This window comes from Umezawaea sp. (assembly GCF_036375055.1).
In the GTDB taxonomy this organism is placed as follows: domain Bacteria; phylum Actinomycetota; class Actinomycetes; order Mycobacteriales; family Pseudonocardiaceae; genus Umezawaea.
Genome location: NZ_DASUSQ010000004.1, coordinates 1 through 56131 on the forward strand (window position 1 = coordinate 1; position 56131 = coordinate 56131).

The following is a 56131-nucleotide window of genomic DNA, read 5'->3' on the forward strand; positions in this document are numbered from 1 at the left end:
CGACCGCCGCGGAACCCCAGAAGCCCCGGAACGCCGGACGCTGAGGCATTCCGGTCGCTGAGGCATTCCGGCTGCCGAGGAAGCCCGGCTGCCGAGGAAGCCCGGCTGTCGCGGCATCCCGGCTGTCACGGAAGCCAGGCCGGTGCGGGCCCTGGTTGCGCGGCATCCCTGTCACCCGAACACCGGACGACCGCGGAACCCGGCTATCCCGACACCCCGCCACCACGACCACGACAGAACCCCGGCCACCGCGAGACCCTGCCACCGCAAGACCCCGGCCACCGCGGAACCCCGGCCACCGCAGAACCCCGGCCACCGCAGGACCGGGGTCAGCGTGAGACCGGAGCCATCTCGGCACCCGGCCTCGTCGTGGTCGCTGGCGGTCAGCGGCGCGGGCGGATCGGGGTCGCCGGTTCGATGACCGGGCTGCGGATGTGTTCGTAGACGACGCTGGTGCGAACGTCGGCGACCTCGGGTCGCTGGGTGAGGCGGTCGATGACGAAGGCGTAGAGGAACTTGTTGTCGGGTACGGCGACGTGGATGAGGAAGTCCTCGCCGCCCGCCACGACGAACACGCCGACGGTCTCCGGGAGGCGGGCCGCCCATTCGCGGAACGCCTCGATGTTGACCCGCGACGGCGGGCGGACGCGGACCGAGATCAGCGCCTGCACGGGGCGGCCGACCTCCTCCAGGTCGAGGTCGACCAGGAAGCCGCGGATGACACCGCGTTCGCGGAGCGAGCGGACGCGTTCCAGGGAGGTGGACGGGGAGACGCCGGTGGCGGCGGCCAGTTCGCGGTTGGTGCGCCGTGCGTCGTGCTGCAGTTCCCGCAGGAGTGCCTGATCAAGTTCGTCCAAGTCGGCCATGCCGCCCCTTCCGCCGAATTAAGTTCGACGACGATATCGGACTCCGGATTTCGTGCTTAGTATCGCCGCATCAACACGCATACGTGTGGCGAAAGCCCGTGTGAAGGAGTCACATGACCACCGCCGTCGTTCCCGCCCTGGAGCCCCACGAGATCCGCACCGACCTGCCCACCCGCAACGCCAGGCTGAAGTGGGTGATGGTCGTGGACACCGCGCTCGGCGCGGGGCTCATCGCGAACGCCGCCGTGTGCATGGCGGCGGCCGTCGGGCACGCCATCCCGACGCTGCTCGGGCCCGGCACGACGGACGCGTCGGGCACGCACCACCCCGGCCTGCCGTGGACGGGGTGCTCGATCCTGGCCGGGGACTCCGCGACGGTCGGGGAGGTCCGGTCCAGGGCGATGACGAAGGAGGGGCTGCTGGTGGTCGACATGCCCGAGCAGGCGCAGACCAGCCGGGTGTACGACGAGTACCTGGCCGCGGTGGCGGGCACCGAGGCCGCCGACCTGACCTACTACGCGGTGAGCATCGTGGGGCCGCGCAACAAGGTGGACAAGCTCGTCGGCAAGCTGTCGCTGCTGCGCTGACCGACGCCCGGTGCGGCCGGGTGGCCGCTAGTCTGCTGGCCCCCGACTAGTGCGAGGTGCGCGATGACCGATCGTCCCGCCTGGGTGCCGGACTCCATCAACACCGAACTCCCCAGCGCCGCCAGGGTCTACGACTACCTGCTGGGCGGCGGGCACAACTTCGCGGTCGACCGCGTCGTGGGTGAGAAGGTGTTGCGGGTACTGCCGAACGGCGGCCAGATCGCCGGGTCGAACCGGGCGTTCCTGCGGCGGGCGGTCCTGTTCATGATCGAGCAGGGCATCACGCAGTTCCTGGACCTCGGGTCCGGGATCCCGACGGTCGGCAACGTGCACGAGATCGCCCAGCAGGCCGACCCGAGCGCCCGCGTGGTGTACGTGGACTACGACGAGGTCGCCGTGACCCACAGCGAACTGCTGTTGCAGGGCAACGACAACGCGACCGTCGTGGCGGCAGACGCGACCAGGCCGGAGCGCGTGCTGGCCGCGCCCGCGGTGCGGACGATGCTGGACTTCGACCGGCCCATCGGGCTGCTCGTGGTGGCGGTGCTGCACTTCGTGCCGGACGAGAAGGAGCCGCACGAGGTGCTGGCCCAGTACTTCGACGCGCTGCCGCCCGGCAGCCTCGTCGCGCTGTCGCACCTGACCGCCGACGGCAAGCCGGAGGAGATGGCGGAGGTCGTGGCGGCGATGAAGAACAGCCGCGACCCGATGTACTTCCGGTCGCACGCCGAGTTCGCGGGCATGTTCGACGGGCTGGAGGTGCTCGACCCCGGCGTCGTCAGCGCCCCGCGCTGGCGGCCCGAGGTCGACTACGACACCAGCCCCGAGGACGTCTACGCGGGCGTCGGCCGCAAGGTCTGAGGACGAGCGGACCGGCCGTCAGGGCACGAGGACGAGGCGGATCGGGTCGCCGACCCGGTTCGCCAGCATCCGCACCGCCTCCGCCGCGTCCGCGAGCGGGACGTGGCCGCTGATCGACTCGGCGAAATCCAGGCGGTGGTAGGCGGTCAGGTTGACCAGCGCCTCCACGTCCTCCGGCGCGGACCCGTAGTGGCCGAGGAGCCGCTGGCCGCGCACGCTGAACCCGATGCCGTCGGTCAGGGTGAGCGGACCGCCCACCAACCCGACCAGCACCAGCGCGCCGCCGAGCCCGAGCACCTCGGCGGCCTGGTCGCGCACCGCCGGGGCACCCGCGAAGTCGAACGCGTGGTCGAGGCCGCGGCCGTCGGTGGCCGTGCGGACCCGCTGGACGAAGTCCGGCGCGGCGGGGTCGAGGGCCAGGTCCGCGCCGAACACCAGCGCGCGGTCGCGGGCGCTCGGCAGCGGGTCGACCGCGACGATCGGCGCGGCCCCGATGGTGCGCAGCACCTGCACGGCGTGCGCGCCCAGACCTCCCACTCCCCACACGCCCGCGGACTGCGCGGGCCGGACGCCCGCGGTGGAGTTGATCGCCGCGTAGGGGGTGGACACGGCGTCCGGGATGATGGCGGCCTCGTCGAACGGCAGGTGGTCGGGGATCGGCACGAGCGTGTCGTGCCTGGCCAGCGTGTACCGCGCCCACCCGCCGTCGTAGTTCACGCCCCTGGTCAGACCGGTCAGGCACGGGCGGCCTCGGACGCACAGCTCGCAGCGACCGCAGCTCTGCCCTGCCTGGAGGATCACCCGGCGGCCGACCGTGACCGACGGCGGCACGTCCGAGCCGAGGACCGCGACCGTCCCGGACACCTCGTGGCCGAGGGTCAGCTTCGGCCGGTCGTTGTTCCACACCCGGAGCGTGCCGTCGATCAGGTGCAGGTCCGACAGGCACACGCCCGCGGCCGCCACCTCCACCAGCACCTCGTCGGGGCCGGGTTCCGGGATCGGCACCCGCTCGACGGCGAACTCCAGCGTGGCGAGGTTGAGGCGGGCCGCGAGCATCACGGTTCGAGTATGGGGGCGCTCCCGGTGATCCACCCGCCGGTTGGGGCAGCGCTGGGGCCCCTACATCTCCCGCAGCAGCCCCACCAGCTCCCGCGGGATGCCGTGCGTCTCGTGCAGGTACCGGAGGTCCCGCTCGGTCAGCGGGTCGCGGTAGCGCGACAGCAGGGACCGCCCCCGCGTCACCAGCGAGCGGAAGCGGCGCTCCTCCTCGCGCAGCACCTCGAACACCGGGACCGGCTCCTGCCCGAAGTGCGTGAGCGTCGAGCGCACCAGCGGTTCCGGCAGGTCGGACAGGGTGCGGTCGGGATCGTCGCGCCACAGGGCGGTGAGCACGCGCCGCAGCAGCCTGCGCAGCACGTAGCCCCGGCCGGTGTTCGACGGGGTCACGCCGTCGCCGATCACCACGACGCTCGACCGCAGGTGGTCGACGACCAGCCGGGGATCCGCCAGGTCCCACGGCAGGCCGCTCACCCACGGCGTGAGCAGGTCGGTCTCGAACACCGAGCGGGTGCCCTGAAGGACCATCAGCAGCCGCTCCAGCCCCATGCCGGTGTCCACCGTGGAGTCCGACAGGGGCGTGAGCGAGCCGTCGGGGTGCCGCCGGTAGCGCATCATGACGTGGTTCCACACCTCCACCCACCGGTCGTCGGTGGTGGGCGTGCCGGTCGGCGGGCCGTCGCCCGTCCACACGAACACCTCGCTGTCCGGCCCGCACGGCCCGGTCGGCCCGTTGGACCACCAGTTGTCCGACACCGTCAGCTCGACCGGGACGCCGAGCGAGGTCCACGTGCTCAGCGACCCCGTGTCCGGGCCGACCTGGTCGTCACCGCCGAACACGGTGACGTGCACCAGGCCGGGGTCGACGCCGAACCCGTCGCGGAGCAGTTCGAAGCCCCACCTCAGGCTCTGCGGCCCCTCGTAGGAGCGCAGCGACCACGACCCGAGCATCTCGAACACGGTCAGGTGCGTCGGGTCGCCGACCTCGTCCAGGTCGGTGGTCCGCAGGCAGCGCTGGACGTTGACCAGCCGGTCTCCCAGCGGGTGCTCCCGGCCTTCGAGGAACGGGGTCAGCGGGTGCATGCCGGACGTGGTGAACAGGACGGGGTCGCCGGGTGGCGGCAGCAGCGACGTGCCGGTCAGCCCGCGGTGGCCGCGCGAGGTGAAGAAGTCGAGGAACGTGTCGATGACGTGCTGGGTGTCCATGGCGGAGGTCCGATCCCTGGAGTGGTGGGACGACCGGAAAGGGCCACGGCGGAACCGGACGGACCGTTTCCGGTCGCCGGGGGGGTGTCGAGGTCAGGCAGCGGCGGCGACCGACGAGCGGGGAGCTCGCGCGGCCGCGGCGACGTGCTGCGGGTGGACCGACATGCCTCCCACCCTAGGCCGCGGCGCAAGTCGTTTAACCGTCCACTGTGGAGCCGCTGGGCCTTCCGGGTGAAGGCGGCGACGCGGGTCCGCCACCGTTCACGCAGGTCGCGCCGAACAACCGGCGATCGGGACGGGCGGCGGCCCGGCAACGATTCGGCACGGCACCGTTACGCGCACGGCACCGGCCCCGATGTCAGCACCGTGGCGACGAGCACGGCGGGGGACCCCGGACGGGAACAGCACGAGCCGTTCGCGGTCTCCGGGGTGATCGCCGTGCTGTTCCTCGCGAGCGCCTGCGTCTGGGCGTCGGTGCTCGCGCCCGAGGGCGCGGTCGCGGCGGTGACCAGCATCGGCGTCCGGGACCACTGCGCGTCCGGGTGGGTCGTGCCGGACACCGGCGACGCGCCGATCCCGATGGCGGGCAGGCCGTCGGGGTCGGTGCTGGGCAGCGGTGGCGCGGTGACGGTGACCGTGCGCGGCCTGACCGGTGACGAGATCGTGCTGGGGCCGCCGGTCGTCGAGGTGGTCAGCCGCCGCCCGGCGCTGCCGGGGGTGTTCCTGCCCGCGCCGTGCGACGCCGCGCTGCCGCCCGGCTTCCTGACCGCCGACCTGGACCGCCCGACGGTCCTGCTGGCCCCGGACGGGGAGCCCGCCGAGTTCCCGTACCAGGTCACCGGCACGGAACCGGACCAGATCGTGATCCGGCCGGTGTCGACCACCGACGACGTCGAGTGGCGGCTGCGCATCCCGTGGACGTCGGGCGTGGGCACCGGGGAACTCGTGGTGGACGACGACGGGACCCCGTTGCGCACCACCGCGACGAGCGCCGCCCGGCCGTTCTGCGTGGAGCTGCCGGACAGCTCGCGCTGGGTGTCGTGCCGATCCGGGTGACCGGGGGCCGGGCGGTGTGGGACGGTGGATCCGTGTCCGATGTCGAGAAACGCCTCCGGGTCCGCCGGAGCTGCACCAGGTCGCTGTCCGGTCACGGCGAGCCGACGATGCGCGAACGGCTGGCGGGGCTGATCGCCCTGCCGGAGTCCGAGGGCTACCCGGACGTCTACGGCACGGGCGATCCCGTGGCCCTGCTGGAACGCCGGGTCGCCGAGCTGCTGGGCAAGCCCGCCGCGCGGTTCGTGGTCAAGGGCGTCATCGCCCAGCAGGCCGCGCTGCGGACGTGGACGGACACCAGCAGGGTCGCGACCGTGGCTCTGCACCCGTTGAGCCACATCGACTCCGACGAACTGGGCGCCTTCGAGCGGCTGCACCCGCTGCGCGGCGTGCGGCTGGGCGGGAAGCGCGGGTTCGGCGTCGAGGACCTGGACGCCGCGGGTGAGCCGCTCGGCGTGGTCACCGTGGAGCTGCCGCTGCGCAACGCCGGGTTCGCGCTGCCGGAGTGGGACGACCTGGTCGCCCTGTCGCGGTGGTGCCGCGAGCGCGGGGTGCCGCTGCACGTCGACGGCGCACGCCTGTGGGAGTCGGCGGCGCACTACGGCCGCGAGCTGAGCGAGCTGGCCGACCTGGCGGACTCGGTGTACGTGTCGTTCTACAAAGGACTCGGCGGGCTCGCGGGGTGCGCGCTGGTCGGGTCGGAGGACTTCCTGGCGCGGGCCACGCCGTGGCTCACCCGGCACGGGGCCGACGTGTACGCGAACTACCCGAACGCGCTCGCGGCGATCGACGGCCTGAACCGGTACCTGCCGCGGATGTCGGCCTACCGCGACCGGGCGATCACCCTGGCCGCCGCCCTCGCGGGCGTCGCCGGTGTCACCGTCGACGAGCCGCAGACCAACGGGTTCCGCGTGTTCCTGCCCGGTTCGCCCGAGGCGCTGCGCGACGCGCACCTGCGGCTCGCCGAGCGCACCGGCACGTGGCTGTTCCCCGGTGCCGCCGAGACCGACGTGCCGGGGCTGTCCGCGGTGGAGGTCGTGGTCGGCGAGGCGACCTCGGCGGTGACGGACGCCGAGGCGGCGTCGCTGTTCGCCGACCTGCTCGCCTCAGTCGAGGGTGACCGGTAGCGCGGCGAAGCCGTACATGAACGGCGAGACCCGGTGGGCGAGCCGCGAGCGCTCGACACCGAACCCGAGGTTCGGGAAGCGGGCGAACAGCGTGGTCAGACCGATGCGGGCCTCCAGCCTGGCCAGCGCGGCGCCGACGCAGTGGTGCGGGCCGTGGCCGAAGGCGACGTGCGGCGGGTCGGTCCTGGCGGCCGACAGCCGGTCCGGCTCGGCGTACACGTGCGGGTCGCGGTTGGCCGCCCCGACGAGGAACCCGAGCGTGGCGCCCTCCGGGATCGTGACGCCGTGCAGCTCGACCGGCTCGACCGCGAAGCGGAACACCGGCGACAGCAGCACCGGCCCGGAGTGGCGCAGCAACTCCTCGACGACCCGGTCCGTCACGGCCGCGCGCGGCTGGTCGGGGTGGTCGAGGAGCGCGACGACCGCGTTGGCGAGGAAGTTCGCCGTCGTGTCGTAGGCCGCGCCCAGCAGGTTCGCCGCGACGGCGGCCACCTCGTCGTCGTCGAGTCGGTCCTCACCGTCGGACGCCCGCAGCAGCAACGACAGCAGGTCGTCGCCCTGCCTGCCGCGCTTGACCTCCATCTGGCCGCGCACGTAGTCGAGCGTCGCGAGCAGCGCCGCGTTGGCGGCCTCGCGGTCCGGGCTGGTCGCCGCGTCGGACCAGCCGCGCAGCATCGCGTGGTCCGACTGGGGCGCGCCGAGCACCGTGCCGATCGTGGTGATCGCGAGCGGGTAGGCGAACGAGTGCAGCAGGTCCGGCTCGTCCTCCTCCGTCATCGCGTCCACCAGCTCGGCGGCGGTGCGGGAGACGACCGACTCCCACCCGGCGACCACCCTCGGCGTGAGCGTCCCGCCGACGACCCGGCGCTGGCGCGTGTGGTCCGGCGGGTCGAGCACGAACGCCCGCTCCCAGCCCGTGCCGACGCCCATCGCGAGCCCCGACGCCAGGAACCGCTCGCTCGCCGACCGGGTGTCGGCGCTGAGCCGCGGGTCCGTGGACAGGGCGCGGACGTCGTCGTGGCGGGTCAGCAGCCACAGGTCCAGGTCGGCGAACGGCAGGGCCACCTCGGTGACGGGGTCGTTCTCCCGCAGCCACGCGAGCGTGGGGAACGGGTCGGCGTAGTACTCCACCGAGAAGATGTCGGGCAGGAGGCTCGGCTTCGCGACGCTCGTCATGGCACTTCCTCCACCGTTGTCGATCACGCGGTCTGGCGACGGTCGCGAGGATAGGACGCGGCGAGCACGAGCAGTACCGCCATCACGAGCGCGCCGCGGACGTTCGTCCGCGGCGGCTCCGGCACGACGTCAGTCCACCAGCACCTCCACCGTGCCCCGGCCGCCGTCCACCCGGACCCGGTCGCCGGTGCGGAGCCGGGTCGTCGCGTTGCCCGTGCCCACCACGGCCGGGATGCCCAGTTCGCGCGCCACGATCGCCGCGTGCGACAGCGGTGCGCCGATGTCGGTGACCACGGCGGCGGCCCGCGGGAACAGCGGTGTCCAGCCGACGTTGGTCACGGTCGTCACCAGCACCTCGCCGGTCCGCAGCGCCGCCCCGTCCGCGACGGCCGCCACCACGCGGACCATGCCCTCCACGACGCCCGCCGCGCCGGGGAAGCCGGTGACCGCGTCGCCGAGCGGGGCGATGTCGCGCGTCTCGTCGAACACGTCCGCGCGGCGGTCCGCGCCCGCGGCCCAGCGGAACGGGTCGAAGCGACCGCGCACGAGCGTCGGGTACGGCGGCAGGGCGGCGTAGCGGCGGTGGGTCTCGCGGCGGGCCGCGACCCGCTCGACCGGCGCGCGGTCACCGTCCAGGACGGTCAGCAGCTCGTCCGCCGCCAGGAAGAACACGTCGTCGCCGAGACCGGTCACCTCCCCCGCGCGCAGGAAGAACACCCGCAGCACCCAGAAGGCCCTGATCACCTCCGACCGGCCGTCCTCCCGCCCCCGCGCCGCGCGCCCGGCACGGGCCATGCGCTTCTCCAGCGTGGCGACCTTGCCGGGGTGCCGCGCGCGGAACCGGTCGAGCGCGGCGGACCGGGCCTCCCGCTGCCGCGCCAGGAGGGTCCGCACGTCGGTCACCGCGGCCCGCACGCCCTCGACCTCGCGGTCGAGCCACTCCGGGTCCTCGACCGGGCGCGGCACGGAGATCTCGAACTCGTCCGGGCATCGGTGGCCCCAGTCGCGGGTGAACTCCTCGCGGCTCATCTCCCCGCGCGCGACCTGGTCGAGCCCGACGACCGGCCCGAGGCTGGCCAGCGGACCGGTGCCGGTGTGCAGGCCGCTGAGCAGCGCGTTGGCGTCGCCCTCGTCGACCAGCTTGAGCAGCCACGGCCGGATCCGCACCAGCCCGGCCCCGTCGAGCCGCGCCCCCGCGCCGAGCATCCGGCTGGTGTCGCGCAGCAGCGGGTCGACCTCCGCGCGCCACAGCGAGGCCAGGTCGGCGGCCGTCGTCGTCCGGCCGATCCGCGCCCGCAGGTCGTCGCACCGGCGGCGGGCCCGCTCGACGAGCGCGGGCAGCTCCTTCCGGTACGGGCGGATCCGCCGCAGGAACGCCAGCGCGCCCGGCACCGCCGCGCGCAGGATGCTCCACCGCGTCATCGGCAGCGGCGGAACCTCCACATCGGACGGAAGGCGACCGAAGGCCTGCTCGGTGGCCCGGCGCGCCAGGTCCTCGATGCCCAGCGCCGCGCTCACGCCGAGGGCGACGCTGAGGTTGAGGTAGAACCGACCGCCGATGTTGCCCGCCATGCGGTGCGGTCCGAGGCGCGGCACGGACATCGTCTCGGACATGAACACGTCGACCAGCGACCAGGTCGCGGGGGTCATCACGCTCGGGATCGCCTCGCCGAGGTTGGCGCACGTCCACAGGTAGTCGCCGTCGAGGCTGTCGTTCCACTCCTCGTGCGCGGCCACGGTGATCGGCCGGGCCTGCACCACGAACACCTCACCGTCGTGCACGGCCCACTCGACGTCCACCGGCCGCCCGTACAGCTCCTCGATCCGGCGGCCGAGCCCGGCGAGCTCCAGCGCGGTCTCGTCGGAGAGCACCCGGTCGCCGTGCCGCTCGGTGATGCCGCAGGCGCCCAGCACGACCACCTCCGGGTCGGCGTCGCCGGAGACCAGGGCCTCGCCGAGCCCGCGCACGGCGTTCACGACCAGCCGGTCGCGCGCACCGGTCACCGGGTCGGCGGTGAACAGGACCCCCGCGGACGTGGCGGGCACCATCCGCTGCACCACGACCGCGATGGCCACGTCGGCGGGCTCGACGCCGTGGCGGGCGCGGTAGTCGACCGCGCGCTCCGTCCACAGCGACGCCCAGCAGCGCTTCACCGCGGCCAGCACCGCATCGGTACCGGTGACGTCGAGGAACGTGTCCTGCTGCCCCGCGAACGACGCGTCGGGCAGGTCCTCGGCCGTCGCGGACGAGCGGACCGCCACGGGCCCCTCCCCCAGGTCCGCGTAGGCGCGGGTGATGGCGGCCGCCACCTCGGCGGGCGGTTCGTGCCCGGCGAACAGGTCGACGACCTCCCGGTGCGACGCGCCCGCGATCCCGGCGGCCAGGCCGTGGTGCGCGACGAACGCGCGGTAGGCGGCCGTCGTGACGTGGAAGCCCGGCGGCACCGGGAGGCCCGCGGTGGTGAGCTTCGCCAGCGATTCGCCCTTGCCCCCCGCGGTGAGCAGGTCGGCGGCCGGGTCGGCCAGCGGCAGGACCGTCGCGGTCACGAGTCCGCGCCTTCCGGTACGAGGCCCATGACCTCGGCCAGTTCCCGTCGCGCGGAGACGAACGTGGCCTCGACGTGGTCGGCGATCGCCCGGTCGAGCGCGGCCGGGTCGTCGCCGCCGGTCAGGCGGAGGGTGTCCGCGACCATGTCGGCGATCAGGTCGGCCTGCTCGTCGGGGGACAGCCGCATCGGCTCGGGCAGCAGCGCCGCGGTCGTGAGCACCCCGAGGTAGGCGGCGTTGACCAGGGTGACCTGCCCGAGTTCGCCGCGCGTCGCGTCGACCGCGCCGTGAGCCCGCAGGATGGCCAGGAAGTCGCTGAACGAGGGGCGCCACGGGGCGCGCTCCCGCACCCGTTCCGACAGCCTCCCCACCACGGCGAGGTCGTTGAGCAGCACCGCGCGCAGCAGCGGCCTGCCCATCAGCGCCTCCGCGAAGTGCCGGAACAGCGCCCGCGGCCCCGGCCGGTCCACCAGGCGGTCGCGCACCGCGCCGACCATCAGCAGCCGCTCCCGGCGCAGCACGGCGGTGAACAGCTCGTCCCTGGTCTTCCAGTGCAGGTAGACCGTCCCCTTCGCGATGCCCGCGGTACGCGCGACGTCCTCGACGGTGGTCTTGTCGTAGCCCCACCGCTCGATCAGCCCGCTCGCCGCCGCCAGCACCGCCTCGGCCCGCGCCCGACGCCCCTCGACGTCGTCCGTCCGCACTCTCCTGCTCGTCACAGCGACCATCGTGCACCCAATTGACCAGATGTACAAGTTCAGTCAACAGGTCAACCGCAGTGTCGAACCTGGACCAATCACCCGCCCGGTCATGGCCTACGTACGCGTCGCGGAAATGGTTCAACGCTGAGGATCACCATTTCCCCGCGGCGAGGGCGACGGTTTTCCAAGACTGCCGAGCAACGATTCCCACAACCCCGGAAAAACAGCGCCCTGCCAGGGAAATCGCCTTCACCGACGCTACGGCCGACCAGGGCGAATCGGACATTCACGGACCGCGCAACCCCTGTCACCAGCGCGAATCGATCGGTCTACCCGGACGGCGCTCGCCTGGAATCCTGTCTCAACAGGAGCAATTCCGTCCGAACACCCCTAGATTGTCGGCGATCGGTTTCCACACCCTTGGAGAACTGCTGATGATTTCCGCACGCCGTTCCAGCACCAGGTTGACGGCCGCCGCCGTGGCGGTCGCGGGCGGTCTGGTGGCACTGGCCCCGGCCGTCGCGCAGGCCGCTCCCGCCGTGGCCGCACCGGCCGTGCCCTCGGAGCTCTCGGTCCCCGCCGGGAACCACGTGAGCTCCCGCTACGACGCCGTCGGCTACCAGGTGTACGAGTGCAGCGCCGCGGGCACGTGGACGCTGCACGCCCCGAAGGCCAGGCTCTCCACCAGGGGCGACATCGGGGTCCACTTCGGAGGGGTCGACGCGACCCTCCCGGCGGGCCCGTACTGGCAGTCGCTCCGCGACGGCAGCCGCGTCCACGGCGGCGGCGCGGTCAGCTCGCCCGCGCGCGACGGGGCGATCCCCCTGCTGCGCCTGACCGGGCTCGACAGCACCGGCACCGGCGCGTTCGCCGACGTCACCTACATCCACCGGCTCAACACCGTCGGCGGCCTCGCGCCCAGCGGCACGTGCGACCCGGCCGACAAGTCGTTCAAGAACGTCTACTACAGCGCGACGTACTACTTCTACAAGAAGGGCTGACGGCGGACCGGAGCCGCGCCGGGTCGAGGATCAGACCTGGCGCGGCTTCGGGGCGTCTCCGGGCGGGCGGGGCGAGCCGGGGCGCACGGCCATGCGCCTGCGCACCTCGGCGATGGCCGCGGCGAGCTGGTCGAGCTCGTACCAGTCGAACACGCCGGTCCCCGGAGGCGGCATCGCGATCATGGCCTTGCCGGAGTCGGGGTCGATGCCCACCCGAGCCTCCGCTGTTCTCCCCGACACGGTCCGGCAGTGGATGGGCACGCGTCTCCTCGGGTCGGCGGGGTGGCGAACGGCACCGCGGCGGCACCGCCCACCAACTTGCGCGATCCGGAGCGGCTACGTCAATTCCCCGATCAGGTCTGCGGCGGCAGTTCCGGGCCGGTGGTCCCGAGCTGCTCGGTCGCGACCACCCCCGGCACCGGCCAGGTGACGCCCGCCGGTGGCCACCGCGGCACGTTCCCCCGTTCGGGAGAAGAGATCAATTCGTCCTCGACGGGTACCAACCACGTCACCGGGAGGTCCGAGGGTGCCGTCTCAACAGGCCGGAGCACCATTACCGGGACTTGACGCGACATGTGATTGCTCACATCATCGCCCCACGGGTTGACACGGGGGCAGGGCACGTGGGTCTTTCGGGCAGAGTTCGTCCGCCGCCGTGGGGTTCTGTGCTCAACTCGATCCGCACCAGACCGAGGAGGCAGCCGATGTCACCACGTCCACCGCGCCGCGACGCACCTCCCGACACCGACGCGGGCCGTGCGCTGACCTGGTACCGGAACCAGATGGGCTGGGACGTCCGGCTGGTCGACGGCGTCCCCGCCCTGTCCCTGACGCACGGGATGACCGGATTCCTGTTCCCCCGCACGTGGTTCCCGCTCGCCGCGTCACTGATGTCCACAATGGACGTGCAGGGTCCGGTGATCGGCTACCTCGACGAGGTGGAGCCCAGGGCCGCCGCGCTGGCCGACACCAACGACTGCGTGTTCAGCCAGGCGCAGATGCCGGAGGGCGTCACGCTGCTGCGCACGCCCGGAACGGTGCCGCTGCCGCCGAAGGCCGGGTCGAACTGGCTGCTCGAACCCCACAACGAGCGCCGCTGGCTGCCGTCGGCCACCGCGGTGCTGGCGGTGCTCCAGGCCGTCTCCGAGTCGTCGGCGGGCCCGCCACCGCGCGCCCGCCGCACACTGCCCTACCGGCAGCTCCAGGGGGTCCGGCGCTAGGCGAACGCCTGGGTGCCGAGCACCCGGAGCAGGTCGAGCCGCTCCGCGCTGCCCGTGCCGGGCTGCGGGCGCAGGGACACCAGCCGCAACCCCGTGTCCGGGCTGACGATCACGTCGCACTGCATCTGGAGCACGCCCGCCCTCGGGTGCACGTAGGTCTTCCGGCTCGACCGCATCGGCCTGACCTCGTGCAGCCCCCAGACGGCCGCGAACCCGGGGCTGACCTCCAGCAGGTCGGCGACCAGCGCGGCGGCCACCGGGTCCTTCCCCCGCCGCACCACCGACGCGCGCAGGTCCGCCACGTACCCCCGGCCGAGCTGCTCGTGCTCCGCGGGCAGGTAGACGGCCCGGCTCGCCGGGTCGGTGAACCAGCGCCACACCGTGTTGTCCTCGCGGCCCGCCGTGCCCGCAGACGGCCCGAACAGCGCCGCCCCCAACGGGTTGCGCGCGAGCACCGTCGTGAGGTCGTCGCACACCAGCGCGGGCACGGTCGTCAGCGCGTCGAGCACGTGCATGAGCCCAGGGTCGACGTACCCGCTCGGCGCGTGCGCCACCGGCGGCGGGTAGCCCGCCAGCACGTACAGGTGGTCGCGCTCGTCGGTCGACAGCCGCAGCGCGCGGGCCAGGCAGGCGACCAGCGGCTGCGACGGGTGCGGGCCGCGCGCCTGCTCCAGCCGCTCGTAGTAGTCGGTCGACATGTTCGCGAGCAGCGCCACCTCCTCGCGCCGCAGCCCCGGTGTCCGCCGCCGCGCGCCCGGCACCAGGCCCACGTCGGCGGGTCGGAGCGCCTCGCGGCGCACGCGCAGGAACGAAGCCAGCTCGGAGCGGTCCACACCCCGATTGTCACAGGGTTCCGCAAGCCGATCCCCGGACTGCTGATCCCCCGATGAGGGGATCAGCCCGCGATGGCGACCTCGGCCTCGATCTCCACGGGGATGCCGAACGGCAGTTCCGCGACGCCGACGGCCGACCGCGCGTGGCTGCCCGCGTAGGGCCCCCAGAGCTGGAGGACGAGGTCGGAGAAGCCGTTCACGACGGCGGGCGCGGTGTCGAAGCCGGGGGACGCGGCGACCATCCCGAACACCCGCAGCCACGCCGTGACGCGGTCCAGGTCGCCGAGTTCCCGTTGCAGGCTCGACAGCACCGCCAGCGCGGTCAGCTTGGCCGAGACGTAGCCCTGCTCGGGGGTGACGTCGACGTCGATCTTGCCGAACGGGCCCGCGAGCGTCCCGTCGGGGTTCAGGGGGCCGTGGCCGGAGACGTACGCCCTGTTCCCGTGCACCCTGACCCACGGGAACGGCAGGAAGACGCCGGGTGGCAGCCGGAGTTGCTCGGGCAGCAGGAGACCGAGTTCCGCGAGCTTGTACTCGATGCGCACCGACCGAGGCTAACCCCCGCGCCCGCGGTCCTCCAGGTAGCGCGTGCGGTCCGCCTGCCCGCGCCCGAGGACGGGTGGGTCCTCGAACGGCCCGTCGGAGCTGCTCCGCGTGCGGCCCTGCTCCAGGGACGGCTTCCCGACGGCGGGCAGCACCCCCGCCCCGGCCCCCGGCGACGAGAACGGCGCGCACGTCCTGGCCGCCGCGCCGGATCACCGCAGCCACCCAGTGCGGGTCGTCCACCGCCCGGATCATCCGTCAGCGGGACGCGCTCCGGCGGCTCCCGGTCGCGACCCGTGACCTGAACGGTCGACGCACGGGAGGTGCCCACCGCGGACCGGACCACTCGGCCCGGAGGTCCAGCGACCGCACGCCAGCCGGATCGTTGACCGGGTGAACGAACCCCTAGTTCGCCAGCAGCTCCCGCATCGCCCGGCGCGCGGAGGTGGACCGCGACTTCACCGTCCCGATGGGCAGGTCCAGCGTGTCGGCCGCCTCGGCCATGCTGCTGCCGCGCAGGTAGACCTCCTCCAGCACCTCCCGGTGCTCGGGCCGCAGCCGGACGAGCGCCTCGCGGACCGTCACACCGTCCACGACGGACTTGGCGTGGTCGCCCGGCGCCCGCGCCTCGGACGCCCCGTCCCGTGTGATCGACACCTCGTGGGGACGCACCTTCCTGCGCCGCGACAGGTCGATCACGATGTTCGTGGCGGTCGTCAGGAGCCAGCCCCTGACCGACCCGCGCCCGTTGGAGAGCGCTTCGCTGTGCTGCCACGCGCGCACGAGCGTCTCCTGGGTCACGTCCTCGGCCGCGCCCCTGTCCCTGGTCAAACTGGTGGTGTGGGCCAAGATCGCGCCCACGTGCTCGGAGTAGAGCTGGCGTACCAGCGCATCGGCCCCGGTGCGTCGCGACGTCACGGTCCTCCCCTGTCCAGACCGCCGGCGGTCGGACGGCACGCCGTCCCGCAACGGTCTTCCTCACCCCTGGAAACACGTGGTGCTCGCTGTTGAGACGCGGCGCGCGACGTGATTTCCGGCGAATGCGTATCCGGGGCGCGCCGGGCCGCTCCTGTGTCGGAGAAGGCCAACCACTGCCCGCACACCGTAGTTCGCCCGACTTGACGACCAATGACTAAAGTGTGACCACGTGCCCCCCTCGGGGGAGGCACCTACCGCGGCGGAGCGAAGTTGTTCCCAGAAAGCACTCGAAGCAACCTGCGACTGGCCGTGCTCGGTCCCCTTCGCGCGTGGCTCGACGGTGTCGAGGTGGAACTGGGGCCACCTCAGCAGCGCTCGGTCCTCGCACTGCTCCTCGCCCACGGCGGGCAGCCCGTGAGCGTGGCGTCGCTCGTCGACGCCCTATGGGGCGAGGAGCACCCCGGCAGCGCCGTCAACCTGCTGCACCGCTACGTCGGTTCCCTGCGCCGCGCGCTGGAACCGGAACTGGGCCACCGCGAGACGGGGCGGTGGCTGATCAGGGGCGCGGGCGGCTACCGCTTCACCACCGACGCCGCCACGCTGGACCTGCTGCGCTTCCGCGACCTCATGGCGCGGGCGCGCGCCGAGCGCGACGCGGGCGACGAGCGCCAGGCCGTCCACACGTTCGCCGAGGCCCTCGCGCTGTGGGACGGACCGGTGGCGGCGAACACGCCCGCGCCGGTCCGCTCGCACGCCGTCTTCACCGCGCTGGAACGCGAGCACGTCGCCGCGGTCAACGAGGCCACCGACCTCGCGCTGCGGTGCGGCCTGCCGAAACCGGTGCTCGTACCGTTGCAGCGGGTGACGTCGCAGCACCCGTTCGACGAACCGTCGCACTCCCGGCTGATCCTCGCCCTCGCCGCGGCCGGCTACCGGGCCGACGCGCTGGAGGTCCACACCACCATCCGCGCCCGGCTGGCCGAGGAGCTCGGCATCGACCCCGGCCCCGAGCTGCGCGCCGCCCACGAGGCCGTGCTGCGCGAGGACGTGGAGCCGCCGCGGCCGGAGGTCCAGCACGAGGTCGCCCCGCTCGCCGACGCCCCCGTTCCCGCGCCGTCGGTGATGCCCGCCCAGCTCCCGCGCGACCTCACGGTCTTCGCGGGCCGCAAGGACGAGCTGGAACACCTGCTGGCCGAGCACGACGACCCGCACGGCGCCACCGCCGTGACGCTCATCCGCGGCATGGCGGGCGTCGGCAAGACCACCCTCGCGGTCCGCTACGTGCACCGCATCGCCCACCTCTACCCGGACGGCCAGCTCTACCTCAACCTGCGCGGCTTCGACCAGACCGGCGACGCCGTGCAGCCGGAGGACGCGGTGCGCCGCTTCCTGGACGAGCTGGGCGTCCCGTCGGCCCGCGTCCCGGTCGGCTTCGACGCCCAGGTGAGCCTCTACCGCAGCGTCCTGGCCGAACGCCGGGTCCTGGTGGTGCTGGACAACGCCCGCGACGCGGAGCAGGTCCGCCCGCTGCTGCCCGGCGCCCCCGGCTGCCACGTCGTCGTCACGAGCCGCAACCAGCTGCTGTCGCTGGTGGCGGTGGAGGGCGCCCGCCCGCTGCTGCTGACCCCGCTGTCGAAGGCGGAGTCGCGGGAGTTCCTCGCCCGCAGGCTGGGCAGCCGCTCGGTGGGCTCGGACCCGGCGGCCGTCTCGGAGATCATCGAACTCTGCGCGGGCCTCCCGCTGGCGCTCGCGATGGTCGCCGCCCGCGCCGCCCTCCAACCGCTGCACCCGCTCAGCGCCGTGGCGGCGGCCCTGCGCGAGACCAGCGACAGCCTCGACAGCTTCTCCGACGCCGACTCGATCATCGACGCCCGTGCGGCGTTCACCTGGTCCTACCAGGCGCTGAGCCCGGCCGCGGCGGACGTGTTCCGCCTGCTGTCCCTGCACCCCTGCCCCGAGATCCCCACCAGGGCGGCGGCCAGCCTCATGGGCCTGCCGGTGGCGAAGGCCGTGCCGCTGCTGGACGAACTGGAACGCGGCCACCTCGTCACCCAGCACGCCCCGCGCCGCTACACCATGCACGACCTCGTGCGCGTCTACGCGACGGAGCTGTCCACCGCGACGGACCCGGCGGAGGACCGCAGGGCGGCCCGCGTCCGCGTCCTGGACCACTACCTGCACAGCGCGTTCACCGCGGCGGCGCTGATCGACCCGCACCGCCCCCGCATCGCCCTGCGACCGATGAGCGAGGGCTCGGTGGTGGAGGTCATCGACGACCGCACGGCCGCCCAGGCGTGGACCACGGCGGCCTCCTCGACGTTGTTCGCGGCCATCGAGATGGCGGCCGAACACCACCTCGACGACCACACCTGGCGCCTCGGCTGGACGTTCGACCCGTACCTGGACCGCAACGGCCACTGGCACCAGAAGGTCGTCGCGCAGGAGGCGGCGCTCGCGGCGACCGAGCGGACCGGCGAGGCGCAGGGCAGCGCGTACGTCCACCGCAGCCTCGGCTTCGCCCACAAGCACCTCGGCAACCTGGTGCGCGCGGCGAGCCACTTCCGCTCGGCGCTGGAGCTGTACGTGGAACTCGGCGACCTCAGGGGCGAGGGCCGCACCCACCAGAACATCGCGGACCTGTGCACCCGGCAGAACATGTACCAGCAGGCGCTGGAGCACGAGGTCCGGTCGCACGAGATCGCCAGGATCCTCGGCGACCAGCTGATGGAGGCCGACTGCCTCAACAACGTCGGCTGCGCGCACAGCGACCTCGGCGACCACGAGCAGGCGATCGTCCTGTGCGAACTGGCGCTGCTGCGGTCGCGGGAACTCGGCAACCGCCCGCTGGAGGCGGCGTCGCAGGACAGCCTCGGCAGGATCCACCACCGGGCGGGGCGGTACCCGACGGCGGTCGAGTGCTACAAGCACGCGCTGGAGACGCACCGGGACCTCCAGGACGTGTACAACGAGGCGGTGACGCTGCGGAACCTCTCGGCGTCGCACCTGGCCATGGGCGACGCGAGGTCCGCGGAGGACTGCGCGAGGCTGGCGGCGACGGTGCTGGGGCAGCCGCTCCCGTTCCCGCTGCCCGCGGCGAGCGCGAGCTAGCTCCTCCGACCACGGGGATCGCGCCTCCGACCACCGGCGCGATCCCCCGGCCGACGCCTCAGCCCGCGAGCAGGCGGTCCAGCTTGGTGAAGGAGCTCTCCCAGCCCAGGCGGGCCATGCTCTCCATCTCCTCCGTGTACGGTCCCTGCCGCAGCACGACCCGCGTGTTCCCGCCCTCGTCGTGGAACTCCACCCGCAGCGAGAACCGGTCGACGGGCGGCTGGTTCCCCGCGCCGTTCCAGGCCTCCGCGCCCACGAGCAGCGAGTTGGGCACCACCTCCAGGAACGTCGCGTCCACCGGGGAGGTGAAGGACGGGTCCTCGTCGCTCACCATCGTGAACCGCTGGTGCCCGCCGACCCGCACGTCGAGGTCGACGGACTCGCGCGGCACGCTGAACCCGACCGGCCCGAACCACTGCGCCAGCTGGTCGGGGTCGGTGAAGGCCCGGTAGACCAGCTCGCGGGGAGCGTCGAACACTCGGGTCATCACCAGTTCGGTGTTGGGCGCCTCGGTCATGTCTGGGTCCTCTCGGTGTCCGTTCGGGCTTGGATGCGACGCAGGTGGGCGTCGAGTCGGTCGAAGTTGGCGTCCCAGAACCGGCGGTACCGCTCCATCCAGTCCGTCGCCTCCCGCAGCGGTCCCGCCTCCAGCCTGCTCGACCGCCACTGGGCCGTGCGGCTGCGGGAGATGAGCCCCGCGCCCTCCAGCACCTTCAGGTGCCGGGAGATCGCCGGGAGGCTGATGTCGAACGGTTCGGCCAGCTCCGAGACGGTCGCGTCCCCGTCCGCGAGCCGGGCGAGGATCGCCCGGCGCGTGGGGTCCGCCAACGCCGCGAAGATGGTGCTGAGCCGATCACTGCTCGCCATGTTTAACCTACTCGTTAATTAACCGACTTGTTAAACATAGCCGGGACCGCGCCGATGTCAAGCCCACCGGGAACTGTCGTACCCCGCTCCTAGACTCGGGCTCCCCGCCACCACAAGGAGTTCCGTGCCCACCGCAGACGAACTGCTCGACGCCGCCGCCGTCACCGGCCTCGCCCGGACCCTCTCCGTGCCCGCTCCGGCCGTCACGGCCGCCGCGGGGAGGTTGGGCGGGCTCGGTCTGCGCGAGCGCACCGACCTCGTGCACGACGCGCTGCTGGCCGACCTGCCCCCGGCGTTCCCGCGGTTCGAGGCCGTGGTGCGCGAGGCCCTGCGCGATCCGGGGTTCACCGGCTGGATGATCTGGCCGGTGACGGAGGCGGTCACCAGCCGCGCGCTGGCGGACGGCGGCACCGAGGCCTTCGACCGGGCCCTCGCGCTGCTGGCGGAGCTCACGCCGAGGCTGACGGCCGAGTTCGGCATCCGGCGCCTGCTGGACGCCGACCTCGGGCGCGCCCTGCCGATCGTGCTGACCTGGACCGACCACGCCGACGAGCACGTGCGCAGGCTCGCCAGCGAGGGCACGCGGCCCCTGCTGCCGTGGGCGAAGCGGGTGCGGGCGATCGTCGAGGACCCGGCGGCGGCCGTGCCGGTGCTGGACGCGCTGCACCGCGACCCGTCGGAGTACGTCCGGCGCTCGGTGGCCAACCACCTCAACGACATCAGCCGCCGCGACCCCGCGCTCGCCGCGGCCACGGCGGCGCGCTGGTTGGAGGGCGAGCCCGCTCCGGAGACGCTGCGGCTCGTCCGGCACGGCCTGCGCACGCTGGTCAAGCAGGGCCACCCGCGGGCGCTGGCGCTGCTCGGGTTCCCGCCCGTCCCCGGTCTGCTGGTGGAGGGTCCGCTGCTCGACACGACGGCCGTGGAGGTCGGCGGCGCGCTGGGCTTCTCCTTCGCCGTGGAGAACACCGGGCCCGCGCCCGCGCGGCTGGCGATCGACTACGTGGTCCACCACCGGAAGGCCAACGGGTCGACCACGCCCAAGGTGTTCAAGCTGACGACCAGGACGCTTGCCGCCGGTGAGCGGCTGACGGTCGCCCGCACGCACTCGTTCAAGGTCATCACCACCCGCGTCTACCACCCCGGCGAGCACGCCATCGCCCTCCAGGTGAACGGCGAGGCGTTCGGGAGGTCGACCTTCACGCTCCTGCCGTAGCGGACGCCCGGTCACGACCACCGCACCGCCCCGGATTTGTCCCCAGGCAGTGGATCTTGTATCTATCGTCCATGAGAACGCGCTCCACCGTGACCGAAGTCGTGTTCTTGCTCCCGCAAGCGTTGTCCCTGCTCGACCTGGCGGGCCCGGTCGCGGTCTACCGGGCCGCCGTCGCCCGCGGCCTGCCCTACCGCTTGTCCTTTGTGGCCGATGGGCCGGACCTGGTCACCGCGGAGGGCCTGGGCCTGCGGGCCGGGGCGACGTGGCCCGACCTCTCCCCCGCCGACCTGGTGTTCGTGCCGGGCGGCGGCTCCGTCTCGGCGGCGAGCCTCGCCGTGCTGCGCCGCCACCACGCGACCGGCGGCACGGTCGTCGCCGTGGGCACGGGCGCCGACTCGCTCGGCCGCGCGGGCCTGCTCGACGGCAGGCGCGCCACCACCCACCACGGCCACGGGCGCGTGCTCGCCGACGCCACCCCGGCCGCGACCGTGGTGGACGACGTCCTGCACGTCGTGGACGGCAGGATCGCGACCTCGGCGGGCGGCGCGAGCGGCCTCGACGTGGCGCTGCACCTGCTCGCAGCGAGCAGGGGTCCCGGTGTCGCCGCGCGCGTCGCCAGGGACCTGCTGGTGTACCCGAGGGGCGCGGGCGACGAGCCGCCCCCCGGCGTGCCGCTGCGGCACCGCGCGCACGTGGACGACCTGACGCACCGCTTGCAGGACCTGATCGAGGACCGGTTCACCGAACGGCTGCGGCTCGTCGACATGTCCCGCGAACTGGGCTTCAGCGAACGCACGCTGACCCGGCACTTCCGCAGGGCGACCGGCCTGACCCCGTTGCGCTACCAGCAGTTGCTGCGGGTGGAGCGGGCCGAGCAGCTCATCGGCCGGGGCGCGACCGTGGACGCGGCGGCACGGGCGGTGGGCCTCACCGACGCCCGCGCGCTCCGCGCCCTGCGCGCCTAGCGGCACGGCGGTTCAGGTGGCCGGTCGAGCGACCACCACCCCCCTGCTGGCAGCCGATGCCGGGGAGCGCCCCTGACCGGTGGCGAGCGGTCGCCACCGGCCGGGGCGGACGCCTCACCGCCGGCGGTCGTCCCGCGCGCGCTCGGTGTCGTCCACGACGTCGACGCGCTCCTTGCGCACCTCGCCGGCCACGGTGCGCTGCTCGGTCACGGTCTCCTTGCCGAGGCCGACGCGCTCGACCGCGACCGTCTCCTTGTCCACCACCGGGCGCTCCTCGTGCAGCACGACCTCGCTCTCCTCGGCGCGGAAGGCCTTGTCGCGCGTGCCCGCGTCGGCGGACGTGACGGGCTCGCGCACGACCCGGACCTCCTCGTGGGAGACGGGCACGGTGACGTTCTGCTGCTCGGTGACGGTGTGCTTGACGAGCCGGACGCGACCGGTCTCGACCTGCTCCGTGCCGACCTTCAGGTGCTCCTCGGAGCGGACCATGCTCTGCTCGTCCCGGCGCCCCGCGGACCGGTCCCGCCCGGCCGCCGACGCGCGGTCGCCGTCGAGCCGGTCGTGGTCGCCGCTGGCGGGCGTGGGCATCCCGTAGTACTCGTACAGGTTGGCCTGCTCGGCGTCGGAGAGCCTGCCGCCCGAGGCGTCGACCTCCGGGGCGTCCTTGACCTTCTGCTTCTCCACCGGCACGGTGATGTGCTTGTCCGACACCTTGGCGCCCTGGATCGGGACGAAGCTCTCCCGCATCCCGAAGATTCCGGTGTGGACGGAGGCCCAGACCGGCTCGCCGCTCTGCTCGTCCAACCAGACCTGCTTGACGGAACCGATCCGGTCACCGCGCGCGTCGATGACGTCGCACTCGTACAGGCGCTCCACCGATTTCTGGTCGATCATCGGACAACCTCTCTCCCGAATGGACTCTTCGTCTCGCCAGCTCTGGCTACCCAGGCCGGCGGAGTCGACTCGGGATCGACCCCAAGGCCACCCGGACGTGAACAAGATCGCCGGTCGGCCGACTGTCCGTAGTCGGCCACCCCCCTGTTCGAGGGCCACGCCCAGGGGATCGGACCGGGCTTCGGTCACAGCACTGGGCCGCGAGCGCGCCGGAGGGGATGATTCGGGGCATGTACGGCATCGGCTCGGAGCCGCGTCCCCAGTCGCGGAGGAGCACCAGGGTCCTGCGGGTCCTCGCGCTGTGCGCGGTGCTCGGGTGGATCCTGTTCATCGCGCTGCGGATCCACTCCGAGCCGCCCCCCGGCTCGGCGTCGCCCGCGGAGCTGGCGCGCGCGTACGGGTCCGCGCTGAACTCCGGCGACGCGGACGGGGTGGTGCCGCTGCTGGGCGGGCCGGTCACGGGTGACGAGGAGGTCGCGGACTACCTGGTCGGGCAGCCGCACGAGGGCAGGTGGCACGTGGCGGCGGTGGAGCTGGACGGTGCGACGTTCCTCGCCGTCAACGACGACCGGGGGCCGGTCGTGCACCTGCCCACCACGAACGACGACGGCCACTGGCAGGTCAACCCGCTGGTGTCGCCGCGTTGACCAGGGGTTACTCCGCCTTCTTGGTCCTGCCGAGGCGCGTGGCGGCGAACGCGCCCGCTCCCGCCAGCACAACGGCACCGATGATCCACACCGACACCGGGACGCCGCCGCCGTCGCCCTCCTCGGAGGCGGTCGACGCCGCGGGCGCGCTGGACGTGGCCGGGGGCGGGGTGGTGGGCGCGGTGGTGGTGGTGGGCGCGGCGGAGGTGGTGCTGGGCGTGGCCGCGGCGGCCAGCGTGAAGCGGAGGTCGGCGCCGACCTCGTCGCCGTCGTCGGACACCACGCGGTAGCCCAGGACGTACTCGCCCGCGGGACCGGTGGGCTCGACCACCGCGGTGACCACGGCCCCCGCCGCGTTCACCTGGGCCACGTTCCACGTGACCCCGTCCGGCCCGGTCACGGTGATCGGGGTGGCGGCCAGGCCGACCGGTTCGCTGAAGGTCAGCACGACCTGCGTCGGCGCGGTGGGCAGCGACGCGCCCGCGGCCGGATCGCTGCTGATCAGCTCGGCGTGCGCGAACGCGGGCGCGGCGGTGCCCACCAGCGCCAGGCCGGTCAGCAGGAGCGCGGCGCCTAGGCGTCGGAGGTTCATCGGCGGGCCTTTCGTGGTCCGGAGGCAGGGCATCCCCCCGGTAGTCGTACCAGGTGGCCGCTCGGTTCCCGAAGACCCGTTCGCGACGACGGCGAGGCGGGAGGACTACGTGAGGGTGTTCGGCACGTTCCGGTGCGGGCCGAAGTAGCCGACGTACACCTTGGCCGTCCCGCGGTCCGCGACGAAGTACACGCGGGGCAGCAGCGTGCCGCGTCCGACGCCGATCTTCAGGTGGGCCTCCATGAAGACCGCTCCCGAGGGGTCGTAGGCGCGGTCCACCGGGAACATGCGCTTCGCGCTCATCCGGCCGGACCTGCCGACGGTCTTGCTCTCGCTCATGGCGAGCTTCTTCGCGTTCGGCGGCCACACGTGCGGGTGGTGGGAGTTCTCGCACCACGCGCGGAAGTTGCCGGGGTTCTCCTGCGCCGCCAGCGCCTCGCCGTAGGCGTGCAGGGCGAGGAAACCGCGCCACGCGTTCTCCCCCCAGGTGCGCGACCCCGGCACGTTGTCGATCTTGTCCAGTTGCACGCACGCCTCGACCGGCAGGCTGAGGTGGTCGGCGAGGTGCAGGCGCGCCAGTTCCGCCGCGTGCGACGGCGACTCCGCGGTCACGGGCAGGTCGCGCGCCGGGGTGACCTCCTCGGGCACCAGGCCGCGGTAGACGGTGGTCAGCCTGCCCCGCAGCCTGCTGTTCTCCTCCTCCAGCCTGCGCTGGTCCCGCACGGCCTCCCGGTACCTGCGGTCCAGTTCGTCGAGCTGCTCCTGCTTCTCGGCCAGTTCGACGTCGGCCATCACCAGCAGTTCCTCGATCTCCGGGGGCTCGCGGGGCTCGACCGGGTCGAGCACGACCGGGTCGGCGGGCGGGGTCTGGGAGAACTCGACCTGTCTTCGCTCCGGTTCGGGGCTCCGTCTTCGGTCGTCCCGGTTCCGGCCCCGGAGGATCCCCCACACCGCTCGCGACAGCATCGCCATGGTCGCCACCCTCTTCGTCGTCGTCGAATGACCGCGATCAACCTTGCCACGCCGGGAACGGCGCTTCCGGGTCGTTTCCTTGACAGATCGGGGTCAGTCGCGCACCCCACGCGTCCTTCGAACGGCCGAGCCCGCTCGGGTGGTGTCGATCGCGGCGCGGACGTTCGGGCTACGGGATCCCTACCTTGGGAGTACCACTCGAGCGGCTCCGAGTATGTGAGCGAGGTTCGACCATGGTCGAGTTCGACACCGGCGCACCGGGGGACGACGCTTCACGTCCGGTGCACCAGCACAGCGGGATGGCCGAGGTGCGGCACGTGGAGTCGGCGACGAAGCAGTTCCGCGCCCTCGACTACCGGTTCGGCGGGGAGTCCTGCCGCGAGGCGGTCCTCACCCTCTCGTCGTGGAGCGAGCGGGTGCTCTCCCACTCCAGCACCACGGAGACCGTGCGGGGCAAACTGGGCTCCGCCATGGCGGACCTGCACAACCTCGCGGCGTGGACGTGCTTCGACTCGGCCGAGGAGGTCCTGGCGTGGATCCACGTGCGCCGCGCCTCGGAGTTGGCCGCGCTGGTGGGCAACCACGACCTGACCGCCAACATCCTCTACCGGACGGGGCGCTTCCACCTGCACCACGACGTCCTCGACGAGGCGCTGACGGCGTTCCGGCTCGGCGAGGTGACGGCGCGGAGGGCGGAGTGCGGGCTGAGCGTGGCGATCCTGTGCGTCAACCAGGCGTGGACGCACGCCAGGATGGGCGACAGGGACCTGGCGCTGACGCGGATGGGCACCGCGCGGGACGCCTTCGAGGCGGCCGACCGCGGTGCGCCGCCGACGTGGTCGGCGTTCTTCGACGAGGTCGACCTGGAGGCGATGACCGGGATCGTCTACACCGAACTGGCGCGCTCGGTCGACCCGGCCTACACGTCGTTCGCGATCCCGCCGCTCACCTCGGCCATCGCCAACTACCCGGAGGGGATGACCAGGAGCCGGGCGCTGAGCCAGATCGCGCTGACCCTGAACCACGCGCTGGAGCGGGACTTCGAGCACGCGGCCAAGGTCGGTCTCCAGGCCGTGGACTCCTCGGCGAAGGTCTCGTCGACGCGCACCAAGGACCGGCTGCGCGCGCTGCGCGGCCTCGTGTCCCTCTTCGCCGACGACGACATGCGCGCACTGGTCGAGCGGATCGACCGCTTCACCCGTGCCGCCTGACCGGCCGGCACCTCACGGCAGGATGCCGAGGGACTTGGCGTGCAGGACGGTGGCGAGCCGGTCCGCGGTGCCGAGCTTGCGGTACAGGTGCTGGAGGTGCCGGTGGACGGTGCGCGGCGAGATGTCGAGCCTGCGGGCGATGGCGTCGGCGGTCAGGCCCTCGGCGAGCACCGCCAGCACCGTGTGCTCCCGCTGGGTCAGGCGGTGGCGGCCCGCGTCGACCAACCGCACCACCGGCGCGATCGCGTCGTCGGGGCGGTACCGCCCGGCTTCGTCGAGGACGGCCGCCAGCGACGCGGGGGCCCGGTGGGGGTCGTGCGCCACGACCAGCAGGATCGGGGTGCGGGGCCCGCGCCGGACGAGGTGGTCGAGCAGCGCGATCGACGCGGGGTCGGCGTGGTGGACGCCGTCGAGCAGCACCACCGTCCCCGCGGGCCCGGACATCGCGTCCAGCGTCGCCGCCACGGCCCGGTGCAGCCGGTGGTGCTCCGCGTCGGCCACGCCCAGCGCCTCCCGCGCCCAACCCGGTGTGCGCAGCGACCGGAACAGCCCGCGCAGCAGCAGGTTCGCGTCCTGCTCCAGCTCCGTGAACTCCTCGGGGTTCCCGGTGGCGTGCTCGAACGCGTCCGCGAACACCCCGTAGGGCGACGACCGCTCGTCGGCGCGACCGCGCAGCACCGGCAGTTCGTTGCCGCCCGCCAGCAGCGCGTACGCGTCCAGCAGCCGCGTCCGTGCCAGGTCCGACCGCTCGGCGACCGGGACCACCCTCACCCCCGGCCGGTCGTCGCTCGCCAGCAGGCTCGCGAACAGGTCCGACGCCGCGTCGTGCTCCGCGGCGGTCGGATCGGGCAGGGGTTCGACCGAACCGTGGACAGCGATGCTCATCCCAGGCCCCCATCAGTTGTTCGACGGTCGGGCATAGCCATACCACCAGACACAGAGGGACCAGACGGGTGACAAATACGTGTTCGGGCCGACGAATCCGCCGGAGTGGGGAAAATGCCACGTCGCGCGACGGCCGGGCCGCTACCGCGTCGTGCGCTCGATGAGGGCCGCGACGCCGTCCAGGTACAGGTTCAGCCCGAACAGCCCGTCGACCTCCTCGTCGTAGGGGACGTCCGCGTCGAACACGCCGGAGGCGACCAGCTTGCTCAACGCCGGGAACCGCTCCGGGTCGACCACGGCCGCCAGCGCCCGCCCGTACTGCCGCCCGAACGCCTCCGGGTTCTCCTGGTAGCCCGCGGCCAGGTCGGTGCTCAGCCGCGCCTCGCCCTGGACGTAGGTCAGCAGCCCCATCACCACGCCGACCTTGGAGTCCTCCGACAGCCCGCTGTCCCCCAGCGCTCCGAGCGCCCGGTCGAACCAGGAGAGGTTGTTCGGACCGACCGGCGGTCCGCTGATGGGGAGGTGCACCACCCAGGGGTGCTCGCGCAGCGCGTCGAGCACGCCCCGCACCCAGACCGTCAGCGCCGCGCGCCACTCCAGCCCCTCCGGCAGCGCGGGCGCGGGCCCGATCGCCGCGTCGGCCATGAGCAGCAGCAGGTCGTTCTTGCTCTTCACGTGCCGGTAGAGCGCCATCGTGGCGTTGCCGAGCCGCTCGGCGACCTTGGCCATCGACACCGCGCCGATCCCGTCGGCGTCCGCGACCTCGACGGCGGCGCGGGTGATGTCGGCGACCGTGAGCGACGGTTTCCGGCCGCGCCGCGCGGTGTCGCGCAGCCCCCAGAGCAGGGCCACCTCGGCGGGCAGGTCGTTCTCCTCGGTCATCCGCTCCCTCTCGTCCGAGCCAGTCTAGGAAAGCCCCTTCCGATCGCTTATGCGTATGAGATACGCTTTTAAGCGTACGCACTACGCACAAGGGGGACCGGTGATCGTCGAAGCAGAGGGCCTGACGAAGCGCTACGGCGCGACAACGGTGTTGGACGGTGTCGACCTGCGGGTCGAGCGGGGCACGGTCGTCGCCCTGCTGGGCCCGAACGGCGCGGGCAAGACCACCACCGTCCGCATCCTGACGACGTTGACCAGGCCGAGCGCGGGCACCGCACGGGTGGCGGGCCACGACGTCGTGCGCGAACCGGCGAAGGTCCGCGCCACCATCAGCCTCACCGGCCAGTTCGCGGCCGTGGACGAGCAGCAGACCGGCCGGGAGAACCTGGTCGTGATCGGCAGGCTCATGCACCTGGGCCCGGCGGCCGGGCGCCGCGCGGCCGACCTGCTGGACCGCTTCGACCTCGTGGACGCCGCGGACCGGCGGGTCAAGACCTACAGCGGCGGCATGAGGCGCCGCCTCGACCTCGCGATGAGCCTGGTGTCGAACCCCGAGGTGATCTTCCTGGACGAGCCGACCACCGGCCTCGACCCGGTCAGCAGGTCGACCGTGTGGGACGCCGTCAAGGACCTGGTGACCTCGGGCACGACCGTCGTCCTGACCACCCAGTACCTGGAGGAGGCCGACCGGCTGGCCGACCACGTCGCCCTGCTGCACCGCGGGAGGGTCGCGGTGCAGGGCACCACGGACGAGGTGAAGTCACGGGTGGGGGGCCACCGCCTGACCCTCGGCTTCACCGCCGAGCCGGACGCCGCCCGCGCGGCGGAACTGCTGTCCGCCCAGCAGGTGGACGGCCCGCTGACCCTGGGCCTCCCGTCGGACGGCACCGCCGCCCACCAGCACCACGTCCTGGACACCCTGCGCGCGGCGGGGGTGCCGGTCGCCACGGTCGGCTCCCACCGCCCGACCCTGGACGACGTGTTCCTCGCGTTCACCGGTGGAGCGACCCGATGACCGCCGCGCACACGGGCTTCGCCAACGCCCTCTCCGACCACCTGACCCTGATCGGCCGCTGCGTCCGCCTCACCCGGCGCAACACCGAGACGCTGGTGATGTCGATCGCCCTCCCGCTGCTGATGATGCTGCTGTTCGTCTACGTCTTCGGCGGCGCGATCACCACCGGGACCGCGTACCTGGACTACGTGGTGCCGGGGATCGTCCTGCTCTGCACCGGCTACGGGGCCGCCTCCACCGCCATGGCCGTCACGAACGACATGACGACCGGCATGATCGACCGGCTCAGGACCCTTCCCGTCCGCGGCTCGGCCGTGCTCACCGGGCACGTGGCGGCCAGCGTCGTCCGCAACGCCGCGTCCACCACGATCGTCGTCTCCGCCGCCGTCGCCCTGGGGTTCCGGCCGAGCGCGACCGTCGTGGAGTGGCTGCTGGTGGCGGGCCTGCTGCTGCTCTACGTCCTTGCTCTCTCCTGGCTCGCCGCGGGCCTGGGCGTGATCGCGAAGTCGGTCGAGTCGGCCAGCGCGCTCACCTTCGTGATGCTGTTCCTGCCGTACCTCAGCAGCGCCTTCGTCCCGACGCACACCATGCCCGCCTTCCTCGGGAGCATCAGCGAGCACCAGCCGATCACCCCGGTGATCGAGACCGTGCGGGCGCTGCTGACCGGCACCCCCGTCGGCGACAACGGCCTGCTCGCCGTCCTGTGGTGCACGGGCCTGCTCGCGGCGTCGGTCGCGTTCGCCACGTGGCTGTTCCGCCGCCGCGCCGCGGCGTGACGACGAAACCCCTACGCGTCCCCCGGCCGCGGAGGGGGTCGCGGGGGAACGGGCGGTCGGCCATCACCCGGAGGTAGCAATCCGCGCGGGGCGGGCGCTACGGCATCAGGACGATCGCGCCCGCCCTCCGCGGGGCTCCGGGGGGCCTCCTCGGCCGCCACCCCGAGCTGTACCGGCTCGGGGTGGCGGAACCGCGTGATCGCATCCGATCCGAGACGCGACTCCGCTCCCCAACACCCTCCCACCTGCGAGGACAGCGACTGGAGACACCCGTAGAACACCCCTGAACGCGAATGATATTCACCAAAAAACGGCGTCATATAACGATGTTTTAGGGGTTAGCAGGGGTAGGAGTACTGCGCCGAAGGGAGGAATCTCAGTGGGGTGCCCTTACCGGAGAGCAGCCAGACAGGGGTTGCTCCGATCTTCGAGCGGAGTCGCGTTGACGACACAACGAAGTGACTGGGATGCCATCGTCGTCGGTGGAGGTCTCGGCGGCCTGACGAGCGCCGCGTACCTGGCCGCCAGCGGACGCAAGGTGCTCGTGCTGGAGCAACACGACTGGGCGGGTGGCAACAGCCACGTGTTCCGGAGGCGGAGGAAGTACGAGTTCGACGTCGGCGTCCACTACCTCGGCGACTGCGGGGAGGACGGGATCATCCCGACCGTGCTGCGCGGTCTCGGGGCCGAGGGCAGGGTGGAGTTCCACCAGCTCAACCCCGACGGGTTCGACAAGATCGTGATGCCCGGCCTCACGTTCGACGTGCCGTCGGACTGGGAGGAGTACCGGCAGCGCCTGGAAGCGGCGTTCCCCGACGAGGTCGAGGGGATCCGCGAGTACTGCGAGGTCGTCCGGGCGACCGGCGGCGAGCAGCACTTCGCGCTCGGCTGGGCGCCGGACATGCCGTTCGAGGAGATCATGGAGGGCACGCAGTACCTCCAGGGCTGGGGCTGGCACAAGCTGGTCACGCTGTTCGACCACTGCAAGCTCTCGACGCGGCTGCGGACCGTGCTGGCCGCCCAGTCCCCGAACTACGGCCTCGGCCCGACCGAGGTGTCCGTCGCGACGCACTCGATGATCACCGACCACTACATCCGAGGCGCCTACCACCCGGTGGGCGGCGGCCAGATGATCGCGGCCACGCTGACCGAGGTCATCGAGGCGCACGGCGGCGAGATGCGCACCAACTCCCAGGTGGACCGGATCCAGGTCGTCGACAACACCGTCAGGGGCGTGGTGCTGGAGGACGGCACCGAGCTGACGTCCCCGCTGGTGATCTCCAACGCCGACTACCGGCGCACGATCCTCGACCTGGTGGGGCCCGAGCACTTCTCGCCGGAACTGGTGCGCGACACCGAGGAAGCGTCGATGGGCCTGCCGTTCGCGACGGTCTACGTGGCGCTGGACCGCGAGCTGGACACGCGGCCCGAGGACGCCAACATGTGGTGGTACGCCGGGGACGACATCGAGCACCTGTACGAGAGCCTGCACAACGACGGGCAGCCGGAGGAGATCAAGCACCTGTTCATCTCCTTCGCCTCGCGCAAGGACGGCGACTCGCGGCACATGCACCCGAAGGGCCACTCGACGTTCCAGCTGATCACGCTGTGCCCGCCCGGCTACGAGGGCTGGGGTGTGGAGAGCGGCCCCGCCGACGGCGGGAAGTACCGCCGCGACCCGAACTACCTGGCCGAGAAGGAGCGCTTCACCGAGGCCGTCGTGAAGGCCGGTGAACGGGCGCTCGGCCCGTTCCGCGACAGCATCGTGCACCTGGAGATGGCGTCGCCGCTCACGCAGGAGCGCTACACCCGCTCGTCCGGCGGCACCCCGTTCGGCATGGCCAAGTGGGGCGACGCGGGCCAGCGGCCGGTGTTCGAGACCGGTGTGGGAGGCCTGTACGTCGTCGGCCAGAGCACGCAGTTCGGCAGCGGCATCACCGGCGTGATGGCGGGCGGCGTGGTGTGCGCGGGCCAGATCATCGGCAGGCCCCTGCTGTTCGGCGAGATCGCGAAGGGCTCGGTCGTCGGCAACAGGGAACTCCTGCCGGAGCGCCCGGCGGGCTGGGACCCGGTGGCCGTCTCGCGCGGCGCCGCCCGCGCCAACGCGCGCGGCCTGGCCACGCTGGCCTGACCGCACCGCCCCTCCCGTCCAACGGGGGACCGCCTCGGCGGTCCCCCGTTTCGGCGTGCCCGGCGTTCGGGCCGCGATTCCCCTCCCGCGGTGGAATCGCACCACCGGGTCCGCACGTCACCTGCGACTTCCCCGGCGGCTCCGGCGCGCGCTCCTGAATCCGTTTAACCAAGCCGAATCCTCATCCGATCCGGCGTCGTGGCCTGCTACTTTCCGTCATCACCAGTGACGCACACGTACCACGGAGGCCCCGATGACCGCCGCCATCCCCAAGCGGGTCGTCAACATCATCATCGGGCGCAAGCTCGAAGCACTGCGCAACGCGTGCTCGATGAGCCAGGCGGAGGCGGGCAAGCTGCTCGACTGCACGCAGAACAAGATCGGCAACATCGAGCGCGGCGAGAGCGGCGTCAAGATCCCCGACCTGACGACGCTGCTCGACGGCTACCACACCGACGCCCCCCTCCGCCACGACCTGCTCGACATGGCCCGCGGCCGGGAGGGCAGGTACTCCCCGAAGTCCCTGCGCGCCCGCTTCCACGGCACCATGCGCGAGGTCGTCGACCTGGAGAACAGCGCGCACTACCTGTGGCAGCACACCTCGATGACCATTCCGGGGCTGCTCCAGACCGAGGCCTACACGCGGCACCTGATGCGCTCGGTCCGACCGTCGCGAACAGCCGAGGCGATAGAGGAGGCGACGGTGAACAGGCTGGAGCGCCAACAGGTGCTGGAGAACCCCGACCGCCGGTTCTGGTTCATCATCGACCAGGCCGCGTTCGAGCGCATGGCCAACATGTCCGGCAGCAACGCGATTCGGCGTGGTCAGAAGGACCACATCGCTGGGATGATCGACCGTCCCAACGTGGAGGTCCAGATCGTGCCGTGGGAAGTCGGGTACTACTGGGGCCAGGAGTCGAACTACACGGTCTTCGGGTTCGACAGCGAGCCACCGGTCGAGGTGGTCCACGTAGAAGGGGTCAGGGACGGCAAGGTCACGGCCGAGGAGGAAGAGGTCGCCGACTTCCTCGAAGTGTGGGAGCAGCAGAAGGCCGCCGCACTGGGGCCCGAGCAGTCCCGCACCTTCCTGCTCGCGAGGTGACATCCAGGAAGGAACGTGACCCGCACATGACCGACACCCGCCCGACGCCGCGAGCCCCCACGATCTCCGGGTGGCGCAAGGCGACCTACAGCAACCCCGACCAGTCGTGCGTCGAGATCGGCCACCTCGGTGCCGCCGTGGGGGTGCGCGACACCAAGAACCGGACCGCGGGCACCCTGGCGTTCCCGAAGGGGGCCTGGGTCCGGTTCCTGTCGCAGGTCACCCGGACTTGACCAGCTCGGCGCGGCGCCGCTCGACCGCCGCGCCGAGTTCAGCCGGGTCGCAGGTCGCGATGTGGTCGCGCAGCAGGGAGTGCGCGAACCGGTACTGCCCCTCCACGTGCAGCAGCAGCATCCGGTCACCCGCGAAGCTCAGCAACGCCTTGCGGCGCAACGGCAACTCCCCCAGGACCAGCGGCCGGGACAGCGCCTCGGCCATGCCGGTGGAGATCATCTCGAACGGCAGCAGGTGCTCCCGCGCCGACGTCGGCGCGCTGAACAGCCCGATCAGCACGCCGGTCATCGGCCCCAGCACGGCCGTGGTGAGCGACGCGCCGGACCAGAACGCCAGCCCCGTCCCCACCAGCGTGCCGATCCCGCCGAACGGCAGCGCGACCAGCAGCCACCAGCGGCCCCGGCCCGCGAGCGCCGTCGACTGGTCGACGTGCAGCGCCCGCCACACCCCGAAGAACCCGCTGACGAACAGGCTCGTCGCGAGCCCCGCGAGCAGTCCGATCCCCAGCCCCACCAGCAGTTCCCGCGACGGACCCGTCCACACCATGACGGCGGCGGGCAGCAGCGACACCGCGACGGCCCAGTAGGGCGCGTCCTTCACCGCCTCCAGGTGGACGCTGGCGCTCAGCGCCACCAGGAACGTGATCACGATGACCGCGGCGAACGCGAGCGGCACCGGCAGCTGGTGCAGCAGCAGCCCGATCCACGAGCCGACCACGCCGAGCACCAGCCCGACCAGCGCGCCCAGCACCAGCCCGGCCGCCGCGGCGAGCAGCCCCCACGTCCTGGTGCCGTCCGGGCGCTTGAAGACGAACAGGTGCGTCACCAGGAAGTGGTTGACCACGATGACCAGCGCGGTCAGGCTCGCCCCGGTCAGCAGCCCGGACAGCAGGCCGAGCCGGAGTCCCACCACGGTGGTCAGCGCGCCGACGGCCCCCGCGAGCACGGCGGGCTGGACCCGTTGGAACAGCAGCCAGATCGGGGTCGCGGGCAGGAGTTCGAGCCACGCCACCCTGCTGGGCAGCCTGCCGCGCGCGACCAGGTCGTTCCACAGTGGACTCGCGGCGAGCCTGGCCAGGAACCGCAGCGAGCGGAAGGCGCGTTCCGGGGACGGCGCGGAGATCGACGCCGAGTCGCGCGCGACCATCTCCACCAGGTAGGTGTCGAGCAGGTCGCGCTCGTCACCGACGTGGACGTCGCGGCCGACCCGGCCCGTGCGGTAGGTGAGCGCCAGCAGGTCCAGCATCAGCGGCGTCTTCACGGTGTTCCACAGCTCGGGCTCGCGCTCCAGCGCCTTGCGCAGGCCGTCGAGCCGGGGGCTGACCGACTCCAGGTACTCCTCGACCTGGTCGCGGTCGAGCGGTTCGACCCGCACGGCGTGCTGCGAGCGCAGGGCCGTCTTCAGCCGCTCGTACTCCGAGATCCGGCTGGCGACCGCGATGCGCGGCACGGCGGACCGCTTGCCCAGCGCGTTGATCTGCTCCACGCAGCGGTCGCGGTCGTCGGGCGCCACCTCGTCCAGCCCGTCGAGCAGCAGCGCCAGCCTCCCCTCGGCGAGCCACACGCGGCCGACGGCGACGGGGATGCGGTAGTGGCGCTGGACCTCGCGCAGCAGCCACTCGACGAAGTCGTCGGGGGTGGCGGACCGACCGCGGTCCTTGGGCTTGAGCGCGGTCGCGGACCACGACGACAGGTCGACCAGCACCGGCACGGGCTGGTCGTCGTCCGCCCGCGCCCGGCTGAGCAGGTCGGCGCACAGGTCGACCAGCAGCGTGGACTTGCCGGAACCGGGGGCGCCCAGCACGAGCAGCACCTCCCGCGTCTCGGCGAACACCTCGGCGATCCCGGACGGCGGCTCGTCCGGGTCGGGCCTCTCACCGCTGTCGATCCGCGCCAGCACGGGGTGCGGCGGCGTCGTCAGGCCCAGCTTCACCACGATCTGCTCGGCGAACGAACCGTGCCTGCGGCGCAGCACCTCGCCCTCGACCCGACCCACCGCGTCCACCCGGTGCGACGGGTGACCGGGGCGCCTCGGGATGAACCGCACGCCCTGGTCGCTGCCGCGGTCCCAGAGCACGAGCCCGACCATGACCCCGGTGAGCAGGACGATCACGGGCCAGAGCCAGTCCACCACCGGCCCCAGCACCTCGGGGGCCGTTCCTCCGGTGGCCACGTTGATGGCGACCGGCAGCAGCCCGAGGATCGTCACGACCCCCACGACGACGAACGCGACTACCCGCACAGTCCTGGCCGCGGATCTCCACACCATGATCACCTCCCACGTCGGAAACCGACCGTAGTGGCGAACCGGCCATCGGTGGTAGGTGCGCGCGACTCGATAGCCCGATCGGCCGCTGCGCGCGGCCGAATCGGGCGGTCGACTACTACCCGGTCATTGTCGCCGGCCGCGTTCCGGCGACGTCAACCCCTATCCGGACGCGGCTCGCCTGCCCGGCGGGAGGAGCGGCGCCCGAGGCGCCTGCCGAGGTTGGTCCTGACCGCCCGCAGGACGGTGCCCGGCGTGGCGAGCGTGTTCGGGTGGGCCGTCATGAACGTGACGGCGTTGAACCGCTTCGCGACCTCCACGTCCGTCACGGTCGCGTCGAGGATCTGCCCGGTGACCCACCGCGCGACCCGGTAGCCGCGCGGGTACGGACCCCCGATGTGCGGCAGCGCCAGGTCCGGGGTGGCCGAGGTCTGCCACGCCGAGTCCACGACGACCTTCTGGAGGGCGAAGAACCCCGTCGCGGGCGCGTCGAGGGCGGGCTCGGAGCGCAGCCACTCGGACAGGCACGACGCGTGCAGCGCGGCCGACGTCATGCCCTGGCCGTAGATCGGGTTGAACGACGCCACGGCGTCGCCGACGCTGACCAGCCGCGCCGGGAACCGCTCCAGCGCGTGGTAGGCGCGCCTCCTGCTGTCCGCCTGCTTGTACTGGCGGACGTCGCCGAGCATCTCCTCCGAGGCGGCGGTGCGGAACGGCTCCGGCAGCCGGTCGCAGATCCGGCGGAACTCCTCCGGCGTGGCACCGGGCCTGTCGTCGCCGTACCCGCCGAACATGATCATCCACCGACCGCCCTCGACCGCCTGGAACGCGGCGGGCGCGACGCCGTCCGGCCTCTCGTCCTCGTCCCAGAACGAGATGCCCGCGACGACCTCGGGCTCGGCCGAGCGCCGGAAGTACGCGGTGGTGTAGTTGATGTCGATGGGCATCCGCTCCATCGACGGCTTCTCCCACCCGGTCGCCTCCAGCCAGTCGCCGAGCCTGCTCGACCGGCCCATCGCGTCGACGACGAAGTCCGCCTCCTCGGTGACCTCCACCCCGTCGTCACCGGTGTGCCGCACGCCGACGGCACGCCCGTCGACGACGTCGACCGCGGTCGCCCTGCCCCGCGCCGCGGTGACGTTCGGCAGTGCGAGCACCCGGCGGCGGACGAGCGACTCCAGGAACGGCCTGCTCCCGGTGATCAGCTCCGCGGTCGGGTCGTCGACCTTCTCCTCGCCGTTGAAGTAGGCGCGGAAGCGGCCCGGCTTCGCGAGCACCGCGCCCTCGGCGACGGCCTCCTTCGAGAACCCCTCGAACCAGCGGTCGAGCTGCCTGCGCCCACCGGGCAGCAGCGTGTGCACCTGGGCCGACTGCGGCACGCCCCGGCGCTCCTCCGCCCGCTCGGTCCGCTCGTCGCGCTCGACCACCACGACCCGCTCGGCGTGGTCGGCGAGCACGCGCGCGGCCAGCAGGCCCGCCACGCTGCCGCCGAGCACCACGGCCCGGTCGAACAGCGTCCTGGTGTGCGTCGGCGGCTCGGTGGTGGCGAGCCGGTCGAAGACGCGGGCGGCGGACTCGGGCATGCGGGCCCCTCCGAGGTGTTGATCACGTGGACCCCCGACCGTAGCCGTCCGCCCCGGAGCGCTCGGCCGGACCCCGTCCGTCAGGGGGCCAGCAGCGCGCCCGCGGCCTGGTCGGCGAGCCAGCCCGCCGCCTCGTCCCAGTCCCAGCCCAGGTCGCGGGCGGTCCGCCAGGCCTCGAACCCGAAGTAGAACCACAGGACCTGCCCCACCCGGTCGGCGTCCAGGCCCGGCCGCAGGCCGCCGACCTCCACCAGCCGCAGGGCGACCCGGTCGAGCCGGTCGCGCACGACACGGGTGGCGGCGGTCGCCGCGGCGGCCACGTCGGGGTCGGACGTGCGGTTGTCGAGCAGGATCCCGACCGCCCGCCAGCGCGCGCGGCGCACCCGTGCGGTGCCCTCGGCGGTGAGGCGCAGGATCTCCCCCGCGTCGTCGGACTCCACGATCCGCCGCACCGTCTCGACCGCGACCGGGTCCTCGGCCCCGTCGTCGCTCAACGCCATGACCAGCGCCGACTTGCCGCCGACACTGGTGTACACGGTGTTCAGCGCGACCCCGGCCGCCGCGGCGACCGCCGCCACGCTGGTCCGCGCGTAGCCCTGCTCGGCGAACAGGGCGGCCGCCGCGTCCACGATCGTGCGCCGCGTGTCCTCCGCGTGCCGGGCTCGCACGGACGACCGGTACTCCCGCGTTGCCATGGGCCGATGATAGGGCCCACCTGATTTCAGAGTATGGTCATTACTATGAATCTAGGTTCTAACCAATCAATTGAGACGTACGAGGTCATCGTGGTCGGCGCGGGCCCGGTCGGGCTCTGGACCGCGGCGGAGCTGGCGCTCGCGGGCGTGTCGACGCTCGTGGTCGAGCGCGCCGTCGAGCGGAGCCCGCACTCCAAGGCGATGGGGATGCACCCGCGCACGATCGAGGTCCTCGCCCTCCGCGGCGTGGAGGAGGAGTTCCTGGCCGACGGGGTCCCCCGCCCGAACTGGCACTTCGGGATGCTGGAGAACCGGCTCGACTTCAGCGGCCTCGACACGCCCTACCCGTACATGCTGGCGTTCCCCCAGGTCCGCACCGAGGAGGTGTTCGAGCGGCGCGCGCTCGACCTCGGCGTCCGGGTCCTGCGCGGCCACGCCGTCACGGGCCTGGCGCAGGACTCCTCGTCGGTCACCCTCACCCTGGACGACGGCCGCACCCTCACCGCCGCCCACGTCGTCGGGGCCGACGGCGCGGGCAGCACCGTCCGCAAGGCCGCCGGGATCGAGTTCCCCGGCTCGGACGCGACCACGTTCGGGTACGTCGGCGAGGTGGCGCTGACCGAGCCTCCGGTGGTGAGCGCCCAGACCGACGACGGTGCGCTCATCAGCGTCCCGCTGGGCGGCGGCCGGTACCGCATCGCGGGCATGGACGCGCACCGCCAGCACCGCGACGACCCGTTCACCCTGGACGACCTGCGCGCCACCACCCGGCGCGTGGCGGGCGACGACTTCGGCATGCACGACCCGAGCTGGCTCTCCCGGTTCGGCAACGCCACCAGGATCGCCGCCGCGTACCGGAAGGGCCGCGTGCTGCTCGCGGGCGACGCGGCGCACATGCACTTCCCGGCGGGCGGCGTCGGCCTGAACGTCGGCGTGCAGGACGCGACGAACCTCGGCTGGAAGCTGGCCGCCGAGGTCCGGGGCCGCGCGGCCCCCGGCCTGCTCGACAGCTACCACGCCGAGCGCCACCCCGTCGGGCTCGCGCTCGCCGAGCACACCCTGGCCCAGACCGCCCTCATCAGCGCGACGACACCCGAGCAGCGCGCCCTGCGGACGCTCGTGAACGACCTCGTCGGCACCGTCCCGGCGTTCGCCGCGGCGCTGGCCGAGAAGCTCGCCGCGCTCGACGTCGCCTACCCCGTGGCGGGCGCGCACCCTCTGACGGGCACGCGGGTGCCCTCGGTCGCACTGCCCGAGGGCCGTCCGCTGCTGCTGACCCGCACCGCGCTGCCGGAGGCCTCCGCCGTGGCCGCCGGGCTGGGCTTCGAGACCGCCGTGCGCCCCGACCTGCCCGACGCCCGCGCGGTCGTGGTGCGGCCGGACGGGCACGTGTGGTGGGCGACCGACGACGACACCGAGGTGGCGGCGGGTCTCACCGGGCTGGGGACGACCTTCGCGGACTGACGCGGGTCACGAGCAGCGCGCCTGGCCGGGGCAGCTCCGCAGGAACTCGACGCGCGGCGGCGTCGTCAGCGGCCCCGGCTCGTCCGGCCACAGCACGGACACCGACACCGACGAGGAGTTGTTGGCGTAGTCCTTCTCCAGCAGCGACCGGTCCGGGTTCACCGTGTGCACGAGGTCGTACACGCCGGACGGGACGTGGGTGATGTCGAGCCACTGGAGGTCGACGTCGTGGCGGTGGTCGTCGCCCGAGCCGACGGAGATGCCCTCCACGACGTCGAGCCGGTCCCGGTCGCCGTGCCCGCAGGCGTTGCCGCCCAGCAGGTCCGCGACCCGGCCCGCGGGCGTCCCGTGCGCGGGCGTGTAGGTCAGCCTGCCCACGTCGTGCGCCGGGTAGCGGTCGCCGAGGCAGTAGCCGTTCTTGCGGTCGACCGACAGCGACGCCCCCTCGGCCGTGCGGAGCTGGAAGAGCTCGAACCCCATCAGGCGCCAGTGCTCGTGCGGCACCTCCGCGTCGTAGTGGGCGAACGCGGTCGTGGGGCCCTGCGCGGTCGCGAACCCGTCCGGGATCGGACCGTCCACACCGGATTGGAACGCCTGCCGCACCCGCATGGTCGGCTCGTCCGTGCTGTCGCGGCGGCCGAACAGCAGCAGCGGCCCGTCGCCGACGTTGTCCGCCGAACTGGTGAAGCGGAGGCGGGCGGACTTGGCGGGCCCGGACCGCAGGCACTCGTCGCGCGGCGCCGCGGGCCCCGACACCAGGCACACGTCCCAGTCGGAGCACGTCAGCGGGTCACCGCCGAACCCGCCGGGGCAGCCGACCGGGGCCTGCCGCAGGTCCGGCAGCATCGGCGAGGCGGCCGCGGCCGCCCGCGGCACGAGCACCGCCACCGCCGCGGCCACGACGACGCCCAGGAGCGCCCCGTACTTCCTCCACACGCTGAGACTTCCCGTTCCGTAGTCGACGTTCCTCCCCAACCCTAGAGAGCCCGCGCCCCCGCACCCGCACGCGAAGGCCGCCGTTCACCCGATGGGCTGAGATGGGGGAAATCACCGTGCACCACTCAGTAGCGTGTCAGCATCACGTTGGGGCGAAAGGAAAACACCTAGTGATCACCATGGTGTGCGGGACACGCCCCGAGCTGATCAAGCTCGCTCCGCTGCTCCGGCACTTCGGCCAGGGCGCGGCACTGGTCTACACCGGGCAGCACTACGACAGGTCCATGTACTCCCAGATCCTGGACGACCTGCCGGAACCGGGCCGGTTCCACGAGTTCGCGGTCGGCGGCGTCGGCCGCGGCGCCCAGCTCGGCCGGGCCGTGCAGGCCGTCGACGAGGTGCTCGCGGCCCACGCGGCGACCGCCGTCATCGTCCAGGGCGACACGACGTCCGCCCTGGCCGGGGCGTTGGCGGCCAACGCGAACGGCGTGCCGCTCGTGCACGTCGAGGCCGGGCTGCGCAGCCACGACCGCGCGATGCCCGAGGAGCACAACCGGGTGATGATCGACCACGTCGCCGACCTGTGCTGCGTGCCGACGGAGGTGAACCGGCGCAACCTGCTCGCGGAAGGCGTTGCGGCGGAACGGATCGCGCTCACCGGCAACACGGTCGTGGAGGCGCTGGACGCGGCGCTGCCGGACACCGACGAACAGTGCGCCGAGCTGGCGCGGCACGGTCTCGTGGCCGACGGCTACGTGGTCGCCACGATCCACCGCCCGGAGAACGTGGACGACCGCGCGAACCTGGAGACCGTCCTGCGGGAGCTGGCGGCGCTGCCGCTGCCCGTCGTGCTGCCCCTGCACCCCCGCACCGGCAAGCGGGTGCGGGAGTTCGGGCTGGAGGGGCTGCTGGAGGGCGTGCGCGTGGTGGAACCCCAGGCGTACCCGGCCTTCCTCGCGCTGGCGCGGGGCGCCGCCGTCGTGGTGTCCGACTCCGGTGGCATCCAGGAGGAGGTGAGCGTGCTGAAGCGGCCCGTCGTCGTGGTGCGCAGGAGCACCGAGCGGCCGGAGATCGAGGGCACGTTCGGCACGCTCGTCCCGCCCGCGCGGCTGCGCGAGGAGGTGCTGCGGTGGCTGGACGACGTGCCGGGCCACCGGACGCGGCTGGCGGGGATCCCCTCGCCCTACGGGGACAACTCCACGTCGAAGCTCATCGCGATGGCCGTGGAGAAGCTGCTCTGACGCGGCGGGGGTCGCTCACCGACCCCCGCCGCGCGCACCGCCGTCACACCCGCTCGGTCACCGGGTCCACGGCCGCGAGGATCTTCGCGGACACCTGGTCGGCCAGGGCGACGCTGGAGTTCCAGCTCGTCACGTCCGGGTAGATGTGCGCGGTGGTCGCCAGCAGGACCGACGTCCCCGGCACGTCCACCGACGGCCGCTGCTCCAGGAAGCCCAAGGGGTACACGGGTTCCACGAACGGCGCCTTGAACACCCTGACCTCGTCGACGTCGTCCTCGGTGAGCCCGAGCCCCCGGTGCAGGTCGAGGAACTGCCGGGTCCAGCGCTCGGCGATGGCGTCCGAGTCCTCCTGGTACAGCGCGGAGGTCCGGCTCGTGTAGTGCATGACGTACGCGAGGTGCCTGCCGCCGTAGGTCTCGGCCCCCGACAGCGCCGACATCTCGATGACGCCGTCGAACTCCGTGCCGGACCTCAGGACCGGGGCCCAGTAGTTGCCGGTCAGCGGTCGCTTCAGGAAGAACAGCGCGTTCACGACGCCCTGGTACGGCAGCGAGAGCGTCGGCAGCCGGTCGGCCAGCTCGGCGTCGGCCAGCCCGCGCAGCAGCGGCAGCGGGACCGTCGACACGACCTGGTCGGCCTCCAGCACCTCACCGTCGGCGAGCGTCACGCACGAGCCCTCCGGCGTGCTCGTGAGGCCCCGCACCGGGGCGCTCGTCCGCACGACGCCGCCCGCGGCCTCGATGGAGGCCCGCAGCGCGTCGATCACGGCCTTGTAGCCGCCCTCGGGGTACCCGCGGGTGGCCACGTTGCTCTCGCGCCCCAGCCGCTGCCACAGGTACAGCGCGGGCACGTCGCCGAACGCGTCGCCGAACTTCGAGCCGAACATCGGCCCGAACAGCTGCGACCAGATGGCCTCGCCGTACAGCGCGCGCAGCCAGTCCTCGGTGCGCAGGTTGTCGAGGTCCTTGCCCTTGCCCAGCCTGCGCAGCAGCAGCGACACGGCTCCGAAGCGGACCCGGTCGCGCAGCCGCAGCGGCGTGAACCGCAGCAGGTCGAGCGCGGAGTTGAACCCGTAGAAGTCGCCGTCGACGACCATGCCCATGCGGGTGGGCTTCCAGCGGACCGCGTCGCGCGCGCCGATGTCGCCGAGCAGGGCCAGCAGGCTGTCGTCCGTCGGCATCACGCAGTGGTAGAAGCGCTCCACCCAGCGGTCGCCCGAGGGGAAGAACGTGCCGAGGCCACCGAGCTGATCGCTGCTCTCCAGCAGCGTCACGCGGGTGCCCGCGCGGGCGAGGCGGTGGGTGACGGCGAGGCCGCAGATGCCACCGCCGACGACCACGACGTGGCGGGTCGAATCACTCATCAGGCGTCACAGCTTCCGGAACGGCGCGGGGCTCAGCCGGTCGCGCATCAGCAACTTCGCGTACTGGCCCATCGTGCGCCGCAGCCTGAGCTTGCTGACGCTCTTCTTGCGGTCGTAGCGCAGGGGCAGCGGGACCTCGGCGATCACCGGGTCGCAGTGCCGCAGCTTGAGCAGCAGCTCCACCATGCAGGCGAAGCCCTGCTCCTCGACCAGCCGCTCGCCCCAGTGGTCGGAGGCGCGGCGCAGCAGCGACGCCCGGTACGCGCGGAACCCGCTGGTGTAGTCGCGGACGCCGTCCACGTCGAGCGCGTGGCGGAACACCGCGCCCGCGCCGCGCGAGAGCACCCTGCGGCCCAGCGGCGCGGTGGCGTCGTCGCCGCCGCGCGCGAACCGCGAGCAGATCACCACGTCGGCCCCCGCCGCGATCTTCTTCTGGAGCGACGGGATCAGGCCGGGGTCGTGGGTGTCGTCGGCGTCCATCACGACCACCACGTCGTCGTCGCCGGACGCCTCGATGGCCGCGCGCAGACCGGTGTGCAGCGCCCGGCCGAGGCCGAGGTTGACCCGGTGGCGCACGACCCGGACGTCGAGCCCCTCGGCACCGCGCTCGGCGGTGGCGGCGGTCGAGTCGGACGAGCCGTCGTCGACGACCCACACCGTCAGCCCGCCCGCCAGGGAGAGGTCCGCCAGCCTGCGCAGCAGCGGCGGCAGCGAACCCTCCTCGTTGAACGCGGGCAGCACGACGTGCGCCCGCCCGCAGGTCAGCGTCGTGCTGCCCGCCTGCGGAACGACCGACACCGGCCTGATCCGCACCTCGGCCTCTTCGAGTGCCACAGTGCCCCTCACCATTGCTCGCTGGTCCGACGGCGGAGACAATCGCGCTCCGCGTCGTCGAGTCATATTCGGCCACGTTCCGACCCTTCTTTAACCTGGTCCGGACAAGCGCGGTAACCGAGGCAACAGAAACACACACATCCATCACCGTTAGGAGGGCTCCTTGTCCATCGAAAGAGTGATTTTTGCTCGATTGTTCTCCAGTTTCCGCGCCAAGGAGGCCCGATAACACCGAATGGGTGAACTCCATCGGGTGCCTGGATATGGCGCGGGAACGGCTGCCGAAGCAGCCTCCGAGCCGAATTCGAGAGGAAGTCGTTCGGGATGTGGCATGGCGCGGCGTGGCTGCCGCCGCGAATACCGGGAACAACCCATCGCGTGGCACTGTGGAATTCCCACGAAAGGGTGAATTTCGATGACTGATCTGGTCTCGGCCGTCAGTTCGCCCGCGCACGGGAAAGGGCGGCACGCGCTGAAGGCGCCGGGCGGTTCCCGAACGCGGCCCCTCTCCGCGCGGGTGAACGCGGTCGCCCTGGCCCTCGGTCTGGTCGACGCGGGCGCCCTCGTCGCGGCGGCGCTGTGGACGCGGCCGGGGTGGGGCGCGGCGGTGCTCACCGCGGTGCTGCTGCTCGTCGTCCGGTCGAGCGGCCGGATCTACCGCAGGCGGCTGTGGCTCTCGTGGTTCCAGGACCTGCCGCGCTCCCTGGCCACGACGGCGACGACGTTCGCCCTGCTCGCGTCCTGGGCCGTGGTCACCGGCCAGCCCGGCCAGGTGATCACCGCGCTCCAGCACCTGCTGGTGCTCTTCGTCGTCTGCGGCGAACCGGTGCGGTTCGCCATGTTCTGGCTCGGCCGCTGGGGCCGCCGCCGCTTCGGCCGCTGCGACCGCACGCTCGTCGTCGGCGCGGGCAAGGTCGGCGTGGACCTCGTGACCACGATGATCGAGCACCCCCAGTTCGGCCTGCGGCCCGTCGGGTTCGTCGACCACGACCCCGTCCTCGACCACGAGGACCTGCCGGTCGACCTGCTGCCGGACGACCTGGCGTCGGCCATCACCCGGCTCGGCGTGGGCACGGTGATCCTCGCGTTCTCCGACACCCGCGACACCTCGGCGGTCGACGCGGCCATCACCGCGCACCGGCTCGGCTGCACCACGCTCGTCGTGCCGCGGATGTTCGAGCTGTACCAGGACAACCACGACGTCGAGCGGCTGCGCAGCTACCCGCTGGTGCGCCTGGGGACCGCCCCGACGAGCAGGCCGAGCTGGTGGCTCAAGCGCGCGATCGACGTGCTGCTGGCCGCGGTGGCGCTGGCCGTCCTGTCCCCCGTGATCGGCCTGTGCGCGCTCGCCGTGCTCGTGGAGAGCGGGAGGCCGGTGATCTTCCGGCAGGTCCGCATCGGCATGGACGGCCGCAAGTTCCGGATCTACAAGATCCGCAGCGTCCGGCCGGGCACCACGGACGACTCGCAGACGAAGTGGTCCGTGCAGGGCGACGCGCGCGTCGGCCCGGTCGGCAGGCTGCTGCGCGGCACGTCGCTCGACGAGCTGCCGCAGCTGTGGAACATCGTGCGCGGCGACATGTCCATCGTCGGCCCCCGGCCGGAGCGACCCGTGTTCGTGCGCGAGTTCTCCGCCATCCACGAGCTCTACTGGGCGCGGCACCGGGTGCCCGCGGGCCTCACCGGCCTGGCCCAGGTGCACGGGCTGCGCGGCGACACCTCGATCGCCGACCGCTCCCGGTACGACAACTACTACATCGCGAACTGGTCGCTGTGGCTGGACCTGAAGATCCTGGTGCTGACGGTGGGGGAATTGGTGTGTCGCAAACAGCGGTAGCCCGGTGCGGTGGCCCCTCCAGGACGCGGAGGGTCGTCACCGGGGTGGCGGCCCTGGCCGCGCTGCTCTCCGCGCAGGCGTGCGCGCTCGGCGCGGCCACCGGGAACGACGGCCCGCCGTCGAAGGCGGCGGCCCCGTGCGCGTGGTGGTACGGCATCGGCGACTCGCCGACGGCGCGGGACGTCCGGCTCGCGGCGCAGCGCTACGACGTCGTGGTGCTCAACGCGGTGGAGACCGCGGCCATGCGGCAGCTCCACCAGCTGAACCCGAAGATCAAGGTGTTGGTGTACAAGGACCTCTCCAGCACCCGCAACTACCAGGGCGCGGTCGTCGGCGACCAGGACGCGGCCTACCTGCCGTCCGGTCTCGGCCACCAGAGCTCCCAGCGCGAGCACCCCGAGTGGTTCGCGCTGGACACGGCCGGGAAGCGCATCGAGTGGAACGGCTACCCGATGCACTGGCAGATGACGGTGTGGGACAAGGCCTACCAGCGGGCGTGGACCGAGGCCGTGACCGCCGAGGTGACCCGCGAGGGGTGGGACGGGGTGCTGGCGGACAACGACTTCAACTCGCTGAGCCACTACTCCCCCGCCGTCCTGGCGGGCACCTCCGACGTCAGGGCGACCGACCGGCTGCTGCGCGACGGGCTGGACGAGTTCCTCGGCGTGGCGGGCGACGCGCTCACCGGCGCCGGGAAGCTGTTCGTGCCCAACGTGTCCGAGACGCACCTGACACCCGGCCGCTGGACCGCGCACTCGCGGTTCGGCGGGGCCGTGGAGGAGAACTTCGGCTTCCGGGACGCAGGGGGGACGGGCGAGCTGCTGACGTTCCGGGGCAACGAGTTCAACGAGCTGCGCGCCCAGGCCGCGCTCGGCGAGTCGTTGCTGCTGCTGGTGACGCGCACCCGCGAGGAACGGGAGAACAGGGCCGGGTACGCCAGCGCGGCCCTGCTGGCCGGGCCGCGCACGTGCTGGACCTCGGCCACCACCGACGACTACCGCGACCCGGAGTGGTCGCAGCTCCAGGCGTCCGGCCTCGGCGAGGCCGTCGAGACGGCCACCAGGCGGGCCGACGGATTGTGGAGCAGGCGGTTCACCGGCGGCTGGGTGGCGGTGAACCCGACGGCCACGCCGCTGGCGGTGACGCCCCCCGAAGGGCTGGTCACCCCGGACGGCGACCCCGTGACCACGCTGGAACTCCCCGCCGCCGACGGCGTCGTCCTGCTCAAGCCCAGGTCGTAGCGGCACCCGGCCGAGGTGGTCCAGTCCGCTGGACCACCGACCGACGCGGCCCCTACCCCAGCAGGTCCTCGTACAGCTCCAGGTGCCTGCGCGCACACACCTCCGGCGTGAACCGGGCCCTGGCGCGGGTGGCCAGCTCCCGGCCCGTCCCCGCGGGGTCCGGATCGGCGAACAGGGTGCGCAGGCGGTCCGCGAGCCCCGGCACGTCACCGGGCTGCGCGAGGTAGCCGGAGGCGCCGACCATGTCCGCCACTCCCCCGGTGTCCGTCGCCACGACCGGTTTCCCGGCCACCATCGCCTCGGCCACCACGAGCGGCTGCTGCTCCATGCTCGACGGCAGCACCAGCGCGTCGCACGCGAGCAGCAGGTCCGGCACGTCGGCGCGGAAGCCGAGGAAGTCGACCTTCCCGCGCAGCGGCTCCTCCTCGGCCAGCCGTTCGGCCGCCGCGCGCTGCGGACCGTCGCCGATCACCGACAGCCGGGCGTCGGCGGGCATCACACCGGGCATGGCCAGGGCCGTCAGCAGGTCCAGCACCCCCTTGCGCGCCACCAGGAGACCGACGAAGGCGAGCCTGCGCACCGGTCCCGCCGGGAGGCGGACGGCGCTGGGCGCGACGCAGTTGTCGATCTGCGTCAGCCGCCGTGCGGGCACCCGCAGGCGGTCCGCCAGGAACCGGCCCATCGCGGGCGCGGGCACGACGGTGCGGTGCAGCGCCCTGGCGACCAGGGCGTCGGCGGCGAGCACGGCGCGGGTGTAGGCCGACGGCGAGGACGCTCCGGGGATGCCGCGGAACCACGGCTCGCCCACGTCGTCGGGAACCCCGTGGTAGGTGTGCACGACGGCGGCCGAGCGCAGCCCGGTGCACACCAGGCCCGCCCGCCGGTCCTGGGCGTGCACGACGTCGGGCCGCCACGCGCGCACGACGCCCCTGGTGCGCCTGCCCGCGGCCACGTCCCCCTTGCGGGACACGGTGATCTCCTCGTGGTGGCCCGCGAGCAGGTCGGCCCCGCGCGCCGGGGTGGGGCCGAACACCCGGACGTCGACCGCGCCCGAGTCGATCAGGGTCGTGGCCAGGCGGACGGTCACGTCCACCGGCCCGCCGCGGTCCTGGGTCAGCAGGTAAGCGACGCGCAGCCGTCCACTCATGAGATCCGTCCCCTGGCGAGTTCGTCGACGAGCGTGGCGATCTGGTCCGCCATCCGGCTCCGGTCGAAGAGGAGCTCGGCGCGCTGCCTGCCGCGTCCGCCCTCGGCGGCGGCGAGCGCGGGATCGGCCAGCCGGTGGGCCACCGCCGCGGCGAGCGCCCCGACGTCGCCCGCCCGCACGACCGCGCCCGCGTCCCCGACGCTCTGCCGCACGCCGCCGACGTCGAACGCCACGACGGGGCGGCCGGAGGCCATCGCCTCCAGCGGGACCAGCGCCATGCCCTCGGCGCGGGAGGGCAGCACGACGACGTCCGCGGCGGTGTAGAACGGGGCCGGGTCGTCGCTGTGGCCCCACCAGCGCACCGACCCGTGGTCGGCCGTCGGGTGGGAGCCGCGCCAGCCGTGGCCCTCCGGACCGTCGCCGACGAGCACCAGGCGGGCGTCCGGCACGCGGGCCAGCACCTCGGGCCACGCGGACAGCAGCTGGTCCTGGCCCTTGAGCACCGCGAGCCTGCCGACGCACACGGCCAGCGGCCCTGCGGGCCCCAGTCCCAGCGACGCCCGTGCCGAGGCGCTGTCACGGGGGCGCAGGCGGTCGGTGTCGACGCCGTTGCAGACCACCTCGGCGTGGGCCGACACACCCGCGTCGCGGCCGATGACGAGCTCGTCGTCGCTGACGCACACCACCAGGTCCGTCCACCGCGACGCCCGGCGCTCCCAGACCTCGCTCACCGCGCGCAGGGCCCCGCGCGCGGTCTGGAACGACCACAGGTGCGGCTGGAACACCGTCGGCACCCGCCCGCGCACCGCGAGCCTGCCCGCGAGACCGGCCTTGGAGCTGTGCAGGTGCACCACGTCCGGCGCCAGGCGCGCCAGCACCCTCCGCAGGGACACGACCTCCTTCACCAGCAGCGGGCTCGGCCCGCGGGTGGCGCGCCAGGCCCGCACGTCGATGCCGAGCCCCCTGGCGCGGTCGGCGAGCCAGCCGGTCGGCGGGCACACCACCACGACCGACCACCCGCGCGCGCGTTGGGCGACCGCCAGGTCCAGGACCACCGCCGCCACCCCCGCTTCCACGGGCTGCGTCACGTGCACGACCCTCACCGCAGACCTCCGCGCAGTTCGTCCAGTGCCGCGCGGTGCGCGAGCAGCGTGCCGACGCCGTAGCCGAGCAGCAGCACGGCGCCCTCGGCGAGCGCGCCGACCGGCGAGTCCGCCGGGCCGAAGACGCCGAACCGGTCGAGCAGCACCGCGGGGACCGCGCCGACCAGCGCGGCGACCGCGACCCGTGCCGCCGCACCGCCGACGGCCGGAGCGACGCCGAGCCGCCGCAGGTGGAACCAGGTGAGCGGCACCACGACCCACGCGACGGCCAGTTGCGCGCCCGCGACGGCGGTGACGCCGTGGCCGGTCGCCACGACCAGCGCGACGACGACCAGCACCAGGTGGGTGACCTCCAGCACGAGGTAGAGCACGGCGTGGCCGGTCGCCTTCACGGCCTGGTACCAGATGTGCAGCACGCTGATGCCGAGCCCGTAGCCGCTCAGCAGCACCAGCGGCGCGGCGGCGGCCTCCCACCGCGCGCCGAGCACGACGACCCGGTCGCCGAGCAGGGCCACGGCGAGGTACAGCCCGCCCGTGACGACGAGGACGGCACGGGTGAAGCGGTCCATGACGGCGGTGATCCCGTCCCGCTCGCCAGCCCGGACCAGCCTGGCGCACAACGGGAAGGCGACCGCGCCGAGCACGACGGCGACCATGACGTAGGGCACCCACGCGATCCGGTAGGCCAGCGAGTACACGCCGACCGCCTCCGGCCCGAGCACGTGCCCGATCGCCAGGTAGTCCACGTTGACCACCAGCGCGGCCACCACGGCGGCCGGACCCACCACCGAGATCCAGCGCAGCGCCTCGGCCGCCGCGGCGGGGTGCCAGCCAGGCCGCACCCCGCCACCCGCCAGCACGCCCAGGACGGGCTGCGCGACGGCCGTGCACAGCAGACCGACCACCAGCGCTGCGGGACCGGTGTCCCGCAGCGCCAGCACGACCGTCACGACGGCACCCAGCACCGCGCCGCCCGCGTCCGGCAGCATCCGGCGGCGGAAGTCCAGGTCCCGGTGCATCAGGCCCATCTGCACGCCGCCCGCCGCCGAGAACGGCAGGCTCAGCGCGGCGAGCCGCACCAGCGGCTCCGCCTCCGGCGAGCCGAGCAGCGCGGTGATCGGCCCGGCGGCCGACGCCAGCACCACGGCCAGCAGCGCGCCCGCGCCGACGCTCATCACCAGCACCGTGCCCGCCATCCGGCGCGGGTCGTGCTCGGTGCGGCTGATCACGTCGTAGACGCCGATCGACTGCACGACCTGGCCGAGGTTCACCAGCGCCACGGCGAGCGCGACCAGGCCGAGCTGGCCCTCGGTCAGCAGCGCCGCCAGGACCAGCGTCACGACCACCTGGCTGCTCTTGCTGACCAGGTTGACCGCGCCGAGCCACAGCGACCCGCGGACGGCGAGGCCGCCGGTCACGAACCGCCCCGCCGACGAGCGGCGAACACGACGAGCAGCACCCACGCAGCCACGAGGGCCAGCCCGTCCGCGGTGACCCCGACCCTCGCCCCGAACAGGGAGACGATCGCGGTGTCCACGACGTGCAGGTGCAGGAACGGGAAGGCCGTCGCCGTCAGCGCGACCCCGGCCGCCCACCACCCCGGTTCGCGGCGGCGGCGCCACCACAGCGCCGCAAGCGCGGCCATCGCGGGCACGGCGATCAGCACGTCGCCGGGCTGGTGCACCACGCACACCACGACGGCCAGGCAGGTCAGCAGGTCCGCCACGACGCCGTCGCCGAGCCGGTCCAGCTTGCGGAGGAGCACCGCGCTCCCGGCCAGGACCCCCAGCAGCGCCACCGGTTCCACGAGCGGCGGCAGCCAGCCCGTGGTGCGGAAGAACACCGCGGGCAGGTCGACGCGCTGCGCGGTCATCGAGTCCACGGCGCCGTAGTCCGTGCTGGTGGCGTGCGCCAGGTTGGCCGCGACCACGTCGACGAACGCGCCGAGCCCGCCGCCGCGGAACACCAGCAGCAGGACCACCGGCAGGCTCGCCACCGCCGCGATGGCCGTGCCCGCCAGCGCCACCCGCCGCGATCCGCGCGCGAACAGCAGGACCGCCAGCGGCAGACCGAACTGCGGCTTCAGCCACGCCACCGCGAGCCCCACCGCGGCCCAGCGCGGCTGCCGGTCCCGACCGGCCAGCGCGCCCGCCGCGCCCAGCGCCACCAGCGGGTTGACCTGCCCGAGGTAGAGCTGCGCCTTGCCGACCTGGCTGGTCACCAGCAGCGTCGCGATGCCCGCCGTGCCGAGCGCGAGCGGGGCGTGCCGCCGGATCCCGTACGCCGCCAGGAACGACAGCGACACCAGCAGCAGCAGCGACACCAGCACGAACGCGACCGCGCCCGCCCGGTAGTCCAGCAGCGCGAACGGCAGGTGCAGCACCAGGTGGTACGGCTGGTACAGGTTGAAGTCCTGCCGCACCGGCCAGTGCGCGAACATGACCGACGGGTCGTAGGGGTTGCCCCCCGCGAGGAACTCCCGCAGCGGGTAGTACGTCGCGTCGCGGAAGTCCTGCATCCGCACCTCGGCCTTGGTCGCCGAGGTCGGCAGCGGCACCTGCCAGGACGGCCGCAGCGCCCACCACGCGCTCACCGCGCCCACGACGGCCAGCACGACCGTCGTGACCGCGACCGCGGAACCCGGCCTGCGGAGTTCGCGCAGCGTCATCCGGTCACCGGGCCCTGCCGCGGTGGCGAGGGCACGTCGAGGACGTCGGAGGCCACGGGGGGAACGGGTCCGACCGGGATCACCCTCCACCCCCCGTCCGGCGCGGTGGTCACCCGGACCACCTGCTTGGACGCGGCGGGCCAGACGCCCACCACGGTCGCGAACCCACGGGCGGTCATGCGAACACCTCCGTGCTCGGCTGGGGACGAACGGGCGGGACGGGGATGTCCAGGACATCCGGCAGCACGGGTGGGACGGGCTCGGTCAGCAGCGCCCGCCAGCCCCCCTCCGGGGTGGCCGTCACCCGCACCACGCGCTTCGACGCGGTGGGCCACTCGCCGACGGCGGCGGCGAACGCGCTGCCCAGGCCTCCGCGGGCGGTCACGCGAACACCACCGCGACGAGCACGGCGTCCTCGGGCAGCACGCCGACGGCGGCGGTCAGGTCGTCCTGCGCGCCCCGGCGGGTCAGCGCGACCACGGCGTCGCCGCGGCCCCGCTCGTGGCGGCCCCCGAGGTCGGGCACGAGCACCCGCGCGGGGTGGGCCAGCACGAGCCGGTCGGACAGCTCCTCCGCGCGCGCCACCAGCTCGGGTGTGGCGGCGACGACCCGTGCGGGACGACCGGCCGCCCGGCACAGCAGGGCGAGGCGCTCGGCGAGCGCCGGGTCGGCCCAGTCGGCCGTCAGCACGGGGTGGCGGGTCCCGGCGGCGGCGAGCGCCCTGCGGACGTCCTCCTGCCCCCTGGTGGTGCGCAGTCGCCGCACCACGGCCAGCGCGACACCGGCCATCACGCCCGCGGCCAGCGCCAGCCCGATCGACAGCGGGCCGTCGGGGGCGACCTGGACGACGTCGGGCTTGTCGTCGAGCACCTTCAGCCTGCCGACGGGAGCCAGCAGGTCCGCCTCGACCAGGCTCCTGGCGATGGCGGACGCGGCGGCACCCGCCTGCTGCGGGGACCTCGCCCGCACCGACAGCCGCGCCAGACCCGAGGCGGGCACCAGCTCGACCGACACGTGCGCCGCGAGTTCGGCCGGCGGGTACCCGGACACGCCCGCGGCGGCCTGGAGCACGGAGGGGCTGCGGGACAGCTCGACCAGCGCGGGCAGGGCGAGGGAGACGACCTCGCCGTACTGGGCGGTGGTCCCGCTGTCCGCGGCCACCACCGGTTCGGCCAGCAGGCCGACCCGGCCCTGGTGCTCGGCGGGCCGGAGCACGCCGACCACGAGCACGAGCGCGCCCACGGCCAGCGCGACGGCGGCGCACTCCGCGGTGCGTCGGGTCAGGAGCCTCACCGCCTGCCCCCGTCCACCATCGTGCGGAGCAGTTCGTCGTAGGACTTCATCAGCGTGTGCCCGTCGTGTTCGGTCCCGGCCACCGCGACGGCGGCACGGGTGTCGGCGTTGGAGAGCAGGGCGCGCAGGGCGTCCGCGACGGCCGTCGGCTCGCCGCGCGGCACCACCACGCCGCCGCCGTCGGCGAGCGCCTCGGCGACGCCGTCGACGTCGGTCGCGACCACCGGGACCCCGGCGGCCAGCGACTCCAGCACCGCGATGGGCATGCCTTCCCAGTCGCTGGTGAGGACGGTGAGGTCGACCGCGGCGAGCAGGTCGGCCACGTCGGAGCGGTTGCCCAGGAACCGGACCCGGTCGGCGACGCCCAGGTCGCGGGCCCGGCGCTCCAGGTCGGGGCGCAGGCTGCCGTCACCGGCCAGCAGCAGCACCGCGTCCCGGCCCCCGAGCGCGGCCCACGCGTCGAGCAGCACGTCGTGCCGCTTCTGGGGTTCCATCCGGGCCAGGCACAGCGCGACCGGTACGTCGTCGGACAGGCCGAGCGCGGAGCGGACCGTGGAGCGGTCGACGCGCGGCGGTGCGGGGAACACCGCGTTGCGGATCACCACGACCTCGTCGAGCCCGGCCGCGCGCAGGCGGTCCGCGGTCGACGAGGCGACGGCGACGACGGTGTCGGACGTGCGGCGCAGCACCCGGACGGCGCTGCCGTGGTCGGTCGCCGAGACGCCGTGGAACACCGTCATCAGCGGCGCCCGGCGCAGCGGTGCCATCGCGAGCCTGGCCACGGCGGACGCGCCGACGTTGTGCGCCACCACGACGTCCGGCCGGAACGCGCGGTACGCGGTCCTGGTCGCCTTGGCGGCGCGGACGACGCCGCCCGCGCGGCGGCGGGCGACGGGCACCTCGAAGTGCGGTACCCGCAGGGCGTCGGCCCGGTGGCCGCCGCCGCTGGCGACGGCCGACTCCCAGCCGTACCGCTCACCCGCCCCCGCCATGCCCGCGACGAGCGCCTCGGCGCCGCCGGTGCCCATCTCACTGATCACGTGCAGGACCCGCACTCCCACTCCCGGTTCGTAGTTCGGCCGCGCAGGCGACCGCGATCATCAGCCACAGCGGCAGGTAGTACTGCTCGGACAGGAACGTCGACGCGACGGCGGTCGCCAGCAGGCTCGCCTGGACGGCGATCATCTGCGTGCGGTCCGCGCCGCGGCGCAGCGCTCTCTCGCTCGCCACGACGGCGGTGCCGATCAGGCAGGCGAAGAGCAGGAAGCCGGGCACGCCGAGTTCGGCCGCGACCTCCAGGTACATGTTGTGCGCCACCGGGGACTGCTCGTCGACCTCGGCGTTGTGGGAGAAGGCCGGGTACTCCGCGCGGAACCCGCCGGGCCCGACGCCGAAGACCGGGTTGTCGGTGAGGATGCGGGCGGCGGCCTGCCAGCGGAGTTCGCGGGTGTCCACGTTGGTCGAGGCGATGAAGCTCTTCTCCCGCAACGCCTTGTCCAGCTCCTGCTGGGCCACGGCCGCGCCGCCCAGCGCGAGCACGGCGAGCACGCCGACCGCGGCGGCCAGCACGCGCGGCGACAGCGCGCGGCGAGCGACGAGCCAGAGCACCGCGGCACCCAGCGCGAGCCCGCCGCCGCGCGAGAACGTCGCCGCCGCGCCCGCCACCAGCACCGCGCCCGCGAGCAGCGCGAGCGCCGACACCGGCCTGCGGCGGGCCGCCACGATCGGCAGCACCAGCGGCAGCGCGGCGACCAGCACGTGCGCGAGGTCGTTCGGGTCGTCCAGCGGGCCGCTCGCCCGCGACTCGCCCTCGGCGACGAGGCTGTACAGCGCGCCCGTCCCCGCGACGGCGGCGCCTGCGACGGCGGACACCAGCAGCGCCCTGACCGGCACCTCGCGGGAGGCGACGTCGACCAGGATCGCGGTGACCAGCAGGAACGGCAGCCAGCGCTGGGTGTACTCCAGCGCGAACGGCTCGGCCACGTGCACACCGGCCGACACGAGGACGACGACGGCGAACAGCGCCAGCAGCGCGTGCACCGGGTGCGGCTTCGGCCACTGGCGGTCCCGGACGCGGATCGCGAGCCAGGCCAGCGCGAGCAGCGCGGGCGCCAGCTTCGCGAGCTGGCCGTGCGCGGCGAGGAGGTAGCCCTCGACCGGCGCCAGCGCCACGGTCGCGCACGCGAAGACGCGCAGGGACCGTTCGGGGATCAGGAGGTCCCGCCGCGCCGCCACCAGTGCCGTCACCCCCGTGACCCCAGACGGCGCGCGTCCCGTTCGCGGTCCAGCCCGGCCCGGCGCGCCCGCGCCACGTGCTCGCCGGTGCCGACGAGGTCGAAGTGGCGGCGCAGCTCGCCGAGCACCCAGCCGAGCAGGTCGGTCTTGCGGGCGCTGGGCACGGCCATGCCGGGGAAGAACTCCATGCCCGGCGCCTCGGTCGCGTCCAGCACGTCCGTGGGGTGCAGCAGCAGCGACGGGCCGACCCCGCGCAGCAGGCACAGCCGCAGCGCCGTGCGGAAGTAGGCGCGGGCCAGCGTCGGCGACGCCTGGTTGAGCTGCTGGAGGTAGGACGCGTGGATCGGGGTGCGCAGCAGCGGCATGGTCGTGACCGGCAGCTCCACCAGCGACGCCGACGTGCCGACGCGCCACCGGTAGGCGCCGACGGGGGCGAGGACGCGGGACACGCCGCCGAACAGCTCGTCCGACGCGGCCTCCTCGGACACCGACCGGTTGTGGTACGCCCTGGCGAGGGGGCCGATCCACGTCGGCCACGTGCTGGCGTCGTAGGAGTAGCCGCGCTCCACCAGCAGTTCCAGCAGCTCCGGGGTGAGGCTGTAGCCCGGCCCGCGGAAGCCGATCGGCCGGGGCGCGCCCGCCGTGACGATGGCCTCCTCGGTGCGCGCCAGCTCGGTCTCCAGCCGCGCCCTGGAGTACCGGTGCAGCCACGGCTCGTGGCCCCACGAGTGGTTGGCGACCTCGTGGCCCGCCGCGCTGATGGCGGCGACGGCCTTGGCGCCGTCCTCGCGCTCGACGTCCGCGCCGACCGCGAACACCGTGGTGGTCAGGCCGTGCTCGCCGAACACCTCCAGCAGCCGGGGCACGGCGGTGGGCAGGAAGCTCGGGTAGCTCGTCCAGTCCCGGTCGCCGTGGGTCTTGAGGTAGGCCCACAGGTTGTCCAGGTCGAGCGAGACGCTCGCGGTCGGCTTCACACCGCCTCCTTCACCGGGGCGGCGGTCCGCTGGGGCGCCTTGCCCAGCGCCAGCACGCCGATC

The 56131-nt window shown here is 73.3% G+C and carries 55 protein-coding genes (1 of these 55 cut by a window edge); 20 read left to right on the forward strand and 35 right to left on the reverse strand.

Translation table 11 applies throughout. The features are described 5' to 3' along the window. Positions 1–383: 383 nt before the first annotated feature. Positions 384–866, reverse strand: a complete 483-nt coding sequence (locus VFZ92_RS00840) for an Lrp/AsnC family transcriptional regulator (protein WP_330873684.1) — start codon at positions 864–866, stop codon at positions 384–386. Positions 867–979: 113 nt separating this feature from the next. Here VFZ92_RS00840 and VFZ92_RS00845 point away from each other — a divergent pair, with 113 nt between their 5' ends. Continuing rightward, the gene (locus VFZ92_RS00845) at positions 980–1453 is read left to right on the forward strand and encodes a DUF2000 domain-containing protein (protein ID WP_330873685.1); all 474 of its coding nucleotides are present in this window, start codon (positions 980–982) and stop codon (positions 1451–1453) included. Between the two features lie 63 nt (positions 1454–1516). Further along, positions 1517–2314: an SAM-dependent methyltransferase gene (locus tag VFZ92_RS00850; protein WP_330873686.1), complete on the forward strand. Its 798-nt coding sequence runs from the start codon at positions 1517–1519 to the stop codon at positions 2312–2314. A gap of 18 nt (positions 2315–2332) precedes the next feature. Here the strand turns inward: VFZ92_RS00850 and VFZ92_RS00855 are convergent, their stop codons facing one another. Together VFZ92_RS00855 and VFZ92_RS00860 are read right to left on the reverse strand one after the other, a co-directional pair. Beyond that, positions 2333–3370, reverse strand: a complete 1038-nt coding sequence (locus VFZ92_RS00855) for a zinc-binding dehydrogenase (protein WP_330873799.1) — start codon at positions 3368–3370, stop codon at positions 2333–2335. A 63-nt stretch (positions 3371–3433) separates the two neighbouring features. Beyond that, entirely contained in the window at positions 3434–4576 is a 1143-nt protein-coding gene (locus VFZ92_RS00860; protein WP_330873687.1) for an alanine--tRNA ligase-related protein, read from the reverse strand. 366 nt (positions 4577–4942) lie between these two features. Between VFZ92_RS00860 and VFZ92_RS00865 the strand changes: the two genes are divergently transcribed. Further along, complete coding sequence (locus tag VFZ92_RS00865; RefSeq protein WP_330873688.1) at positions 4943–5632, forward strand: hypothetical protein; 690 nt, start codon at positions 4943–4945, stop codon at positions 5630–5632. Positions 5633–5664: 32 nt separating this feature from the next. Next, a complete protein-coding gene (locus VFZ92_RS00870) occupies positions 5665–6756 on the forward strand; it encodes a threonine aldolase family protein (RefSeq protein ID WP_330873689.1) in 1092 nt (363 codons plus the stop codon). On the opposite strand, the gene VFZ92_RS00875 is transcribed toward VFZ92_RS00870, so the two are convergent. The 3 genes from VFZ92_RS00875 to VFZ92_RS00885 all read right to left on the reverse strand — a co-directional run bounded on the left by VFZ92_RS00875 (position 6736) and on the right by VFZ92_RS00885 (position 11198). Further along, complete coding sequence (locus VFZ92_RS00875; RefSeq protein WP_330873690.1) at positions 6736–7932, reverse strand: cytochrome P450; 1197 nt, start codon at positions 7930–7932, stop codon at positions 6736–6738. The two genes, VFZ92_RS00870 and VFZ92_RS00875, sit on opposite strands and share 21 nt — an antisense overlap. A 129-nt stretch (positions 7933–8061) precedes the next feature. After that, positions 8062–10479, reverse strand: coding sequence for a PEP/pyruvate-binding domain-containing protein (locus tag VFZ92_RS00880; protein WP_330873691.1), 2418 nt, complete (start codon positions 10477–10479; stop codon positions 8062–8064). Then, positions 10476–11198, reverse strand: a complete 723-nt coding sequence (locus VFZ92_RS00885; RefSeq protein WP_330873692.1) for a helix-turn-helix domain-containing protein — start codon at positions 11196–11198, stop codon at positions 10476–10478. Before VFZ92_RS00885 ends, VFZ92_RS00880 begins: the two co-directional genes overlap by 4 nt. Positions 11199–11614: 416 nt before the next feature. Between VFZ92_RS00885 and VFZ92_RS00890 the strand changes: the two genes are divergently transcribed. Further along, positions 11615–12181, forward strand: coding sequence for a DUF3455 domain-containing protein (locus VFZ92_RS00890; RefSeq protein ID WP_330873693.1), 567 nt, complete (start codon positions 11615–11617; stop codon positions 12179–12181). A gap of 30 nt (positions 12182–12211) precedes the next feature. Here the strand turns inward: VFZ92_RS00890 and VFZ92_RS00895 are convergent, their stop codons facing one another. Both VFZ92_RS00895 and VFZ92_RS00900 read right to left on the reverse strand, forming a co-directional pair. Then, positions 12212–12442 (reverse strand): hypothetical protein, encoded by a 231-nt coding sequence (locus VFZ92_RS00895; protein ID WP_330873694.1) that lies wholly within the window; start codon positions 12440–12442, stop codon positions 12212–12214. Positions 12443–12534: 92 nt separating this feature from the next. After that, complete coding sequence (locus tag VFZ92_RS00900) at positions 12535–12663, reverse strand: hypothetical protein (RefSeq protein WP_330873695.1); 129 nt, start codon at positions 12661–12663, stop codon at positions 12535–12537. Between the two features lie 222 nt (positions 12664–12885). Here VFZ92_RS00900 and VFZ92_RS00905 point away from each other — a divergent pair, with 222 nt between their 5' ends. Then, complete coding sequence (locus VFZ92_RS00905; protein WP_330873696.1) at positions 12886–13401, forward strand: hypothetical protein; 516 nt, start codon at positions 12886–12888, stop codon at positions 13399–13401. Here the strand turns inward: VFZ92_RS00905 and VFZ92_RS00910 are convergent. The 3 genes from VFZ92_RS00910 to VFZ92_RS00920 form a co-directional block, all read right to left on the reverse strand. Then, positions 13398–14234: a helix-turn-helix transcriptional regulator gene (locus VFZ92_RS00910; protein ID WP_330873697.1), complete on the reverse strand. Its 837-nt coding sequence runs from the start codon at positions 14232–14234 to the stop codon at positions 13398–13400. The genes VFZ92_RS00905 and VFZ92_RS00910 overlap by 4 nt on opposite strands. Positions 14235–14296: 62 nt before the next feature. Further along, positions 14297–14779 carry a RidA family protein gene (locus tag VFZ92_RS00915; protein WP_330873698.1) on the reverse strand — a complete coding sequence of 161 codons (483 nt, stop codon included), beginning with the start codon at positions 14777–14779 and terminating at the stop codon, positions 14297–14299. A 403-nt stretch (positions 14780–15182) separates the two neighbouring features. Beyond that, the gene (locus tag VFZ92_RS00920; protein ID WP_330873699.1) at positions 15183–15695 is read right to left on the reverse strand and encodes a sigma-70 family RNA polymerase sigma factor; all 513 of its coding nucleotides are present in this window, start codon (positions 15693–15695) and stop codon (positions 15183–15185) included. A 309-nt stretch (positions 15696–16004) separates the two neighbouring features. On the opposite strand from VFZ92_RS00920, the gene VFZ92_RS00925 reads away from it, so the two are divergent. After that, complete coding sequence (locus VFZ92_RS00925) at positions 16005–18803, forward strand: AfsR/SARP family transcriptional regulator (RefSeq protein WP_330873700.1); 2799 nt, start codon at positions 16005–16007, stop codon at positions 18801–18803. A 58-nt stretch (positions 18804–18861) separates the two neighbouring features. Here the strand turns inward: VFZ92_RS00925 and VFZ92_RS00930 are convergent, their stop codons facing one another. Together VFZ92_RS00930 and VFZ92_RS00935 are read right to left on the reverse strand one after the other, a co-directional pair. After that, positions 18862–19320, reverse strand: a complete 459-nt coding sequence (locus VFZ92_RS00930) for an SRPBCC family protein (protein WP_330873701.1) — start codon at positions 19318–19320, stop codon at positions 18862–18864. After that, positions 19317–19670 carry a metalloregulator ArsR/SmtB family transcription factor gene (locus tag VFZ92_RS00935; protein ID WP_330873702.1) on the reverse strand — a complete coding sequence of 118 codons (354 nt, stop codon included), beginning with the start codon at positions 19668–19670 and terminating at the stop codon, positions 19317–19319. Before VFZ92_RS00935 ends, VFZ92_RS00930 begins: the two co-directional genes overlap by 4 nt. Before the next feature lie 124 nt (positions 19671–19794). Between VFZ92_RS00935 and VFZ92_RS00940 the strand changes: the two genes are divergently transcribed. Next, entirely contained in the window at positions 19795–20883 is a 1089-nt protein-coding gene (locus VFZ92_RS00940; RefSeq protein ID WP_330873703.1) for a DNA alkylation repair protein, read from the forward strand. 101 nt (positions 20884–20984) lie between these two features. Next, positions 20985–21848 carry a GlxA family transcriptional regulator gene (locus tag VFZ92_RS00945; protein ID WP_330873704.1) on the forward strand — a complete coding sequence of 288 codons (864 nt, stop codon included), beginning with the start codon at positions 20985–20987 and terminating at the stop codon, positions 21846–21848. A 114-nt stretch (positions 21849–21962) separates the two neighbouring features. On the opposite strand, the gene VFZ92_RS00950 is transcribed toward VFZ92_RS00945, so the two are convergent. After that, positions 21963–22742: a PRC and DUF2382 domain-containing protein gene (locus tag VFZ92_RS00950; protein WP_330873705.1), complete on the reverse strand. Its 780-nt coding sequence runs from the start codon at positions 22740–22742 to the stop codon at positions 21963–21965. A gap of 230 nt (positions 22743–22972) precedes the next feature. Here VFZ92_RS00950 and VFZ92_RS00955 point away from each other — a divergent pair, with 230 nt between their 5' ends. Beyond that, positions 22973–23389 carry a hypothetical protein gene (locus VFZ92_RS00955; RefSeq protein ID WP_330873706.1) on the forward strand — a complete coding sequence of 139 codons (417 nt, stop codon included), beginning with the start codon at positions 22973–22975 and terminating at the stop codon, positions 23387–23389. 7 nt (positions 23390–23396) lie between these two features. Here VFZ92_RS00955 and VFZ92_RS00960 read toward each other — a convergent pair whose 3' ends face one another. Together VFZ92_RS00960 and VFZ92_RS00965 are read right to left on the reverse strand one after the other, a co-directional pair. Then, positions 23397–23981 (reverse strand): copper resistance CopC family protein, encoded by a 585-nt coding sequence (locus VFZ92_RS00960; protein ID WP_330873707.1) that lies wholly within the window; start codon positions 23979–23981, stop codon positions 23397–23399. 105 nt (positions 23982–24086) lie between these two features. Further along, complete coding sequence (locus tag VFZ92_RS00965; protein WP_330873708.1) at positions 24087–24953, reverse strand: hypothetical protein; 867 nt, start codon at positions 24951–24953, stop codon at positions 24087–24089. 233 nt (positions 24954–25186) lie between these two features. Here VFZ92_RS00965 and VFZ92_RS00970 point away from each other — a divergent pair, with 233 nt between their 5' ends. Further along, a complete protein-coding gene (locus tag VFZ92_RS00970; RefSeq protein ID WP_330873709.1) occupies positions 25187–26164 on the forward strand; it encodes a transcriptional regulator in 978 nt (325 codons plus the stop codon). Positions 26165–26176: 12 nt separating this feature from the next. Here the strand turns inward: VFZ92_RS00970 and VFZ92_RS00975 are convergent, their stop codons facing one another. Both VFZ92_RS00975 and VFZ92_RS00980 read right to left on the reverse strand, forming a co-directional pair. Beyond that, positions 26177–27049: a LuxR C-terminal-related transcriptional regulator gene (locus VFZ92_RS00975; RefSeq protein WP_330873710.1), complete on the reverse strand. Its 873-nt coding sequence runs from the start codon at positions 27047–27049 to the stop codon at positions 26177–26179. A 141-nt stretch (positions 27050–27190) separates the two neighbouring features. Beyond that, positions 27191–27931, reverse strand: a complete 741-nt coding sequence (locus VFZ92_RS00980; protein ID WP_330873711.1) for a TetR/AcrR family transcriptional regulator — start codon at positions 27929–27931, stop codon at positions 27191–27193. Between the two features lie 55 nt (positions 27932–27986). Between VFZ92_RS00980 and VFZ92_RS00985 the strand changes: the two genes are divergently transcribed. The 5 genes from VFZ92_RS00985 to VFZ92_RS01005 all read left to right on the forward strand — a co-directional run bounded on the left by VFZ92_RS00985 (position 27987) and on the right by VFZ92_RS01005 (position 33188). Further along, positions 27987–28946, forward strand: a complete 960-nt coding sequence (locus VFZ92_RS00985; protein ID WP_414719775.1) for an ATP-binding cassette domain-containing protein — start codon at positions 27987–27989, stop codon at positions 28944–28946. Further along, on the forward strand, positions 28943–29722 hold the full coding sequence (locus VFZ92_RS00990) for an ABC transporter permease (RefSeq protein ID WP_330873712.1): 780 nt from the start codon (positions 28943–28945) through the stop codon (positions 29720–29722). The genes VFZ92_RS00985 and VFZ92_RS00990 overlap by 4 nt, the downstream gene beginning before the upstream one ends. 442 nt (positions 29723–30164) lie before the next feature. Beyond that, complete coding sequence (locus VFZ92_RS00995; RefSeq protein WP_330873713.1) at positions 30165–31853, forward strand: NAD(P)/FAD-dependent oxidoreductase; 1689 nt, start codon at positions 30165–30167, stop codon at positions 31851–31853. Positions 31854–32106: 253 nt separating this feature from the next. Then, complete coding sequence (locus VFZ92_RS01000; RefSeq protein WP_330873714.1) at positions 32107–32955, forward strand: helix-turn-helix transcriptional regulator; 849 nt, start codon at positions 32107–32109, stop codon at positions 32953–32955. A 26-nt stretch (positions 32956–32981) separates the two neighbouring features. Continuing rightward, complete coding sequence (locus tag VFZ92_RS01005) at positions 32982–33188, forward strand: DUF397 domain-containing protein (protein WP_330873715.1); 207 nt, start codon at positions 32982–32984, stop codon at positions 33186–33188. On the opposite strand, the gene VFZ92_RS01010 is transcribed toward VFZ92_RS01005, so the two are convergent. The 3 genes from VFZ92_RS01010 to VFZ92_RS01020 form a co-directional block, all read right to left on the reverse strand. Then, the gene (locus VFZ92_RS01010; protein WP_330873716.1) at positions 33175–35457 is read right to left on the reverse strand and encodes an NACHT domain-containing protein; all 2283 of its coding nucleotides are present in this window, start codon (positions 35455–35457) and stop codon (positions 33175–33177) included. The two genes, VFZ92_RS01005 and VFZ92_RS01010, sit on opposite strands and share 14 nt — an antisense overlap. A 152-nt stretch (positions 35458–35609) precedes the next feature. After that, a complete protein-coding gene (locus tag VFZ92_RS01015) occupies positions 35610–37037 on the reverse strand; it encodes an FAD-dependent oxidoreductase (protein WP_330873717.1) in 1428 nt (475 codons plus the stop codon). Between the two features lie 80 nt (positions 37038–37117). Beyond that, positions 37118–37732 (reverse strand): TetR/AcrR family transcriptional regulator, encoded by a 615-nt coding sequence (locus VFZ92_RS01020; protein ID WP_330873718.1) that lies wholly within the window; start codon positions 37730–37732, stop codon positions 37118–37120. Positions 37733–37777: 45 nt separating this feature from the next. Between VFZ92_RS01020 and VFZ92_RS01025 the strand changes: the two genes are divergently transcribed. Then, positions 37778–39196, forward strand: coding sequence for an FAD-dependent monooxygenase (locus VFZ92_RS01025; protein WP_330873719.1), 1419 nt, complete (start codon positions 37778–37780; stop codon positions 39194–39196). Between the two features lie 6 nt (positions 39197–39202). Here VFZ92_RS01025 and VFZ92_RS01030 read toward each other — a convergent pair whose 3' ends face one another. Then, the gene (locus VFZ92_RS01030; RefSeq protein WP_330873720.1) at positions 39203–40132 is read right to left on the reverse strand and encodes a lysyl oxidase family protein; all 930 of its coding nucleotides are present in this window, start codon (positions 40130–40132) and stop codon (positions 39203–39205) included. A gap of 179 nt (positions 40133–40311) precedes the next feature. Here VFZ92_RS01030 and wecB point away from each other — a divergent pair, with 179 nt between their 5' ends. After that, positions 40312–41373: a non-hydrolyzing UDP-N-acetylglucosamine 2-epimerase gene (gene wecB / locus VFZ92_RS01035; RefSeq protein ID WP_330873801.1), complete on the forward strand. Its 1062-nt coding sequence runs from the start codon at positions 40312–40314 to the stop codon at positions 41371–41373. Between the two features lie 43 nt (positions 41374–41416). Here the strand turns inward: wecB and VFZ92_RS01040 are convergent, their stop codons facing one another. Both VFZ92_RS01040 and VFZ92_RS01045 read right to left on the reverse strand, forming a co-directional pair. Continuing rightward, positions 41417–42736 (reverse strand): NAD(P)/FAD-dependent oxidoreductase, encoded by a 1320-nt coding sequence (locus tag VFZ92_RS01040; RefSeq protein ID WP_330873721.1) that lies wholly within the window; start codon positions 42734–42736, stop codon positions 41417–41419. Between the two features lie 6 nt (positions 42737–42742). Beyond that, positions 42743–43570: a glycosyltransferase gene (locus tag VFZ92_RS01045; protein ID WP_330873722.1), complete on the reverse strand. Its 828-nt coding sequence runs from the start codon at positions 43568–43570 to the stop codon at positions 42743–42745. A 415-nt stretch (positions 43571–43985) separates the two neighbouring features. Between VFZ92_RS01045 and VFZ92_RS01050 the strand changes: the two genes are divergently transcribed. Both VFZ92_RS01050 and VFZ92_RS01055 read left to right on the forward strand, forming a co-directional pair. Next, entirely contained in the window at positions 43986–45407 is a 1422-nt protein-coding gene (locus VFZ92_RS01050; RefSeq protein WP_330873723.1) for a sugar transferase, read from the forward strand. 44 nt (positions 45408–45451) lie between these two features. Beyond that, the gene (locus tag VFZ92_RS01055; protein WP_330873724.1) at positions 45452–46648 is read left to right on the forward strand and encodes a putative glycoside hydrolase family 15 protein; all 1197 of its coding nucleotides are present in this window, start codon (positions 45452–45454) and stop codon (positions 46646–46648) included. Between the two features lie 52 nt (positions 46649–46700). On the opposite strand, the gene VFZ92_RS01060 is transcribed toward VFZ92_RS01055, so the two are convergent. The 11 genes in view from VFZ92_RS01060 to VFZ92_RS01110 are tightly spaced (at most 11 nt apart) and all read right to left on the reverse strand, a layout consistent with a single transcriptional unit that may run on beyond the window. Continuing rightward, entirely contained in the window at positions 46701–47795 is a 1095-nt protein-coding gene (locus tag VFZ92_RS01060) for a glycosyltransferase family 4 protein (protein WP_330873725.1), read from the reverse strand. After that, entirely contained in the window at positions 47792–48883 is a 1092-nt protein-coding gene (locus tag VFZ92_RS01065; RefSeq protein WP_330873726.1) for a glycosyltransferase, read from the reverse strand. The genes VFZ92_RS01060 and VFZ92_RS01065 overlap by 4 nt, the downstream gene beginning before the upstream one ends. A gap of 11 nt (positions 48884–48894) precedes the next feature. Then, the gene (locus VFZ92_RS01070; protein WP_330873727.1) at positions 48895–50316 is read right to left on the reverse strand and encodes an oligosaccharide flippase family protein; all 1422 of its coding nucleotides are present in this window, start codon (positions 50314–50316) and stop codon (positions 48895–48897) included. Next, the gene (locus tag VFZ92_RS01075; RefSeq protein ID WP_330873728.1) at positions 50313–51566 is read right to left on the reverse strand and encodes a glycosyltransferase family 87 protein; all 1254 of its coding nucleotides are present in this window, start codon (positions 51564–51566) and stop codon (positions 50313–50315) included. Before VFZ92_RS01075 ends, VFZ92_RS01070 begins: the two co-directional genes overlap by 4 nt. Next, entirely contained in the window at positions 51563–51745 is a 183-nt protein-coding gene (locus tag VFZ92_RS01080) for a hypothetical protein (protein ID WP_330873729.1), read from the reverse strand. Before VFZ92_RS01080 ends, VFZ92_RS01075 begins: the two co-directional genes overlap by 4 nt. Beyond that, positions 51742–51951 carry a hypothetical protein gene (locus VFZ92_RS01085; protein WP_330873730.1) on the reverse strand — a complete coding sequence of 70 codons (210 nt, stop codon included), beginning with the start codon at positions 51949–51951 and terminating at the stop codon, positions 51742–51744. Before VFZ92_RS01085 ends, VFZ92_RS01080 begins: the two co-directional genes overlap by 4 nt. Next, positions 51948–52859, reverse strand: a complete 912-nt coding sequence (locus VFZ92_RS01090) for a hypothetical protein (RefSeq protein ID WP_330873731.1) — start codon at positions 52857–52859, stop codon at positions 51948–51950. The genes VFZ92_RS01085 and VFZ92_RS01090 overlap by 4 nt, the downstream gene beginning before the upstream one ends. Next, positions 52856–53920 (reverse strand): glycosyltransferase, encoded by a 1065-nt coding sequence (locus VFZ92_RS01095; protein ID WP_330873732.1) that lies wholly within the window; start codon positions 53918–53920, stop codon positions 52856–52858. Before VFZ92_RS01095 ends, VFZ92_RS01090 begins: the two co-directional genes overlap by 4 nt. Continuing rightward, positions 53889–55106 carry an O-antigen ligase family protein gene (locus VFZ92_RS01100; RefSeq protein ID WP_330873733.1) on the reverse strand — a complete coding sequence of 406 codons (1218 nt, stop codon included), beginning with the start codon at positions 55104–55106 and terminating at the stop codon, positions 53889–53891. The genes VFZ92_RS01095 and VFZ92_RS01100 overlap by 32 nt, the downstream gene beginning before the upstream one ends. Further along, the gene (locus VFZ92_RS01105; RefSeq protein WP_330873734.1) at positions 55103–56068 is read right to left on the reverse strand and encodes a polysaccharide deacetylase family protein; all 966 of its coding nucleotides are present in this window, start codon (positions 56066–56068) and stop codon (positions 55103–55105) included. Before VFZ92_RS01105 ends, VFZ92_RS01100 begins: the two co-directional genes overlap by 4 nt. Then, positions 56065–56131, reverse strand: the end of a protein-coding gene (locus tag VFZ92_RS01110; RefSeq protein ID WP_330873735.1) for a hypothetical protein. The gene runs 767 nt beyond the window's last position; 67 of the gene's 834 nt are visible here — the last part of the coding sequence; its start codon lies off the right edge, out of view; its stop codon occupies positions 56065–56067. Before VFZ92_RS01110 ends, VFZ92_RS01105 begins: the two co-directional genes overlap by 4 nt.

Bases quoted from the DNA above. Each gene is read 5' to 3' on its own strand.
- VFZ92_RS00840 (WP_330873684.1), bottom strand. From the start codon at position 866: ATGGCCGACTTGGACGAACTTGATCAGGCACTCCTGCGGGAACTGCAG.
- VFZ92_RS00845 (WP_330873685.1), top strand. From the start codon at position 980: ATGACCACCGCCGTCGTTCCCGCCCTGGAGCCCCACGAGATCCGCACC.
- VFZ92_RS00850 (WP_330873686.1), top strand. From the start codon at position 1,517: ATGACCGATCGTCCCGCCTGGGTGCCGGACTCCATCAACACCGAACTC.
- VFZ92_RS00855 (WP_330873799.1), bottom strand. From the start codon at position 3,370: ATGCTCGCGGCCCGCCTCAACCTCGCCACGCTGGAGTTCGCCGTCGAG.
- VFZ92_RS00860 (WP_330873687.1), bottom strand. From the start codon at position 4,576: ATGGACACCCAGCACGTCATCGACACGTTCCTCGACTTCTTCACCTCG.
- VFZ92_RS00875 (WP_330873690.1), bottom strand. From the start codon at position 7,932: ATGACGAGCGTCGCGAAGCCGAGCCTCCTGCCCGACATCTTCTCGGTG.
- VFZ92_RS00890 (WP_330873693.1), top strand. From the start codon at position 11,615: ATGATTTCCGCACGCCGTTCCAGCACCAGGTTGACGGCCGCCGCCGTG.
- VFZ92_RS00905 (WP_330873696.1), top strand. From the start codon at position 12,886: ATGTCACCACGTCCACCGCGCCGCGACGCACCTCCCGACACCGACGCG.
- VFZ92_RS00930 (WP_330873701.1), bottom strand. From the start codon at position 19,320: ATGACCGAGGCGCCCAACACCGAACTGGTGATGACCCGAGTGTTCGAC.
- VFZ92_RS00935 (WP_330873702.1), bottom strand. From the start codon at position 19,670: ATGGCGAGCAGTGATCGGCTCAGCACCATCTTCGCGGCGTTGGCGGAC.
- VFZ92_RS00950 (WP_330873705.1), bottom strand. From the start codon at position 22,742: ATGATCGACCAGAAATCGGTGGAGCGCCTGTACGAGTGCGACGTCATC.
- VFZ92_RS00955 (WP_330873706.1), top strand. From the start codon at position 22,973: ATGTACGGCATCGGCTCGGAGCCGCGTCCCCAGTCGCGGAGGAGCACC.
- VFZ92_RS00960 (WP_330873707.1), bottom strand. From the start codon at position 23,981: ATGAACCTCCGACGCCTAGGCGCCGCGCTCCTGCTGACCGGCCTGGCG.
- VFZ92_RS00965 (WP_330873708.1), bottom strand. From the start codon at position 24,953: ATGGCGATGCTGTCGCGAGCGGTGTGGGGGATCCTCCGGGGCCGGAAC.
- VFZ92_RS00970 (WP_330873709.1), top strand. From the start codon at position 25,187: ATGGTCGAGTTCGACACCGGCGCACCGGGGGACGACGCTTCACGTCCG.
- VFZ92_RS00975 (WP_330873710.1), bottom strand. From the start codon at position 27,049: ATGAGCATCGCTGTCCACGGTTCGGTCGAACCCCTGCCCGATCCGACC.
- VFZ92_RS00980 (WP_330873711.1), bottom strand. From the start codon at position 27,931: ATGACCGAGGAGAACGACCTGCCCGCCGAGGTGGCCCTGCTCTGGGGG.
- VFZ92_RS00985 (WP_414719775.1), top strand. From the start codon at position 27,987: ATGAGATACGCTTTTAAGCGTACGCACTACGCACAAGGGGGACCGGTG.
- VFZ92_RS00990 (WP_330873712.1), top strand. From the start codon at position 28,943: ATGACCGCCGCGCACACGGGCTTCGCCAACGCCCTCTCCGACCACCTG.
- VFZ92_RS01000 (WP_330873714.1), top strand. From the start codon at position 32,107: ATGACCGCCGCCATCCCCAAGCGGGTCGTCAACATCATCATCGGGCGC.
- VFZ92_RS01005 (WP_330873715.1), top strand. From the start codon at position 32,982: ATGACCGACACCCGCCCGACGCCGCGAGCCCCCACGATCTCCGGGTGG.
- VFZ92_RS01010 (WP_330873716.1), bottom strand. From the start codon at position 35,457: ATGGTGTGGAGATCCGCGGCCAGGACTGTGCGGGTAGTCGCGTTCGTC.
- VFZ92_RS01015 (WP_330873717.1), bottom strand. From the start codon at position 37,037: ATGCCCGAGTCCGCCGCCCGCGTCTTCGACCGGCTCGCCACCACCGAG.
- VFZ92_RS01020 (WP_330873718.1), bottom strand. From the start codon at position 37,732: ATGGCAACGCGGGAGTACCGGTCGTCCGTGCGAGCCCGGCACGCGGAG.
- VFZ92_RS01025 (WP_330873719.1), top strand. From the start codon at position 37,778: ATGAATCTAGGTTCTAACCAATCAATTGAGACGTACGAGGTCATCGTG.
- wecB (WP_330873801.1), top strand. From the start codon at position 40,312: ATGGTGTGCGGGACACGCCCCGAGCTGATCAAGCTCGCTCCGCTGCTC.
- VFZ92_RS01040 (WP_330873721.1), bottom strand. From the start codon at position 42,736: ATGAGTGATTCGACCCGCCACGTCGTGGTCGTCGGCGGTGGCATCTGC.
- VFZ92_RS01050 (WP_330873723.1), top strand. From the start codon at position 43,986: ATGACTGATCTGGTCTCGGCCGTCAGTTCGCCCGCGCACGGGAAAGGG.
- VFZ92_RS01060 (WP_330873725.1), bottom strand. From the start codon at position 47,795: ATGAGTGGACGGCTGCGCGTCGCTTACCTGCTGACCCAGGACCGCGGC.
- VFZ92_RS01075 (WP_330873728.1), bottom strand. From the start codon at position 51,566: ATGACGCTGCGCGAACTCCGCAGGCCGGGTTCCGCGGTCGCGGTCACG.
- VFZ92_RS01080 (WP_330873729.1), bottom strand. From the start codon at position 51,745: ATGACCGCCCGTGGGTTCGCGACCGTGGTGGGCGTCTGGCCCGCCGCG.